The following is a 43,819-nucleotide window of genomic DNA, read 5'->3' as shown; positions in this document are numbered from 1 at the left end:
GACTTGCATGTATTAGGCACGCCGCCAGCGTTCGTCCTGAGCCAGGATCAAACTCTCCAAAGAATTTGATATAGCTCTTGAAAATGACGAAGCTTGCGCTTCAATCAAAACTTGTAAAACTTTTTTTTGCCTCATCGTTCAGTTTTCAAAGTTCGTCTGTCGCTCTTAACGACTCTTACAATATTACAAGTCATCGACACAGTTGTCAACCACTTTTTTAATTCTTTTCCGCTGCCATCAGCGGCAACGTTTATTACTTTAACCCATCCTCAAATAGAATGCAATAGTTTCGGTAAAAGTTTTTCTGAAAAAGTTTCCTGCCATGTTATAGCTTGGCTGTAGAAACCAAAAACCTCTCACCGCAATGGTGAGAGGTCGTAACTTGTTACTGTTGGTGACGCATTGTCGGGAAGAGCAATACGTCGCGAATCGATGGTGCGTCTGTGAGCAACATGACAAGACGGTCAATCCCGATTCCGAGACCACCTGTTGGCGGCATCCCGTACTCGAGCGCTTCTAGGAAGTCGTTATCAAGTTCATGGGCCTCATCGTTCCCAGCTTCTTTTTCAAGTAGTTGGGCTTCGAAGCGCTCACGTTGATCGATTGGATCGTTCAACTCTGTGAACGCGTTCGCGTGTTCACGACGAACGATGAACAGCTCGAAACGATCTGTGAAGCGCGGGTCTTGATCGTTCTTCTTCGCAAGCGGCGACACTTCGACCGGATGTCCCGTGACGAACGTAGGTTGAAGCAACGTCTCTTCGATTTTTTGTTCGAAGAACTCGTTGACGATATGACCGAACGTCATATGGTCTTGGACTTCTACTCCGTGCTCTTTCGCAAGTTCACGCGCCTGTTCATCAGACATCTGCTGCCAGAAGTCGACACCCATCTCTTCTTTAACCAAGTCGACCATATGGGCCCGCTTCCAACCGACACCAAGATGGATCGTATCTTCTCCATACTTCACGTCTGTCGTACCGAGTACTTCTTTAGCAACGTGCGCAACGAGTTCTTCTGTCAAATCCATGATGTCGTTGTAATCAGCGTAAGCTTCATAGAGCTCGATCATTGTGAACTCTGGGTTGTGTCGTGTCGAGATCCCTTCGTTACGGAAGACACGGCCAATCTCATAAACACGTTCAAGGCCACCGACGATGAGGCGCTTCAAGTGAAGCTCGATCGCGATGCGCATATAAAGTTCCATATCGAGGGCGTTATGGTGCGTCAAGAACGGACGGGCAGCTGCTCCACCTGCAATCGTATGGAGCATCGGTGTCTCAACTTCTAAGTAACCGCGATGGTTCAAGAAGTTACGGATCTCTGAAATGATTCGGCTACGCAAAATGAATGTTTGGCGCGAATCATTGTTCGTGATCAAATCGAGATAACGTTGACGATAACGTTGTTCGACATCTTTTAAGCCATGATATTTGTCTGGAAGCGGACGGAGCGCTTTCGTCAAAAGTTCAAACGTCTCGACGTGAATCGATAACTCGCCAACATTCGTTTTGAACAGCTTACCTTTCACGCCGACAATATCACCGAGGTCAGACGATTTGAACAAATCAAACGCCTCATCCCCTACGTCATTTTTACGGACATAAATTTGAACCTGTCCCGTGACATCTTGGATGTGGGCGAAGAAAACCTTCCCTTTTCCACGTTTCGTCATAATCCGTCCCGCGAGCGTGACTTCTACGTCTTGCTCAGCGAGCGCCTCTTTCTCAATCGCTTCATATTGCTCATGTAATTCACCGGCATGGGCTGAGCGTTCGAACCGATGTCCGAACGGGTCGAGTCCTTGCGCACGCATCTCAGTCATCTTTTCAAATCGAACCTGCATTTGGTCGTTCATTTCCAACTCGTGACTCACTACTCCATTCACTCCTCTATACATATTGGGTTTGGTCCTAACAAAAAGCTGTCGACCTCACGGCCAACAGCACAGCCTAAGCTGTTCGCTCTTTGCGTATCACTTTTTCGCCAAACAAGCTTACCATAAATCACTTTTTTACACTAGTTCACACTTCTTGTGGCGCGTTCTCGATCTGTCCGACGAAATCGTAGAGCACACTCCCGACGGCATCCCGTGATTCCAACTCGAAGACTTGCTTACGGACCGGCCCGTTCCCTTTGAGACCTTTCAAGTACCAGGCCACGTGTTGACGCATTTCACGAACCGCCGCCACCTCGCCTTTCAAGTCGATCAAACGATCGAGATGCAGCATGCAAATGTCAATTTTCTCGCGTGCCTCCGGCTCGGCCGGAAGTTCACCCGTCTCGAGGTACTGCACCGTCTGATAGAGCATCCATGGATTTCCGAGGGCAGCCCGCCCGATCATGACCGCATCGACACCGTAATGGTCGAGGGCATGCTTCGCTTGTTGCGGCGTCGTAATATCACCGTTCCCGATAATCGGGATGCCCGCAATTTTCTTCGCCTCACCAATAAGCTCCCAGTTGGCTGTTCCTTCATACAATTGGGACCGCGTCCGTCCGTGAATCGCGATCGCCGCCGCGCCACCGGATTCGGCCGCTCTGACGTTATCTAGGAGGTAGATGTGCTGACTGTCCCAGCCGGTGCGCATCTTGACGGTCACAGGTTTGTCCACCGCCTTCGATACAGCGTTCACCATCTCATAAACCTTATCCGGATCGAGGAGCCACTTGGCACCCGCTTCACATTTCGTGACTTTCGGGACCGGACACCCCATGTTGATGTCGATGATATCGGCGTTCGTGTTTTGATCCACGTATTGCGCCGCTTTCACGAGCGTGTCTTTCGAACCGCCAAAAATTTGCAGGCTGAGCGGCTTTTCGCGCTCATCGACGTATAACATGCGCAGCGTTCTCGCGTTTTCAAATAAAATCCCTTTGTCGCTGACCATCTCCGCACAAACGAGTCCGGCACCGAATTCCTTCGCAATCAAACGAAATGCCGGGTTCGTCACTCCGGCCATCGGGGCGAGGACCGCCCGATTTTTTATATCAACGTTACCAATTTTGAACCCTGACATTGCTTCACTTCCTTCAATAGCGTTAAACAGAACCGACTAATGACGTTAACGACTGTAGACGTACGACGTCGCGCCGCTCCGATTCCGGCAAGGCGTCGCATAATTGTCGTACCGTCTTCCCATTAACCTCGAGCGTCGGAGCAATCTCCGCGAGCGGGGCAAGGACAAAAGCACGTTCATGCATTCGCGGATGCGGAACAGTTAAGTGCTTCGATTGTATATATTCGCCGTTATAGAGCAAGATGTCAAGGTCGATCGTACGCGGCCCGTTCTTAAACAGACGCTCTCTCCCAAGACCGCGCTCAACCTGTTGGAGACGAACGAGCGCATCGTCCGCCCCTAGCGATGTCTCGACTTCGACGACCATGTTATAAAACGATGGTTGATCTGTATAGCCGACCGGTGCCGTCTCGTATACATTCGATTGCTTCGTCACATGAAGACCGGCCGCCTCCATCTCTTGAAGGGCACCGAACAAATAACGCTCCCGTTCACCGATATTCGAACCAAGCGCCACATACATCATCCGTTACGCCTCCGCGTCATCTCAATCGCGACTGAATCATAATGACCCGGAATCGGCGGGTCCGGTTTGATGACCTTGACCGTCACACTTTGAATCTTGTCACTGTGGGCGAGCACGGCCGTCGTGATCCGTTCACCGAGTGCTTCGAGTAAGTTGACCGCTTCGCCTGTGACGATGTCTTCTGTCAGTTGATAGAGTCCGGCATAGCTGACGCCGTCCTCCAAATTATCGGACTGGCCGGCAGGGGTCAGGTCTAACTCACACATCAAATCAATATTAAATCGCTGACCGAGCCGGTTCTCTTCTTCAAATACACCGTGGTAACCGTAAAAACGCATCCCGTTCACAAACATCTTATCCAACTTGTCCGCCTCCTAACATCGCATCCATCATCCGTGACGCCCGTTTGTTCTCTAACACATCATGCACCCGTACCCAGGCGCACCCCTTCACAATCCCGAGACATGTCGTCGCGACCGTCCCTTCGACCCGCTCCTCGGTCGGTAAATCAAGTGTCTGGCCGATGAACGACTTACGTGACGTCCCGAGCAGAACGGGGAACCCGAGATTCGTGATGACGTCGAGCCGATTCATGAGCTCTAAGTTTTGGTTGTAGTCTTTGGCGAAGCCGATGCCGGGGTCTAACCAAATCTGGTCATCACGAACACCGGCGGCACGAGCGATCGCGATTGATTCTTGTATGTCGCCGACGACTTCTTCGATGAAGTGTCCATAGTTTCGATTGTCTCGATTATGCATCAAAATGATCGGGACGTTAAACTCTTTGGCCACTTCCGCCATCGATTGATCGTCCCACTTCGACCCCCACACGTCATTGATGATGTCAGCGCCTGCTTCAAGTGCCGCTCGCGCAACGATAGGTTTGTACGTATCGATCGAGATCAGGACGTCAAGCTCCTCTTTCAGGCGGCGAATGACCGGGACGACGCGGGCGATCTCTTGATCCGCCGTGACGAACTGTGCGCCCGGCCTTGTCGACTCGCCTCCGACGTCGATCGCATCGGCCCCGTCCTGAACGAGCCGTTTAGCGTGTTCGAGCGCTTGCTCGACTGCGTTATAACGCCCACCGTCTGAAAACGAATCTGGCGTCACGTTTAAAATGCCCATAATTTTTGTCATGCTGTTCCCTCACTTTCAATTGCTCGTCGTAACTCGGACCAACACGCTGTAAATCGAGCACCCTGCTTGCCTGGATACGTCCGGCCGGCATAAGCGGTGACCGGTGCGATTTGTTGCACCGAGTTCGTGAGCCAAATTTCGGACGCTTGCTCGAGTTCTTTAAACGTCACATCACGCTCGAGCACGTCAAACGTCTCCATCAGCCAGTGCCGGGTCACGCCGGCAAGCGCCCCGGTCTCAAGCGGCGTCGTCCATAGCCGCCCATCCTGTTCCACCCAAAAGATGTTTGAGACGAGTCCCTCGACGACACGTCCCGCCTCGTCCGCGAACAAACCTTCCGCTTCCCGGTCGACCAAGGCCCGTTTTCCAAGGATGTTGTTCATATAGTGATGCGACTTCAAACGGAACGCCGCTTCCGGTCGACTTCTCGGAAACGGGATTGCCTCAAGCCGTTTCTCGGTCGGTTCGAACGTGTCCGGTAACGGTTTGACGAGCAACGTCACGTTCGGCCGTGAGTAACGCCCGTCGTGCAGACCGAGCGGAGCGACACCGGCGGAGACGTTCAGTCGGATATATACGTTCGGCGCCTCGTTTTGACGCACGACGTCTTGAATCGCCTGTCTGATTTCCTGCTTCGTATAAGGTAGATCGATCCAAAGAGCGTCCATGCTTTTCTCAAGCCTGCACCAATGGAGGTCGAACAAGAACGGGACCCCGTCAAACGTCCGGAACGTCTCGAACAATCCCATCCCGTACAAAAAACCGTGGTCCTGAACCGGCACCGTCACTTCTGAACTGCCGCGCAGTTCGCCGTTATGCCAAAGCCACATGACGATACGCCTCGATAAAATTTTTAATCATGTCTTTCCCATGTTCCGTCAAGATGGCTTCAGGATGAAATTGGACGCCCTCGATCGGCAATTCTTTATGGCGTAGCGCCATGATTTCTCCCGTGCTCGTCTCAGCCGTCACTTCTAAACAGGACGGCAATGAAGCGCGCTCGACGGCGAGCGAATGATAACGCGTCACGATCGTCTGCTGTGGGATGTCTTTAAATAACGTCTTGCCGTCATGTTCGATCGGTGACGTCTTCCCGTGCATGAGGCGGTCCGCATGGACGACTTTCCCGCCGAACGCCTGACCGATCGCTTGGTGACCGAGACACACCCCGAAAATCGGGATCTTCCCAGCAAACGTCCGAATCGCGTCGACGCTGATTCCCGCTTCGTTCGGCGTCCGCGGACCTGGCGAGATGACGAGATAACTCGGACCCATCTGTTTAATCTCTTCGATCGTAACGTCGTCATTACGACGCACAATCAAGTCCTCTCCAAGCTCACCAAAGTATTGAACCAAGTTGTATGTGAATGAGTCGTAGTTATCGATGAGTAAAATCATACCGTCGCCTCCGTCATTTCTTTCGCGGCCCATAGCGCCTTCGCTTTCGACAACGATTCTTCATATTCAGCGACCGGGTCGGAGTCGATGACAATCCCTGCCCCGGCCTGGACATGGGCCATCCCGTCTTTGACGACCATCGTCCGGATCGTGATGTTAAAGACGAGGTCGTCGTCCCAACTGATCCAGCCGAACGAACCCGTGTAAATCCCACGTCGAACCGGTTCAAGTTCCTCGATGATTTCCATCGTCCGAATTTTCGGGGCACCGGTAATCGTTCCGCCCGGGAACATCGCCCCGAGCGCCTCTGACCCGGACACACCGTCTCGCATCGTGCCGCGCACGTTCGAAACGATGTGCTGGACGTGTGAGTACTTCTCGATGACCATCAATTCGTCGACGTGCACCGTCCCATAAGCGGCCACTTTCCCGAGGTCGTTCCGCTCCAAATCAACGAGCATGACGTGCTCGGCCCGCTCTTTCTCGTTATCGAGCAACGTCCGCGCTAGTTCCATATCTTCTGCCTCGTCCCGTCCGCGCGGCCGTGTCCCGGCGATCGGGCGTGTCGAGATCGACGTCCCGTGTTTCTCAATCAACAGTTCTGGCGAGGCCGACACCATCGTCAAAAAATCGTCGACGAAGTACCCCATGTACGGTGAAGGATTCATTTGGCGCAACGTGTCATAGACGTGGCGCGGGTCCGCGAGCAGCGCTTCCGATTGGCGGACGCTCAGGTTCACTTGGAACACGTCGCCTTCGACGATGTAGTCTTGAATTTTCTGCACAGCTTCGACGAATTCACCTTGCGATAGAGACCGCGCTCGCTCGAGCGGTGCTTGCGCGACCGGTCTGAACGCGTAATGCGTCTCTGTCTGCCATAAGGCAGCCCAGCGCTCGAGCTTCGCTTCTACTTCTTCATCGGCGGTGACCAGCAAATAGAGGAGCGACGTCGCTTCGTCGAATACCGCCACTTCGTCAAACAACAAGAACGAGACGTCGGGCGTCCCTAGATCATCTTCCGCTTGACGCGGCAAGCGTTCGAGTGTCCGGGCGACATCGTAACTGACATAACCGATCATCCCGCCGAAGAATGGCGGTGCCCCTTCTGGTCTTGCGGCAACGTAACGGGCCCGTACTTGCTCGACGATGTCGAGCGGTTGGCCATAAAACGTCTCGGTCTTATCTGAAATGACGAGCGTTCCAGTCCCATCTTTCACGTGAAGCGCACCGAACGGCTCGATCCCGGCCATCGTGTAACGTCCAGCCCTCCCGCTCTCGAGCCACGCATAGCGCTCGCCCGCTTCCGTCAACGTCATATACGTCTCATACATTCTCTCTTTTGTCGTTCGCATCGTTTTGAACGCTGTCGTTCTCACGCCAAATCCCCCCGTTCCACTCATTCATGCCTCTAATTGTACACAAGAAAAGGCAGTTACCGAAAGAAGATGTCTTCTGGTAACTGCCGTTTGTTTATGCGCGAACGCTATCTGATTCTTCGTCGAACTGATAGAGCGGCGTGCTAAGGTAGCGTTCTCCGTTTGACGGGATGATTGCGAGCACGTTTTTGCCTTTTCCAAGGCGCTTCGCCGTATCGACCGCGGCCGCAATGGCTGCACCTGACGAGATGCCACCGAGCACACCGTTCGTCCGAGCCGCGAGACGCGCGTACTCGAACGCCTGCTCTGTCGTGATTTGAAGGACACCTTCGTAAATCTCAGTGTCTAAAATCGACGGGATAAAGCCGGCCCCGATGCCTTGAATTTTATGAGGTCCTGGCTTCCCTCCAGATAAGACTGGAGAGTCGACTGGTTCGACCGCTAAAATTTGCACGTCTGGATAGTGGGCTTTCAATACTTTACCCGCTCCTGTGATCGTTCCGCCTGTACCGACACCAGCGATAAAAGCATCGACTTGAAGACCTGACGCGTCGAACGCATCAACGATCTCAGGGCCGGTCGTCATTTCATGGACGTTCGGGTTGGCCGCATTATTGAATTGTTGCGGGAGGAAGTAGCCGTTTTTCTCAGCTTCTTCTGTCGCCCGACGGATCGCTCCGCCCATCCCCTCAGGACCAGGCGTCAAAATCAGCTCGGCACCATATCCGCGAAGCAGATTGCGTCGTTCCATACTCATCGTTTCCGGCATGACGAGAATTGCCTTATAGCCTTTAGCAGAACTGACCATCGCGAGTCCGATGCCCGTGTTCCCACTCGTCGGCTCGATGATTGTGTCACCCGGCTTTAAGACGCCTTCTTCCTCAGCGGCCTCGATCATCGCTAAGGCGATCCGGTCTTTTACACTCGAACCAGGGTTCATATATTCCAACTTCATGTAAACCGTCGCGTCATCCGGGCCAGTCAGCCCGTTTAACTTCACGATTGGAGTCTTGCCAATTAAGTCTGTCACTGAATCTACGATACGCATTTCATTTCCTCCTTCATAATTCCGACTATTCCGATATTGTAATAATACCCTATCGGATTGAAAATATGCAATTTGGAACGACAGCCTCAGCGTGCTTGCTGTTTCATCACTTCGAGCTGTTCAGCCGAGAAGTGATACTTTTCGCCGCAGAAGTGACAAACTGCTTCAGCGCCGCCATCTTCTTCAATCATTTGACGGATCTCTTCGGTACCGAGTCCGATGATCGCACTCTCCATCCGATCGCGGCTGCACGTACAGTTGAATTGTACCGGTTTGTGATCGAGCACTTCTAAGCTATCTCCGAGGAGCATATGCAGCATCTCTTCCGGCGTCTTCTCTTCTCCGATGAGGACCGACACTGGCGGGAACGTCTTCAATGCGTTTTCTAACGCTTGAATCGTTTGCTCTGAAGCGTCCGGCATCAACTGGACGATAATCCCGCCGGCAGCTAAAATCGATTCATCTTCCGGAAGCACGAGCACGCCTGCCCCGACGACTGAAGGCACTTGTTCCGACGTCGCAAAGTAGTACGTGAAGTCTTCACTGATCTCACCTGTTTGAATTTCGGACGAACCGCCAACGAAGTCTTTTAGACCAAGGTCTTTGATGACCGAGACCGTGCCGCGGCCGACGACTTCGCCAACTTTCAACTTCGTCAATCCGTGGTCGTTGACGAATGTTCCGCCCTCGACACGCGGGTGTGACACGTATCCGCGAACGTCTCCTGCCGTGTCCGCATCGACGATGATTTTCCCGATCGGTCCATCGCCTTCGACTTTAAGGGTGACGCGCGCGGCTCCTTTTTGCATCGAACCGATCATCGTCCCGATCGTCATCGTCCGACCGAGTGCAGCTGAGGCGACCGGTGTCGTCTGATGGCGAAGTTGCGTTTCGAAAATCGTTTTCGTCGTCCGTACGGCGAACGCCCGGACTTCTCCACCGAACCCGAGGGCACGGACGAGATAGTCGTCTTTCATTTGGTCAAGTAACGCTTGTTGTTCTTGTTGAATCATATTGAGTAACTCCTTTAAAGTTTATTTCTGGTTGCGCTCATAGATGAGACGAAGTCCATCGAGCGTCAAGAACGAGTCGACGACGTCAATCGTTTCGGCATGTTCACTGATCAAACGGGCCAGCCCACCTGTCGCGATGACGGTCGCTTCCCCGACTTCACGCTTGACGCGACTGACGATACCGTCGACTTGGGCGACATACCCGTAATACGTGCCCGATTGCATCGCTTGGATCGTATTTTTCCCGACGACGGTCGGCGGGGTCGCGAGCTCGATGCGCGGTAATTTCGCGGCCCGTTGATAGAGCGCCTCGACCGAGATCATAATCCCCGGGGAGATGATCCCGCCGTGATAACGGCGTTTGTCATCGATGTAGCAATACGTCGTCGCCGTACCGAAGTCGACAATGATCAATGGACCGTCGTACTTGGCAATACCTGCGACCGCGTTGACGATGCGGTCCGCCCCGACTTCACGCGGATTGTCGACGTGGATGTCGAGACCTGTTTTCACGCCAGGACCGACGACGATCGGCCGGACGTTGAAGTAGCGCTGTGACATCTGTTCGAGCGGGAAGATGACTGGTGGAACAACCGAAGACAAAATGACGCCGTCGATTTGGTCAAACGAGACGTTCGAGTGGTCAAACAGCGACTTGACGAGCATACCGTACTCATCGGTCGTTTTCGTGCGGTCCGTCGAGATGCGCCAATGATGGACGAGCGTCTCACCATCGTACATCCCGAGGACAATATTTGTATTCCCAACATCGATCACTAAAATCATGATATGGTTCCTCACTTTGTTGTCAATTACAGTTCGCTCGAATTATAACACGAAAAAAGACGAATGCCTTATTTAGGGCATTCGTCTCTTACACTTACCGTGATTCGTTGTTCGGGCGTTCCGTCGGTGTCGCTTCCGGCTTATCGCCTTCAGGGACAACGTCCGGCTTCGCTTCTTGAACGACTCCAGGCTGATCGATGACTTGTCCGTGCTTGACGGCCGCCTCATCTTTCTTCGCCTCATCGCTTGCATCATCTTTCGATGGTTCAGACGGCTCTTCTGGTTCGTGCGGAAGATATTCGCGCGTCTTGATCAAGTGACGAATCTGTTTCGAATCGAGCGTCTCGACTTCGAGCAACGTCTTCGCGACGAGCTCGAGATCGTCTTTACGGTCCGTCAAAATCTGTTTCGCTTTCGCGTAACAACGGTTGATGATGTCCCGGATCTCGAGGTCGATATCTTGTGCAATCGCATCCGAGTAGTTTTGTTCCGTTTGGAAATCGCGACCTAAGAAGACTTGTCCTCCATGGTTCGATCCAAGTTGGAGCGGTCCGAGCTTGTCGCTCATCCCGTAATCCATGACCATCTTCCGAGCGATACCAGTCGCGCGTTGGAAGTCATTGCTTGCTCCTGTCGATACTTCACCGAAGATGACGTCTTCCGCCACGCGGCCCCCGAGGAGACCAACGATTTTATCTTCGAGTTCAGGTTTCGTCATGAAGTAACGATCTTCTTTCGGAAGCATGACGACGTATCCGCCAGCGTTTCCACGTGGAACGATTGTCACTTTGTGCACTTCGTCTGCGTTCTCGAGTTCAATCCCGATAATCGTGTGACCCGCCTCATGATAGGCGACGATTTGGCGTTCTTTCTCCGAGATGACGCGGCTCTTCTTAGAAGGACCAGCGATGACACGGTCAATCGCTTCCTCGACATCCACGACCGAGACCGCTGAACGGTCAGACCGGGCTGCGACGAGCGCTGCTTCGTTCAACAAGTTTTCAAGGTCAGCACCTGAGAATCCAGGCGTCCGCTGAGCGATCGACTTCAAGTCAACTGTCGAATCGAGCGGTTTGTTACGGGCGTGAACTTTGAGTACTGCTTCACGGCCTTTAACATCCGGGCGGTCAACCGTGATTTGACGGTCGAATCGACCTGGACGAAGAAGGGCCGGGTCAAGAATGTCCGGACGGTTCGTCGCGGCAATCATGATGATTCCTTCGTTGTCACTAAATCCATCCATCTCGACGAGAAGTTGGTTGAGCGTTTGCTCACGCTCGTCGTGGCCGCCACCAAGACCGGCACCACGCTGGCGTCCGACCGCATCGATCTCATCGATGAAGATGATACACGGTGCGTTCTTTTTCGCGTTCTCGAACAAGTCGCGGACACGCGACGCCCCGACACCGACGAACATTTCGACGAAGTCAGAACCTGAGATCGAGAAGAACGGTACACCGGCTTCTCCCGCAGCTGCACGAGCGAGTAACGTCTTACCTGTTCCCGGAGGACCGACGAGCAAGACGCCTTTCGGAATGCGCGCTCCAAGTCTCGAGAACTTGCGAGGGTCTTTCAAGAATTCGACGACTTCGATGAGTTCTTGTTTCTCCTCATCCGCCCCGGCAACGTCATCAAACGTTACACGACGTTTTTCTTGGTCGTAGAGTTTCGCCTTCGATTTCCCGAAGTTCATCACACGACCGCCGCCACCGCCTCCTTGGGCTTGGTTGAGCAAGAAGAAGAACAAGATGAAGATGATGATAAACGGTAAGATCGCGAATACGATGCTAAACCAGCTACCACTCGACTCTGACTCTTCGATTTGAATGTCGGTATTCGCACGAAGTTGCGAGAGCACTTCGGCGTATTCGGCCTCGTTAGCCGGGATATTCGTTTCGTAACGCTGGTCTTCGTCTCCTGTAAGGTCACCTGTAATTGAGATGGCTCCCGGGATTTCCTGTACGGTTGCCGTTTCGATCCGATCATCTTCCACATATTCCAAGAACTTCGAATAAGAGAGCGTTTCGCTCTGGCTACTCGGGTTCTGTAAATATTGAAGGAACAAGATCAAGGCCAGGAAAATCACACCGAACACTAAGGTGTTTTTCACTGCACGATTCATTCTCTGCCTCCTATTCCGAGAAACGATGTTCTCGCCCATTCAGTATATGTGTATACTTTGGGATATTTCTTTTATCTTAACACGTCACATTTTCAAAAGAAAAACGTTAGCCCCCGTAAACACTCGGCTTGAGCACACCGACGTAAGGAAGGTTACGATATTTCTCTTCGTAATCGAGACCGTAGCCGACGACAAACTCGTGCGGAATCACGAAACCGCTATAGTCTGCCGATAGACCGTTCTTGCGACCCGTCGGTTTATCGAGCAACGTGACGATCTTCACCGACTTGGCTTTCCGATATTTGAGGAGATCGACGAGATAGCCGAGCGTGAGCCCGCTATCAATGATATCTTCTACAATCAAGATGTCTCGTCCTTCTACAGACGTGTTTAAATCTTTCTCGATTTTCACTTCACCTGTCGATGACGTTCCACCGTGATACGTCGATACGTCCATGAAGTCCATCTCTAGATGGATGTCCATTTCTTTGACAAGGTCTGACATGAACGGCATCGCGCCTTTCAATACGCAAACGAGAAGTGGAAACTCTTCTTTATATTCTTCGCTGAGCGTTGTCGCGAGTTCTTTCACCTTTACTTGAATCTCTTCACTTGAAATAAGCACCTTTTCCATATCGTTCATTAATGACATCTTGAAATCCTCCTCTTTCTAATCCGACACAATCATCATTTTACCATTAATCGTGGGCAAATCGCATCTGACTTATCCGGAAAATCCGAAACTCTTACTCCTACTATAGCGACAATCCTCCCTGTCGCGTCAACTACTAAGGGGACAAACGGACGATTTTCACGCCGGATTTTCGCATCGACCAAGATTCGGGCGACTTTTTTCGTCCCGATCGAGAGTTTCATCACATCCCCTGGCCGGACGGAGCGGACGGTCAACGGGAATGTGAGCGCCTCGAGGGGGATCCCGTCCTTGCCTGTGATGACTTCAAGTGAGAGCTCGCGGTCGCCAAAAGACGTCTGGACCGGGAGGCTAGAGATCACTCGGTCACCCGGTGCTTCAGTCAGCACTAGATCGGTATGGGGGACGAGACTGATCACCCCATCATACTTTTGCAGGCGCGCGCCGCCTTCAAGGTCGTATCGTCCTGTTCCTTTTGGACTACCGAGGAGACGACGGATGGCTTCGCCCATCTCGACACCATATCTAGCCGATAAGAGTCGGCCGAGTACGTATCGTTCGGGTTCGTTCAAACCGGCCACGTCTTCAAGTTTCACATGAAACGTTTTCATATTATAACGGACGTGGCGCACCATCCACTTCCCGACGTCGTCGTAGCGCTTATGCCAGAGCTCACGCTGCCGACGGGCCGCGCTACCGACGTCTTGAACCACGTTCGGCCAAACATCGAGGAGCTGCGGGACGATGTGGTGTCTGATCTTGTTGCGCAAATAATTCGTCTGCTCATTCGTCGCGTCTTCTCGCCAGACGAGTCCGTTCGCTAACGCGTACGCCAAGAGCTGTCGTTTTGTTTCCGTCAGCAACGGACGAACGATTGTCCCTCCGGCGAACGGACGACGTTCCGGGATCCCCGTCACTTCGACGACGTTTCGATGAAGCTGGATGAGTACCGTTTCGAGCTCGTCATCGCCGTGATGAGCCGTCATCAGTTCGGTATACCCGTCTTCACGCATGACCGTTTCAAAAAATGCATACCGCGCCGTCCGATAGACGGCTTGCGATCCCCCGTCCGGAAACGCAAGACGCTTCCCGTGAAACGGCACACCGTACGCTTTCGCCAACTGTCTCACGAACTCGAACTCTTCATCGGACTCAGGCCTAAGTCCATGATGGACGTGGGCGACCCCGACGTCAGCACCGCTTCTCACGACGCGGTCTAACAAGACGATCGAATCCATCCCACCCGATACGGCCACCAGCACTTTCGTCATCGTCGCTCCTCCTTGATATAACAAAAGAAGCCATCTCAAGTTGAGATGGCTTCTTTTCGCTTAGGTAAGTGACCCGTACGGGATTCGAACCCGTGTTACCGCCGTGAAAGGGCGGTGTCTTAACCGCTTGACCAACGGGCCTAAATAAAATGGTAGCGGCGGAGGGAGTCGAACCCACGACCTCACGGGTATGAACCGTACGCTCTAGCCAGCTGAGCTACACCGCCATGTTATTGTGTTGTGTCCTAAGCACATTTTCTATAATAACCAGTAGCCACGTCCGTGTCAATTCTTTTTTAAAACTTTTTTCACAAAAAAACGTGTATAGTGCCATTTCATACACTATACACGATTTTCGGTTGATTGTGCATCACGCTTCCGACGGAGCCGGTCGATATTTTTTCTTCCAAGCGATGCGGAAATATCCCCAGAGCAAGAAGAAGCAACCGACCGACACGAGCGCCAAGTATAGAATCGCCCCTTGTAAATAACTGAGCCCGTCCGCCGACAAAATCTCTTTATAGCCGGCCACCGTATACGTCATTGGAAGTAACGCGTTGAACGGCTGCAAGGAACGTGGAATCAATTCAAGCGGGAACGTCCCGGCCGACGTCGTCAATTGAAGAATCAATAAGACGATGGCAACGAACCGTCCCGGGTTCCCGAGCGTCGTGACGAGCAACTGAACAATCAATAAGAACGTAATACTGACGAGCCAGCTGAAACCGAAGAAGCGAAGCGGTGACTCGACCTCGAGTCCGAGCAACGCCATCATCGCCACGTTTAAGACGAGCGCCTGAACGAAACCGATAACGATTAATACGCCCGATTTCGATAACAACCAAGATAAACTCCGCTTCGGTTTGCCAGCCGGATCATAGAGCGGATAGACGATTGACAACAAGAGCGCCCCGACAAAGAGACCGAGCGACATGAAGTATGGTGCAAATCCTGTCCCGTAGTTCGGTACGTGATGAATCGAGTCGTTCACGATTTGAATCGGCCCCGCCATCATTTCAACGTTCTCATCGCGGATGTCGACGTCAGCCGCTTCCGCACCCGAGAGTAAGGCGTCACGAAGTTTTCCGTTACCCGACTCTAGTTCAGTCAGACCTTCCGCCAGGTCCGAACTTCCAGAACCGAGCGCTTGACCCCCTTCGGCCAGACGCGATGCCCCTTCAGCGATGGTACCCGTTCCTTGACCGGCCGTTTTGACCCCGTTGGCGAGTTTCGTACTTCCTTCAGACAAGGCGAGCGTGGCGTCAGCCAATTGATCACTCCCCGACGCCAGTTCCGTCGTCCCGTCATGAAGCGTCGCCACCCCGTCGTTCAATTGAACGCTTGCCGATGCAAGTTCACCCGAACGATCCATCGCGGTTTTGGCACCTTGCTCGATTTGGCTTGACCCCTCGCTCAGCGCCGCGGCCCCGTTGACGAGCTGAGTCTGTCCGTCATTCAACGCAACCAATCCGGCCGCGAGTTCAGTGGCACCGGCTTCTGCTTGTCCCAACCCTTCCCCGAGTGCCGTTTGGCCTTCCGTGACACGAGACGCGCCCTCTGAAAGCGATGTGAATCCTGCTTCCGTTGCCTGCATGCCTGTAGACAGCTCGGCGACGAGCGCTTGCAACATGTCTGGCGTTGCGGGCGTACCGGATTCGGCGAGCGCAGACAACTTGGCGATCAGTTGCTCTTGCTGGCCTAACAACTCCGTTTTCATTTGGTCAATGCCAGCGGTGACACCTACCGTTCCCGCTACAAGTGCTTCGTTTCCGGCACTAGCCGCACTAAGCGCTTCTGCGAGTGTGCTCGAGCCGTTGACGAGTTGGCCGCTTCCGGCCTGTGCGTCCTCGAGTCCGGCTGCGAGTTCATGAATTCCAGCGTCAAGCTGTTGCGTCCCGCTATGCAACTCGCCTAACTTCGAAGAGAACGCGCTCGTTCCGTCGACGAGCTGAGTCGTACCGTCTTTTAGCACGGCGGCCCCGGCGTCGACACGATGGACACCGTCTGACAGCGTGGAACTCCCAGTTTGGATACGCTGGCTCCCGTCGACGAGATCAGCCGTCCCAGACTCAAGCGCACCGAGTCCGTCATCGAGCTTGGCTGCGCCGTCCGCTAGTTCCTGCTGTTTTGAAGCTAGCAGTCGCGAGCCGTCCGCTAGCTTAACGGCCCCTTCTTTAGCGGTCGTTGATCCGTCAGCAAGCTCCGTCGCACCGGTTGCGGCTTCATCTAATCCGTCAGCGACGGTTTTCAATCCGTCCCGCATGGCGTTGACATACTGTTTCGTCACTTCAGTCGACAGTTCGCCTTTCACTTGTTCCATCGCCGAACCTCCGATTTGAGCGGCGAGGAAGTTATACGACTCGTTCGCGATGTATCGAAGTTCCAATTGCTCAGGGTCAGCGGACAGCGCGCTCGTCGCTTTCTCTGAAAAGTCATCCGGGATTTCGATTGCCATGTAAAAGGCGTGATCTTGTAACCCGGCGTCCGCTTCTGCTTTCGACACTTCGACGAATTGGAACGCTTCCGAGGTCGTCAACTTATCGACGAGTTCGTCACCGACAGCGAGTTCCTCCCCTTCAAACGTGGCCCCTTGGTCATCATTGACGATCGCGACGGGCAAATCTTTCATTTGGCCGTAAGGGTCCCAAAATGCCCACAAGAACATGCCCGCATACATGAGCGGCACGAGCGCGACCGCGAGAATCGGAATCCATACCCGCGGATTTTTACCGATGCTCTGCCATTCTGCTTTCCACAACTTCCATCCGTTCATTTGTTTCTCCACCTTTACTTATAAAACATAACTATTTTTCATGTTCCCTATTGTGCTCGCTCCGTCGAAAAATTGCAACCTTTTTTAGTTATTTTTTATAACAAAAAAAGCGCCGACAATTGTCGCGCCATGAAAAAAAGCCACGGACCTGTGTCCGTGGCGTTATCGTTACGAGTAGAAGCTGATGGTTTACGAAGGGTTACCCGCGCTTGGCTCCACGTCCACCGCGTTTTGAATCAGTTTGACGCTTCAACGTTGTAAGGCGTTCGTCGCTATCTTTCAAGAACTTGGTCATCAACGTATCAAACGTTTCTGGCTCACGACGTACTTCACGACGTGCGCCGCCACCGCCACGGGGACCGCCGCCACCGCGTGGGCCACCGCCGCCGCGTGGACCTTGACCAGGACCACCTGGACGTGGACCGCCCGGACGTGGGCCACCTTGACCAGGGCCGCCTGAACTAGGGCCTCGTGAGAAGCGTTCGCCGGCTGGACGTTCTGGGCGTTCGCTAACAGGACGATCGACAGTTTTTTTGATAGACAACCCGATTTTGCCATCACTTTCGATGTTCAAGATTTTGACTGTGACTTCTTGACCGACCGTTAGGACTTCATTGATGTCTTTGACATAAGAATCTGCCACTTCACTGATGTGCACCAAACCCGTTTTTCCATTAGGGAGCTCTACGAACGCTCCGAAATGCGTAATCCCTGTAACCTTACCTTGTACCTTGCTTCCTACTTCAATTGACATAAAATAATGTACTCCTTTTTTTGAATGATTCCCTACAATTATACGAGTCGATTCGTCAACGGTCAACGAACCTACTTATTCCTCTGGTGAGAAGTAAAAAATAATCTCGCCATCTTTCGAGAACAACAGCTCGTTGCGCGCAAGATTGGCGATGTATTCTTCGTCTTGTAAACGTTCAACCTGCTCTTTTAGCTCCGCTTGTTCTTCCTTCGTTTCACGAAGCTCGACACGAGCCTCGTCTTGCTTTAGCTCTTGATCCGCTACATATCCGATCTTTGAGAAATAGCTCTGGCCGATGAAGACAATCAACAACAAAAAGACAAGTGAGGCCACGGCTAGGCGGCGTCGAAGATGGATACGTCGCCGGCTCTGTTCTTTTTCCAGCTGTTCTCTCCGTTCGTCGAGAGCCCGAATCCGCTGTTTGCGTTCCATCGGGTTACGTCCATTCATCGAATCACCTTCCTCTTGACCTATTATGTTCAGTATACCTTTTTTTTATGCTTCCGTACCACTGTTCACCTTTTCTTCTTTGATCAACCGGTACATTTCTTTCGCATCCTCTTTCCGGGCATGCTCGGCAATCGAATCGATAATGACCGTCACCAGCTTATTCCCGAATCGGATTTGGAGCTCATCACCGGCCTTGACGTCCGTACTGGCCTTGGCGACTTGGCCATTCAAGCGGATACGGCCTTGATCGGCCACTTCCTTCGCTAACGTCCGTCGTTTGATCAAGCGCGACACTTTCAAAAATTTATCTAGTCTCATAATCCCTTCTCCTTCGCTTCATCCCAAAGCCGATCCATCTGTTCGAGCGTCATGTCGCTGAGCGATCCGTTCGCTTCGATATATTCAAATCGTCTCTTGAATTTTTGATTGGTCCGTTCAAGTGCTTGTTCCGCGTTCAACCCGAAATAACGGGCTACGTTGACGACTGAGAACAGTACGTCCCCTAGTTCTTGTTCGTCTTCGGGACGGTCTCGCCACTCTTGTAACTCTTCTTCGAGCTTCTCGAACGCTCCGGTTACGTCATCCCACTCGAACCCGACTTGAGCCGCTTTCTTTTGGAGTTGCTCGGCACGCATTAACCCCGGTTGGGTCACGAGCACACCATCGAGCTGCGAATGTTTATTTTCCCCTTTTTCGTCTTGCTTAATCGCATTCCAGTTCGAAACCACGTCGTCGGCGTCTGCGACCGTCACGTCACCGAAGACGTGCGGATGGCGACGGACCATTTTCGTACTGATCGCGCCGATCACGTCACGAATGTTAAAGTACCCTTCGTCGGCCCCGATTTGCGCATGAAGCATGACTTGGAGCAATACGTCTCCGAGTTCTTCGATCATCGCATCATCGTCCTCTTCGTCGATCGCCTCGATCAACTCATACGCCTCTTCGAGTAAATATTTCCGCAGTGATGCGTGCGTCTGTTTTCGGTCCCATGGGCAGCCGTTCGGACCGCGGAGTGTCGCGATGATATCTGTCAACGTCGCAAACTCCCGCGCGAGGTGCGTCTCGTCAGTGAGTGGCGGGACATAGAGCGTCGTCAAATTGTCGACTTCAGCGACCCGGTCCATCTCGTAGAGCGGAACTTCGGAAATTCGCTCTCGTTTTGTTCCGGCCGCCGTGACGAGCTTGACAAGATGTTCGTCCGGATAACGTTCCATCAATTGTACTTTCACATCCCCGGCCACAAACCCGTCGTACACTTGACCGATTAACACGTGCTGCGTGACTTGGAGCCGTTCAACGTCGAGTGCGGTCGCATCGAGCAGTTGAAACCCATTGATCGGATCAATCTGGAGCGCCTGAAACATGGCGTCCAAAAAGCTCTGTCCGCCGAGGAACGTCACGTCCGCCCCTTGTTCGACGAGCAGTTCGACCGTCCGCTCGGCGACGAACGGATGGCCCGGGACCGCATATGTGATCGCCAGTTCGTCGCTCTTGTCGAGCAACGTCTCAACGATTTGTTTATAGACGGCCTCAAACGTATCGTTTGATTCGTAAATGTGGTCAAACGATTCAAAATGAACCCCTTCCGCCTCGAGCTCTTTGACGACCGGATGTTCTTTCGTGCGCAACCAGACGAGCGGTTGCTGTTTCAAATGACGATATACCCCGAGCGGAAGTTGCTCGAGTTCGCCGGAGCCGAGTCCGACGACGGTAATTCCATAACTCATATTAGGTCTCCTTTTTATCAATCAAATTGATGAGTCGATTTCCAAACGGAATCATCTCCCATTCTTCGATCGTCAGCACCTGTTCCCTGACCGCTCGCCAGACGTACAAAGCGCCGCCGCACACCACCATCAAACCGAGCCAACCGAGTGCGTTGACGCGGTTATATAGTGACTCAGACGCTAACGCGTTCAAACCGAGCAAGACGATGCCCATAGGTAGGACGGTCTTTAAGAGCAGTCCGTAATGGTGCAACCGAAACGTACCGAGCGGGATGTTCTGGTCGAGACGATTAAAATTAAAGGCCGCCATCGCTAAAAATGCGAGCGATGTACCGACTGCCGCCCCGTCAATCCCATAACGCGGAACGAGCAGCAAATTGATCGCAAACTTTACAATCATGGCAAACAGCATACCAAAAGCGGCCGTCCGCTCTTTGTCGATCGCTTGAAGGCACGTCATACTCGCGACTGCGAGCGAGGCCGCGAACGTACTCGTCGATAACAATACAAGCGCTCTTGTACCGTCAGCATTTTCAAACAACGCTACGTTCAAAGGCCACATGACGCCCATCAGCCCGATCGTTGCAGCCGCAGCGACCGTGGTCGTCACTCGAATCATCGAACTGAGGCCCGTTGCCGTCGCCGTGAGTCGCCCGGCCCGGTAATGGCGGACTAAGTTCGGCACGTTCGCCATCCCGAGTGCCGTCGTGAAGAGAATCGCAAACTGCACGAGCGGATAGCCACGGTCGAACACGCCTTTACTCACTTTGGCCGAATAATCGCCGCCCATCAAATTGACGATCGTGAATGAATCGACGAGTTGCATCCAAAGAATACCGAGCGACGCAAATCCGACCGCAAGCCCGCTCGTCAAGAGAACACGCAGTACGGCGCGCAGTGTTGCGGCACGGACCGCGACGATTCGGAACCCTTTCGCCCAAATCGATAAGACGACGACAGCAACACTCCCGCCGACTAACGTCGCCGCATAAGCATAGCGACTGAGTTCATATGCGTCACGTCCAAAGCGGACACCGACGAGCAGTGAGATGAGCAACACCGCGACCCGAATCAAGTTTTCAAGCACCTGCGACAGCGCGCTCGGTCGCAAGTCATCGATTGACTGAAACGACCCGCGCAGCACCGCAAGCGCAGGCATCAACAAGTAGCTGAGACTGATGACCCGGAGCGTCGTCGCCAGTTCGGGGTCACCGAGCAAGCGCGCGATGACAGGCGCAAGCGCGAACATCGCGACCACGAGGCCGACAGCGAGGCCGAGGAGCGCATAAAAACTGCCCCAGAGGACTTCTAACTTCTGTCTTGGACCTTGTGCCCCGACCCCGATTTTGGCAATCACGACCGGCATCGCGTAAATCCCGAGCGAGGCGACGATCGCCGCAAACGGATATACCGTCTGGTAAGCGTATAACCCAAAATCACCGGCAATGTTCTGATACGGGACCCGATAGGCAAAACTAATAAATTTTGAAATGTATCCTGCGAGCGCAAATAAAACGACACCTGTCGCAAACTTACTTGGCGTCCGCATGGACCACCAACCGCTTCACGAGTTCCTCAAGGACCGTGTCGGCATCATTCAACAGCTCGACAACTGGCATACGTCCGCTGAGTGACAGTTTGAGCGCCCCGTTGTCTTGCCCGACTCCGAGTTTTCGTCCGAGCGGCATCGTCCATTCCATGAACGACGGTACATCGAGTGCCGTCGTCGATTCCATCGATAGCACGATATCGATCCGCTCTGGTGACTGTTTGATCCGTGTCACTTTCGCCAGCTCCCCGTAAATGCGCAGACGCGTCAGTTGGATGAGCAACGCGACCGGTTCCGGGAATTCTCCGAACCGTTCGATCAGCTCGTCTTGAAGCGCGAACAATGCTTCTGGTGTATCGACATATTTGAAACGCTTATACATCTCGATCTTCAGTTCACTGTCCGACAAGTAATCGTCCGGAATGTAGGCATCCGCTTGGAACGTGACTTCCGGTTTGAAGACGACTTGTTTCGCTTGACCGCGCATGCGGTCTTTCCGCTCTTCGATTGCTTCTGACAGCATCTGTGAATACAGATCGAACCCGACCGAGTCGATGAACCCGGATTGTTGGGCACCGAGCAGGTTGCCGGCCCCGCGAATCGATAAGTCACGCATCGCGATCTTAAACCCGCTGCCGAGCTCGGTGAACTCTTTGATCGCTTGGAGGCGGCTCTCCGCAACTTCGGTCAATCGCTTGTCTTTCCGATACGTGAAGTACGCATACGCGATCCGGTTCGATCGGCCGACACGTCCTCGAAGCTGATACAGCTGCGACAGCCCCATCTTATCGGCGTCGTGCACGATGAGCGTGTTCACGTTCGGGATGTCGATGCCGGTCTCGATAATCGTCGTCGAGACGAGGACGTCGGCTTCTCCTTCAAGAAAACTGATGAGCTGACTTTCAAGCTCGGTCTCGGTCATCCGGCCGTGTGCCGTCGCAATACGGGCATCCGGCAACAGCGCCCGAATCTCTTCGGCTTTCCGCTCGATCCCTTCGACTCGGTTATATAAGAAGAACGCTTGGCCGCCACGGGCGAGCTCGCGCTCGAGCGCTTCTCGCAACACGATGCCGTCGTATTCCATGACGTACGTCTGAACCGGATAACGGTTCTCCGGCGGTGTCTCGAGGACAGATAAATCACGGATTCCGATCATCGACATATGAAGCGTCCGCGGAATCGGTGTCGCCGTCAGCGTCAAGACGTCGATGTTCGTCTTCAGCTGTTTCAGGCGCTCTTTATGCTTGACCCCGAACCGCTGTTCTTCATCGATGATGACGAGGCCGAGATCGGCGAACGTCACGTCTTTCGACAGCACGCGGTGCGTCCCGACGACGACGTCGATCGTTCCCTCTTTCAGTCCTTTTTTCGTCGCCGCCAGCTCACTCTTCGAGCGGAAACGGCTCATGACCGAGACGTTGATCGGGAATTCACTGAACCGTTCGAGCATCGTCTCATAATGTTGCTGCGCGAGCACCGTTGTCGGCACGAGGAACGCGACTTGTTTGCCCGCGAGCACCGACTTGAACGCCGCCCGAATCGCGACTTCGGTCTTGCCATATCCGACGTCGCCGCAAAGCAGGCGATCCATCGGGCGTGACCGTTCCATATCCGCCTTGATCTCGGCAATCGATCGAACTTGGTCTTCCGTCTCGGCGTACGGGAAGGTCGATTCGAACTGGCTCATCTCGTCATCGTCCGCCGGGAAGGCGAAGCCGACCGATGCCTCTCGGGCCGCATAAAGTTTGATCAACTCGTCGGCAATGTCTTCGACCGACTTGGCGACTTTTGATTTGACCTTCTTCCATTCCGTCCCACCGAGTTTATAAATCTTCGGCTCTTTCCCTTCGGCCCCGACGTACTTTTGGACGAGGTCGATTTGATCGACCGGCACGTAAAGCGCGTCATCCCCGGCGTACACGAGATGGAGGTAATCTTGATGGATCCCACCGACTTCGATCGTTTTGATCCCTAAGTATTTCCCGATCCCGTGATGGATATGAACGACATGATCATTCGGCTTCAGCTCTTGATAACTCTTGATCCGTTCGGCGTTCGTCAAATTCTTCGTCTGCCGTTTCCGTTTCGTGACCCGCTTGAACAGTTCCGTTTCCGAGACGACGACGAGGCGGCTCGTCGATAACTCGAATCCGCCTTCGACCTGTCCGATCATGACGTGGACATGGCGTGGCAACAGCTCCCCGTCAACATTCGTGAACGTAGACGGGATCCCGTAGTCTTCAAGGAGCGCCACGACTTTGTCTGCCCGCATTTGATCCCCGGCGAGGAAAACGATCCGGTGATCACTTTGTTGCCACCGCTCGACTTCTTGCTTCAACAAGTGCATCTGTCCGTGGAAGGCAGGGAGCGGGCGGCAACTGAGATGGACCGTATTCGTCTCCGGGATCCCCGAACGCCGTGATGGCAGCAGCGAGAACGCGACTTGTTTCAAGCTTCGGAACACTTTGTGCATCGGCACGGCGAGCGTATAGTTGCTGACCGACTCCCCGCGTTCGATCAGTGACGAGAACCATTCGGCCTCTTCACGGTCTTGCACGTCCGCCGCGTCCTCGATGCGGGCCACTTCGTCCAACATGAGGACCGAATCAGCACCCACATAGTCAAGCAGCGTCGACGTATAAAGTAGCGGCGTGTACTTCCCGAGCTTCTCCGGTACATCACCGCGCCCGAACTGCTCGATGTCGCGGGCGATACCTGATTCAAGCGCTTGTCGAATCGTCTCGGTTTCAATCAGCTCGAGCGTCCGGTCGTATTGCCGTTCGAGCGCTTGCCCGGCTTTTTTCAACTGTTCGACCGATGCGACGAACTCGGTCGCCGGCGTGATGACCGCTTCCGAAACGACACCTAACGACCGTTGCGTCTCCGCATCGAACGTGAAGACGGAATCGACTTCCGTGTCGAACAAATCAATTCGATACGGTCTCGCTTCCGTGAGCGGATAGACGTCAAGAATGCTGCCGCGGACCGAAAACTCACCCGGTGCCGTCACCGTGGCCGTCCGCTCGTAACCAAGTTCAATCAGTGTTGAGGCAAACGGCTTTAAATCAAGTTCTTGCCCTGGTTTGATCGTCCGATGACTCGACAGCCAATCGGTCGGACTCGGTACGAAACGACGCAAGCCACCGAGCGGGACGACAAGGACGCCTCCCTCTTCGGTCAGGAGACGTGTTCTGGCTTCGATTCGCGCGGCGAGGAGCTCGGGACTGGATGTGAGCGACAGTTCACCGGCGAGCGTCTCGTCAATCGGATAGAGCAACGTCTTGCTCGGTCCGACAAGCGGCTCAAGCTGGTCGAACATCTTTTGGGCTTGGTACATGTTATGGGTGACGACAACGAGACGGCGTGTCGACTGTTTCGCCAAACCGGCCAAAACGAGCGCTTTGGCACTTGTCGTCAATCCCGTGACGAGTTGACGGTCGACTTTAGGCAACCGGTCTCGAATCACGTTCGTCTCCGGCAGTGTCACCATAAATCTCTCTAAAGCGTTCATTTGTTTTCCTCCACCTTATACGACAAAAAAGGGTGCTGTGACCCTTTAGTTATATCGATTCATGAGCGCGACCCAGTCCGTGTCCACAAAATCTGTTGCGGCAGCCACGGCTTGGTCGAGCGTATCGTTCAATTCGGACATATCTTCTTTTCGATAACTCATCAGTACCCAATCAACAACTTTGATCGGGTGCGGCGGACGTCCAACGCCAAGCTTAAGCCGTTTAAAATCCATCGTCCCGAGGTGCTGAATCAATGACTTGATGCCATTATGTCCACCGGCACTCCCTTTCGGACGCAGGCGGAGTTTGCCTGGGACCATGTCTAAATCATCATAGATGACGAGTAAATCGTCGATATCGATTTTATAGTAATCGAGAATCGGACGGACCGCTTCACCTGATAGATTCATGTACGTGAGCGGTTTGACGAGGACGACCCGCTCTCCATTGATTCTTCCCGTTCCAATGACTGCTTTAAACTTGGCTTCGTCAAGCGTGATCCCGTGCTTGTCCGCTAACCGATCAATTGCTAAAAACCCGATATTATGACGGGTCATTCCATATTTCTTACCCGGATTCCCGAGACCGACGATACATTTCATCATGTTCCTCCTGAACAAAAAAGCCCAAAGGCGAACGCCTTCGGGCCTCGTTTTTTTAATCGAACAGCGTGCTCACCGATTTGTGCTCGTGGACACGCATGATCGCTTCCCCAAGCAAACGGGCAACCGACATCTGCTTGATTTTGCTCGAGTACTCGCGACCAGTCAAATCGATCGTGTTAAGGACGACGAGTTCTTTGATTGACGAGTTGTCGATTCGCTCCATTGCCGGGCCAGACAGAACCGGGTGGGTACATGAAGCGTATACTTCTTTTGCTCCCGCTTGGACAATTGCGTCTGCTGCGAGTGTGATCGTACCGGCCGTGTCGATGATATCATCGATCAAGATGGCTGTTTTGCCTTCAACGCTGCCAACGATGTTCATGACTTCGGCCACGTTCGCTTCCGGGCGTCGTTTGTCGATGATGGCGATTGGTGCTTTCAAACGTTCTGCGAGCTTCCGCGCGCGCGTGACACCGCCGTGATCTGGTGAGACGACGACGATATCTTTTGCTTTGAACTCATCTGTCTCGAAATACGTCGAGATGAGCGGGACACCTAACAATTGGTCTACTGGAATATTGAAGAAACCTTGGATTTGAGCGGCGTGCAAGTCCATTGTGATGACGCGTGTCGCTCCGGCTACCGTAAGCAGATCGGCAACGAGTTTCGCTGTGATCGGCTCACGCGACCGTGCTTTACGGTCTTGGCGTGCGTAACCATAGTATGGGATGACGACGTTGATCGTGCGAACCGAGGCCCGTTTCAGCGCATCGATCATCACGAGCAATTCCATGAGCGTTTCATTCACTGGTGAGCTCGTCGATTGGATGATGTACACATCGTCGCCTCGGACGCTCTCCTCGATATTGATGTAAAGTTCTCCGTCGCTAAACCGCTTCACTTGGCAGTCGCTGAGTGGGACACCGATTTCTTTGGCAATTTCTTCAGCTAACGGGCGGTTCGAGTTTAAGCTAAATAGGCGAATTTCACGTTCATATACAGTAGACATGTTTAGGATTCTCCTCCATCGTTTTCCATAGTAATAGGCAGCAACTTAGCGTTTCGTGTAACCTTCTTTGTTCGTTTGACGCTCGCGCGCAATCGCGAGAGCTTCTTCAGGGACATCGTTTGTAATCGTTGAACCGGCAGCGACGATCGCACCTTTCCCGACTGTTACCGGGGCAATCAAGTTGACGTTACATCCGACAAACGCGTCTGCTTCAACGACCGTCTCAAACTTATTCTTACCATCATAGTTGACCGTGATCGATCCACATCCGAGATTGACACGTTCACCGATCGAGGCATCTCCGATATAGCTGAGATGCGATGCTTTCGCACCGTCCCCGAACGTTGATTTTTTGATTTCCACGAAATTGCCGACGCGCGTATTGGCGCCAAGGACTGCTTGTTGACGAAGGTGGGCGAACGGCCCAACTTGCGCATGACTTCCGACACGGCTATCACTGAGTACCGATTGACGAACGGTCGCACCGTCTTCAATCACACTGTTGCGGATGTCCGAGTTCGGTCCGATCACGCACTCCGAACCGATGACCGTCTTGCCAAGAATGACTGTCCCTGGGTAGATGATCGTATCTGATCCGATGACGGCGTCCGGCGAAATGTATGTCGAGGCCGGGTCCATGAAGGTCACACCTTCACGCATAAGGCGTTCGTTCGTCCGCTTGCGCATGAGTGTTTCAGCCTGCGCGAGAGCGACGCGATCGTTGACACCGATCGTCTCACCGAACGTCGGCGCGGTATGGGCCGCGACAACTTCGCCTGCTTCTTTCGCAATCGCGATGACGTCTGGCAAGTAATACTCACCTTGAACGTTATCGTTACCGACTTGTTTGAGGGCATCAAACAATAATTCGTTGTCAAACACGTAAGTTCCCGTATTGATTTCAAGAATCGCTTGCTCTGCAGCAGAGGCGTCTTTATGTTCGACGACTTTCGTCACGTTACCGTCTTCTCCACGGATGACACGACCATAACCGGTCGCATCGTCAGCGATCGCCGTCAGTACCGTTACTTTCGCTTGCTGCGCCTCATGATGGGCAAGGAGCGCCTCCAACGTTTCCGCTGTGAGAAGTGGTGTGTCACCACAGACGACAAGCGTCGCACCTGATTTACCAGCGAGCTCAGCTTCTGCCATTTGAACCGCATGGCCCGTTCCAAGTTGCTGTTCTTGGACCGCGTACTCGACGCGCGAGCCTAGCGTCTCTTGTACCGCTTCAGCCCCGTGACCGACGATGACGATTTGACGACTGACCCCGATTTTGTCGAGTTGGTCGACGACATGTTCGACCATCGGTTTTCCAAGGACCGGATGAAGCACTTTATAGAGCTTAGACTTCATACGCGTCCCTTTACCTGCTGCCAAAATGACTGCAAAACGATCCATTCTTGATTCGCCCCTATCTTAATCGACTGTTTTTATTCAATCGTTCGGTTTTTTCTATATTTAAATCCTGAATACACCGTTTCTACTATATCGAAACCGTGACGCGGTTTCAACCGTTGTAACCATTCGTAACCAATCAAACGCAAAAAGGCAGCGGAAGGGTCCCCATCCGCTGTCGAGTCATTATTCGTTTATACCGTTGTATGATTCCTGTGCTTCGTAAGTGGAAACATCGACCGTGCCGTAGGCTTCGAGCACAGCCGCCTCGACTTTTTGGCGCATATCTCCATTGATCGGGTGAGCGATGTCTCGGAAGATGCCTTCCGGCGTTCGTTTACTCGGCATCGCGACGAAGAGCCCGGTGCTTCCTTCGATGATTCGAAGGTCATGCACGACAAACTCTTGGTCGAGCGTGATTGAAGCGAGCGCCTTCATCCTACCTTCCGTCGTCACTTTGCGAATTTTTACGTCTGTGATCTGCATGTTTCGCATCCCCTTTTCTTCGTTGTCTATGCCATGGTGTACTTTCACTAAAAGGTTAAAGTGATTCAAGCGAACCGATTGACTCCGTATGACTGATATACCCTCTCATCATAAAACGAAATCAAATTTTTGCCAATCACTTTAAGAACTGTTCGACGTTACCGCGTGAAATTGTGACGAGTCCTTCATCTGCATCAACGTTCGTCAACTTCATCAAGCTGACATACTCACTCACCATTTTCTTCTCGGCACCTTCGGCTTCCATCAAGACACCGACACCCGCGAGGTTTGCCTCGAACTCATTCAACAGGCTCATCATCCCACGGATCGTCCCTCCTGCTTTCATAAAGTCATCGATGAGCAAGACGTTTGCGCCTCGTGGCAAGCTTCGACGGGCGAGTGCCATCGTACGGATCGCTTTTGACGAGCCGGAAACGTAATTGATACTGACGGTCGACCCTTCCGTGACACGGCTGTCGGACCGGACGATGACGAACGGAACACCTAATTGCTCAGCGACCGCGTAGGCGAGCGGGATCCCTTTTGTCGCAATCGTCATGACGACGTCGACTTTACGGTCCGCAAACACCGAGGCGAAGATTTGTCCCATCGGTTTCACTTGACGTGGATTACCAAGCACGTCGGTTAAGTATAAATAGCCTCCCGGAAGCAGACGCTCCGGTTTAGACAGTTGATCGCACAAGCCATCGATCATCGATAGCGACTTGTCTTTGCTCCACCCTGGAATGAACATGACTCCCCCGGCCGCACCTGGGACGGTAATCAATTTTCCGGTACCGTCGTGGGCGAGCATTTCACTGACGATGACTAAATCTTCACTGATCGATGATTTAGCAGACTGATAGCGGCTCGAAAACATCGATAACGAGACGAGCTGATGTGGATGGTCAAGCATATAACGGGTCATATCGACGAGACGACCACTTCTACGAATTTTCATACGGATTCCCCTTCACTTTGTCAATAATAGACGAATGTTCTAAACAGAATATATCACTTTCATTCGTCTTTGTTCAATGTTTTTTGCCGAGAATCCGAACGACGAACACTTCCGGACAAAATCCTTTCAGTCCGTTATAGACGCGGTGCGCTTTTTGCTCGTGCTCGATGAGCGCGAATACGGTCGGGCCGCTGCCGCTCATCAACACGCCATCAGCACCACAATGCAGCATCGTCTCTTTGATTTGACGGACTTCGGGATGCAGTTCGAGCGTGACACCTTCAAGCGCGTTGCCAAGATTCGCACAAATTCCGTCAAAGTCCCGTTCACGAATCGCTTTAACCATCGCCGCAGTGTCTGGATGGACGATTTTCTCCATCTGAACGGCTCGATACACGTCAGCCGTCGATACACCGAGCTTCGGCTTCGCCAACACGACATAGCACGGCGGCGGTGACGGAATCGTCTCTAATATCTCACCGCGGCCCCGGGCGATCGCGGTTCCACCCATCACACAAAACGAGACGTCTGAACCGACCGCGGCTCCGAGCTCTGCTAACTCCTCGAGCGTTAAACCGAGCTCGAACAGTTCGTTCATTCCCCGAAGCGTCGCCGCCGCATCACTCGATCCTCCGGCGAGCCCTGCTGCGACCGGGATTTGTTTATCGAGGACGATTTCGACTCCTTCTGTGATGTCGAACCGCTTCCGCAACAAATCGGCCGCACGGTAAGCTAAGTTCCGATGATCGCTCGGGACATAGGCGTGCTCAGACTGGATTCGAATCTCATCCGTATCGAGTACGGTCAATTCGAGCCGGTCGGACAAGTCCACTGTCGTCATCACCATTTCTACTTCATGATAGCCGTCCGTCCGCTTCCCGAGGACGTCTAGTGTCAAATTGATTTTTGCCGGCGCTTTCACACTGATCGTACGCATATCGTTCACCCTTCCCAATGTATCTCCTGTTCGCCATTGTACCGTAAACGGACGCACAAAAAAAGAAGCAGCTGCCAATGCATCCGCCCCTCATTTATCGATCAATTACTGAATTCAATTTTAACTGTATCCGTTAGGACATCAGCGTAGCTATAAGAGACACGTTCCACGTTGTGATGCTCTTCATCCAACTTGACAACGAACACCGCGGGATACGTCTCAACGAGCGTTCCAAACCGAGTAACGACTTTCTTACGACCGCCGTTTGCTTTCAACGTCAATCGTTCTCCAACATGTGATTCGAGTTTTTGTCTGATTTCTTGCAACGTCTTTGGCATACGCTTCACCTCACTGTTACAAGTATAGCATATTCTAAAACGGAAATAAAGAGTAAATATTATAGCGACTCGCTATCCAGTCGTCAACTATTTTTAAGTGGTAAAATTGTGTCTGCTAAGCGTGCAAACTCTTGAAGCGAAAGCGTTTCGCCTCGCCGTTTCGGGTCGATTCCCGCTTCATTCAAGAGACGTTCAAGGTCTACTTTTTTATCTTTGCCGAGATGATTCGTCAAGTTGTTCAAAATCGTTTTTCGACGTTGCGCGAAACTAGCGCGGGCGATTTCAAAGAAAAAGGCTTCGTCTTCGACATCGACAGCCGGGCGCGGACGCATCTTGAGCGTGATCACGGCCGAGTCGACGTTTGGAGCCGGCATGAACACGCTTTTCGGTACGATAAAGCTTACACTCGCTTCCGCATAATACTGGATCGCGATTGATAACGAACCGTACGCTTTCGTGCCAGGTTTCGCCCCGATGCGCTCAGCCACTTCTTTTTGAATCATCATGACGAGCGAACGGAATTTGATCCGGCTCTCGAGCAAACGCATGATAATCGGCGTCGTCACATAATATGGCAAGTTGGCGACGACCGCGATATCGTCAATCCCTTCACTCAAGAACTCACGTTCCACGATGCTGCGAATGTCGAGCTCGAGCGCGTCCCCATGAATGACGTGAACGTTCGGGTAAGGCGCCATCGTGTCTTCAAGGATCGGTAGAAGGCGTTGATCGATTTCAAGCGCGACCACTTTTTGCGCCCGCTTGGCCGATTGTTCCGTCAACGAGCCGATTCCCGGACCGATCTCGAGCACACCGCTCGCTTCACCTAGTTCTGCGGCGTCGACGATTTTATTTAATATATTCAAGTCGATTAAAAAGTTTTGTCCGAGCGACTTTTTGAATGAGAAGCCGTGACGTTGTAAAATCGCTTTCGTGCGATGAATCGTTGCAATATCTTTCAATGATTTTCCTCCTCTAACTGAGCGAGTGCCCGCTCCCATTCCTCGATGGTCACGCGCAACGCTTCGACTCGTTTCACAAATTGTTTGGCGTTCGGTTCCCCGATGCGGAGCAAGACGCCAAGACGCTTGCGACGAGTTGCGGCATCCGCTCCACCGATCAAATCGGCCTCGAGCACCATTTGTCGCGTGACGAGTGGCTCGTCCGTCTCAACTCGTGTTTCATAAACCGCCTCGAGCACACGACGGATTGTCGCAGGTGTCGCGTGTTCGACGCCGATTTTTCCTCGTTTGTCTTTCGCCTCGGCCCGAGGGAGGTAGGCGTGTTTACAGCCCTTCACTTGCTCTTCGACGATGGCCCGGATCCGGTCGCCCGGATAGTCCGGATCGGTCAAGATGATGACACCGCGTGTCTCCTGGGCACGTTTGATCCGTTCGATCGTCTGTTTTGACACGGCCGACCCGTTCGTTTCAATCGTGTCGACGTCGTACACTTCTTGAAGCCGGGTTGTATCATCGCGTCCTTCGACGACGATCACTTCTTGTATTTTCTCACGCATTGTCAGTTCCTTCTTTCTCTTCTTGCTTCGGGATCACCCAAATCGTCAGTGGCTTACGACCAAACGTGACCGCTTCCTCTTTCGTATCCATCATGATATCGATAATATTGCCTTTAATCGCGCTGCCTGTATCGAGAGCGATCGCCATGCCAAACCCTTCGATATAGACGCGGGTTCCGAGCGGGATGACGGCCGGGTCGACCGCAATGATCCGCATTCCTTCATAAAGGATCGTATCCGTCACGTCATAGCCGCTGCGCGTCAGTACTCTGCCGTCATACGTCACGGTGTCTTCTGCATTGTTCGTATAGGCGGTGGCCTCGACGAGGAGTTGTTTGGCTGATGTGAAGTCGAGGACATCGTCGGCCCGAGGCGTTTCCTCGATTTTGATTTCCGCTTCCTCGCGGAATGGACTTGTCGAGTCAACGGTCTCAGTCGGCGCTTCGGCTGCTTCAAACTCGGCTTCGCGCTCGGTTGCGACTTTCGTACCGACCTTAATGATTTGCGGTCGCACTGTCTGCACCATTTCGACGTCTGTCTCGGTCCGATTTGTAATTGTACCATTTTCAACTGTCAGTGCATACCGCGTCCGCTCTAGACCAGGGACGCCGACTTGTGACACTTCGGTCGTCCCGGCTGCAAGTGTCGCATCCTCTTCTTCAATGATCTCGAACGGGATTAAGCGGTTCTCATATTGAACGACGTCTCGGCTCATGTTGACGGTGATCGTCATCCCATCACGCACTTCGGCCGTGAGCGCCGGAACGACCGTATCTTTATCTGAAATCTCAATTCGGGCTTCTCGTAACGCCTCTTCCACGGTCGATGCCATCGTATAAACTTTTGTCGCATCATCTCCTATGATCAAATCAAGCGCCACGACCGGCTGATAGCGAATCGTCATGCCTGACGTGATCGGTGTTCTGACCGACGGATAGACATCATCACCTTCTCGCACGCTCACACCGTATCGGAGCAGGACATCACCAACGGTCCGCTCACGGGTATCGATCGTCTCCATTTGACCGTAACCGATCTGGAGCGACACCGTTTGGGCCCGTTCGATATGAATGACACGCTCCGGCGGGATGTCCGCACTGAGCGCCGGCGTCACATAGTCAGCCTCATCGATCGTGATCCCGGCCTCGGCGAGCACTTCGATGACCGAATCAGCCTGTGTATCGTGCTCAATCTTGACACCGTTATCGATAATCGTAATCTTCTCCGGCTGCATCATCATGTAGGCGAAGACGGCAACGACAATGACGCCTACACTCAACACAAAACGTCTAATCATCATGGAAGTCGGAACAGCCGTTTCGCATTGGCGGTCGTAGCCTCGGCGAGTGCTTCGTAAGGCATGCCGCGGAGCGCTGCAATCTCTTCAGCGACGTAAGTGACGTATGCCGGCTCATTTCGTTTACCGCGGAACGGTGTCGGCGTCAAATAGGGACAATCCGTCTCGACAAGAAGACGGTCGAGCGGTACTTGCTGCGCCACTTGCTTCGGCACTTTGGCGTTTTTGAACGTCACCGGTCCGCCGAGCGAGATATAAAAATTCAGCTTTAAACAGCGTTCGAGCAATTCGACAGACATGCTGTAACTATGAAACACGCCGCCGACAACTTCCGCGTGCTCTTCTTCTAGCAGATCGAGCACGTCCGCCGTCGCTTCGCGGTTGTGGATGACGATCGGCATGTTCGTCCGCTTCGCGATTGCGATTTGCTGACGGAACACACGCTGCTGTACATCTTTCGGTGACTTGTCCCAATGATAATCAAGGCCGATTTCCCCGAGTGCCATCACTTTAGGATGTGCCATAAGCGCTTCAATTCGGGCGAGTTCAGCTTCGGTGCAGTCAATCGCGTCGACCGGATGCCAGCCAACGATGGCGTAGACGTCCTCATACGCCTCAGCCAACTCAATGGCACGGTCAATCGTAGGTGTATCGAATCCGACGACGAGCATCGGCGAGACGCCGGCAGTGCGAGCACGCTCGATTGTCGCCTCGACATCTTCATTGAACTGCTCAGCGTTAATATGGGTGTGCGTATCAATCAACATGATGCATCCTCCTTATTTAGACAAAGAGAGGGAGACCGAAGTCTCCCTCAAAATTATTTGACGATGGCCCCGTTCGGCATATTCTCTGAGACGGTGGCGAGTTCTAGCTTACCATCTTTATCGGCTGCTAAAATCATTCCTTGAGACAGTTCACCGCGGAGTTTGACCGGTTTCAAGTTGGCGACGACGATCACTTTTTTACCGACTAAGTCTTCCGGCGCATACCATTCGGCGATGCCCGAGACGATTTGTCGCGTTTCGCCGCCAAGGTCGACTTGAAGCTTCAGTAGTTTTTTCGCTTTCTTGATCTTATCTGCTTCGACGATTTGCCCGACCCGAAACTCAACTTGGTCGAACACATCGATCGTGATTTCTGGACGGACGTCCTCATCTTCAGTTTCAGTCGGCGTTGCTTCCGCTTCGATGCGCGCTTGCGAAGCTTGACGCATCATCTCTTGAATCGCATCGACTTCTTCTTTCACGTCTCGACGTGGGAAAATCGGCGTTCCGTCCGTCACGACCGCTCCATCAAAGGCAGCGAACGTATCGAGCGCTTCCCATGACATGTCTTCGTCAACGAGTCCGAGCTGACGGAACATTTCTTTCGGCGCCCGTGTCATGAACGGTTGAATCATGATCGCGACATGGCGGAGTACGCCGGCGAGGTGCGTCATCACAGATGCAAGCTCATCACGCTTCGACTCATCTTTTACGAGCACCCATGGTTGTGTCTCATCGATATATTTATTGGCTCGGCTGACGAGTTGCCAAATGCTTGCGAGGGCGACCGAGAATTCCATATGCTCCATCGCTTCTTCTGTCTTGTTCGTCGTTTCGTTTACCATACGGAGAAGTTCCGCATCGAACGCCGTCACATTCCCCGCATAAGCCGGTACGTTGCCATCGAAATACTTCTTGATCATGGCAACGGTCCGGTTGAGAAGATTCCCGAGGTCGTTCGCGAGATCAAAGTTCAAGCGATCGACGAACGCTTCCGGTGTGAACGTGCCGTCTGCACCGAATGGGACTTCACGGAGCAAGTAGTAGCGAAGCGAATCAAGACCGTAGCGGTCGATGAGTGGAATCGGATCGACGACGTTCCCTTTTGACTTCGACATCTTACCGTCTTTCATGAGCAACCAGCCGTGCGCGAACACTTGTTTCGGTAGCGGTAGGTCAAGCGCCATGAGCAGCGCCGGCCAAATGATCGTATGGAAACGAACGATTTCTTTCCCGACCAAGTGTACGTCCGCCGGCCAGTAACGATTGAACAATTCATCGTTGTCTGTCCCGTAGCCGAGCGCGGAGATATAGTTCGTGAGCGCGTCGACCCAGACATATACGACGTGTTTCGGATTCGACGGGACTTGTACACCCCAGTCGAACGTCGTCCGCGAGACTGCCAAATCCTGCAGCCCCGGCTTCAAGAAGTTGTTGACCATTTCAGTTTTACGCGATTCCGGTAAAATGAAATCCGGATGTGACTCGAAGTACTCGATCAACCGGTCCGCATACTTGCTGAGGCGGAAGAAATAGCACTCTTCGCGCACGAGTTCCACCGGATGACCGCTGTCAGGACTTTTTCCATCAACGAGTTGTGATTCTGTATAGTACGTCTCGTCCGGGATTGAGTACCACCCTTCGTACTCACCGAGGTAAATATCATCATTTTTAAGCAGCGTCTCAAATACGTGCTCGACGACCGCTTTATGACGGGCGTCAGTTGTCCGGATGTAATCGTCATATGAGATCTCAAGCTTGTCCCAAAGCACACGGATGTCTTTGACGACTTCATCGACAAACGCTTGTGGCGTCACGCCAGCTTCTTGGGCCTTTTCTTGAATCTTCTGTCCATGCTCGTCGGTCCCAGTCAAGTAACGGACGTCAAATCCTTTTAAACGCTTATAGCGAGCAATCGCATCGCCGGCCACCGTCGTATAGGCATGACCAATGTGTAGTTTCGCACTCGGATAGTAAATCGGAGTCGTGATATAAAAAGTTGGCTTCGCCATAGTATGTTCTCCATCCTTTCGACATTTGCAATTTCCATTATACACGGTTCGACAAAAGAATTTCCAAACCAATTGTTTGGAATTAATTTGATGCTAGTTCATAAAATATGTTCCAAAAAAACCCTTTCTTTGTTTCAGGTGCAAACTTTCGGGGAATTTTATGGATATATGATTCCCTTATCGTCATTTTTCGAAAAATGCGCATTTCCAATAGTAAGCAGTTGACTGCAATTGGAAAGTTTAGTATGCTTTTTGCTGAAGCCACATTGTCGAATTTTGACGATTCATGTCACCATGAGATTTCGACATCATTGGAGGAGGAAACACAAAATGAAATCTACAGGTATCGTACGGAAAGTTGACGAGCTCGGCCGCGTCGTTATTCCAATTGAATTGCGCCGGACACTCGGTATCGCTGAAAAAGACGCACTCGAAATTTACGTCGACAACGAACAAATCATCTTAAAAAAATACAAACCGAACATGACATGCCAAGTGACAGGCGAAGTATCTGACGACAACTTCAAGTTGGCTGACGGAAAACTCATCCTTTCACCTGAAGGCGCACAGCGCGTTCTCGTCGAGTTGAAAAACATGCTCGAGAACTACTACAGCGAAGAGTAAGCAAGGGAATCCTTGCTTACTCTTTTTTGTCGACTTGATGATACGCATCGTAGACTTCGCTTCGTGCCAAGCCACGCTCTTTCGCGACTTGCTTAATGGCCGCGTTCGGTTTGAGTCCGTCTTCGATGTACCGGTCGACATGCTCTAAAGGCGACAGCGCTTCCCACCAGTCGCTCGTCGGTGCCGACTCTGTAGAGCCGCTCACCATGACGACGAATTCGCCACGCACCTCGCCCTCGCACCATGCAAGCGCCTCTTCAACCGTGCCTCTTAAAAACTCTTCGAACGTTTTCGTCAACTCTCGACCGAGCACGATTTCGCGATTACCGAGTACGTCCTTCACCCCGGTCAACATCTCTTTCAACCGATGCGGTGCCTCATAAAAGATGAGTGTACCCGGTTCATATTGAAGGGAAGCCAACACTTCGGTCCGCTCTTTCTTTTTACGAGGTAAAAACCCGTAGTATAAGAACCGTTCTGTCGCGAGGCCAGATGCGACGAGTGCCGTGAGTGCCGCGTTCGCACCCGGCAAGACGACGACTGGCAGCTTCGCCTCGATCGCGAGTCGGACGAGGTCACTCCCCGGATCTGAAATACCAGGCATGCCCGCATCCGATACGACGGCGACGGATTTACCGTTTTGAATGTCTTCAATTAAACGTGGTCCGCTAACTTGCTTATTGTGCTCATGATAGCTGACCAATTTCGTCTCGATCTCGAAATGACGACATAGTTTCATCGTTTGCCGTGTGTCTTCGGCCGCAATCAAGTCGACTTCACGCATGATGCGGACGGCCCGGTACGTCATGTCCTCTAAGTTGCCGATCGGTGTCGGTACGACATAAAGCGTCGGCCCCTCAGTTTGATAACTTTTCTGTGAATTCATTGGTCGTCCCCTCCATCAGCTGCTGTTTTTGAGCGCGGGTCAATTGTTTGATCGACCATTCATACCGCATCGCTTCCTGTTTCGTCTCGAACGACTTGACGTATCGAAGACTGACCGGGAGACGCGCCCTCGTATATTTCGCACCTTTACCGGCGTTGTGCACAGTGACCCGTTTTTCGATATCGGTCGTGTAACCGGTGTAGTAGGTTTGGTCACTGCATTCGAGAATATACGCATAATAGTTACGCATCGAGGATGTCTCGCATCGTTTTCGTATACGTATCATCTTCCTCATAAACGATAAACGGAGGTAAGATCGTGAGTCCTGGTTTTCCATCTTTAGACCCCTCTATAAGTAATGTGTTCGCATCTCGTCCTGCCTTCGGGTAGACGAGCTGCATCCGCTTCGGCTCAATGCGGTATGCCCGCATGAGCGTGACGATATCGAGCAGCCGTTCGGGCCGATGGACGAACGCGACTTTCCCGCCTGGCTTCACAAGCTGACTTGCCGAACGAATGCAATCTTCAAGCGTACAGAGTACTTCGTGACGAGCAATCGTATGGTGCTCATTTTGATTGCGAAGCGACGTCTCATTGGCCAGGAAGTAAGGTGGATTACACGTCACAACATCATAACGGGCATGGCCGAGACTGGAGGCGGCCGTTTTCACATCTCCTTCGATGATGTGAAGCCGCTCTTCGAGACCGTTCACCTCAATGCTGCGATTCGCCATGTCGACGAGCCGGGGTTGAATCTCGACGCCCGTCACCGTCCCTTTCGTCCGATAAGATAAAAAGAGCGGGATTGCGCCGGTGCCAGCGCATAAATCGACCAACTTTCCTTGTTGAATCGGTACCCAAACGAATTCGGCGAGTAGCACCGCATCCAATGAGAATGAAAAGACATCATCACTTTGGATGATTTTACCGGGGCGTCCAAGCAAATCGTCAAGGCGCTCCCCTTGTTTTACAGTCACGCTGTTTCCCTCCTATATAACAACAGAGGCGACGGACAGAGATTTCCTCCGTCTATCGCCCCCGATTAATGCTTATTTAACATCGACATACAGAAGAGGCAATCGCCATCTTTTCTGACTTGTCCGTAGTGCAAGTTGCAAATATGGAACCCTTCCTGATAGAGCGCCGCCAAGTTGTTCTGTCCTTTTCCGGACAAAGCGATTTGCGGATCGCCATCAGGGGTTTCGACTTCTGCAAGCTGCTCAACCTTTTCACGCAGGTGATGGTTCTCGAGATACATATGTTGGTTTTCTTCAAGCAAATAGGCGAGTTGTTCTTTGAGCACGCTTAAATGCTCCGTCAACACGTACATCTGTTGCTCGATGGCATCGACCCGCATCATAACTTCTTTTTTATCCATTCTCTCCACTGCTCAGCACCCCATCACTGTTTCAACGGTTTTCGTTTGACCGCACCGACTTCGACGAGTTCATCGATCGTATACGTCACAACACGAGTCCGGTCATTCAATTCGACTTGAATCAACTGATCCAAGATGTTGAGACCGACGACACGTCCGTCACCTTCTGGAATTTTGATTCGCTTCCCGACGTCTGGCAAGTCTCGTTTCAATTCTTCATACGTATCGTTCTCATATTTGAGACAACACATGAGACGACCGCATACACCGGAGATCTTGTTAGGGTTCAAGGAAAGGTTTTGATCCTTGGCCATCTTGATGGACACCGGTTCGAACTCGCCTAAGAACGAGGAACAACACAGCACTCGACCACAAGGACCGATTCCACTGAGTAGCTTCGCTTCATCCCGCACCCCGATTTGTCGGAGTTCGATCCGTGTCCGGAACACGCTCGCTAAGTCTTTAACAAGCTCGCGAAAATCAACGCGCCCCTCAGCCGTGAAATAAAAAATAACTTTATTACGATCAAATGTATACTCAACATCTACTAATTTCATCTCAAGTCGATGTTCGCGAATTTTTTCTTCACAGACGGCGTGAGCGTCAACAGCTGCCAATTGGTTGTCTTGAACGATTTCGGCATCTTTTTGATCGGCGACACGAAGGATCGTTTTCAACGGCAAGACGACTTCGTCTTCACCTAGTTGTTTACCAACTTGGACGATTTCACCGTATTCGATTCCTCGCACCGTCTCGACGATGACATGGTCTCCACGTTCAAGCGTTGCTTCGCCTGGTGAAAAGTAATAGATTTTTCCCGCTTCTTTAAAACGGACTCCAACTACTTCAAGCACGCTCTCCTATCCCTTCTGCAAATCGAACGTTAACCGTTCGAACGTTAATTGAGGATTGACGTTTGCCTCGAGCCGTCGAATCGCTTCATGAACGAATTCGATGGCATGGACGATTTTGTGTACCGGACGATCATTCACGAAAGCCGTATATAACGACTGCTCTTTCGTGAACAGTTCCGGGACATAATCGGTTCGAACTTTGAAGTGGAGAGCTTCCTCCAACCAACTTTCGAACAGTTCGAGGCCGACTCGGAGTTCATTGCGCCCTTTGAAGTGACCGAGCCACTTCTCTTGGGCGAACAAAAGCAACTCTTGCGGCCGTTTTGTCAATACTTCAACTAATTGTACCACTAGCCCGTACGCCTGTACAAACCAGTCGTTGTGAAGTGCCTCGCGCGCATCGTCCCATTTCGGATAAACGGTCAGGGCAAGACGTGCCAAATCGTTCGTGCATTGCATCTCTTCTGCCAGTTTTTCAGCAAGGCGGACCCGGTCAATGGGGCGAAATACTAAGTGTTGAGCCCGTGAACGAATCGTCGGGAGAAGCAGTTGAGGTTGCGTCGTCACCAAAATGGCGAGTTTGCCGACACCGGGTTCCTCAAAAAACTTTAATAAACTGTTCGCTGCTTGCGTCGTCATCTTATGCGCTTGGTGGATCACATAGACTTGACGATCGCCCTCGGCTCCCCGTAACGACAGGTCGCTCAATAGCTGCTGGATTTGTTCTTTTTTGATACTGGCCCCGTCCGGTTCAACTTCCATGTAGTCGACGATATTGCCAGAATCCATCCGTTTACAGTTTCGGCAAACGCCACAAGGTTCAGCCCCGCTAGGCATCTCACAAAAAAGTGCCTTGGCAAATAATTGGGCCGTTTCAATCAGATAAGGTTCATAGTCACCCGAAAAAATGTAGGCGTGCCCGATTTTTTGAGCGGCAATCGAATTCTCAATCACTTTTGCTACGACTTTCTGTGATTCAGTCAACTCTTGGAATCGCATATGTGTGACCATTCCCATTAAAACTGATGAAATCCTTCAATCGGCAAGACGAAAATAGTCGCTCCGCCAACTTGGACTTCAACAGGATACGGAATGTATGAATCGGCATGTCCACCCATAGGCGAGATTGGCGTAATCATTTGATCGCGGCTTGAGCAGTTCGATTTGATCAAACCTAGCAAATCGTCAAGGCGTTCTTTCGGTACACCAATCATGAACGTCGTATTACCTTCCTTCAAAAAGCCTCCGGTCGTAGCCAATTTCGTCGCTCGAAAATCCTCTTCAATTAAAGCGTCTGACAAACGCGCGCTGTCTTTATCGTGTACGATTGCGATTACCATTTTCATAATTCGTTCACTCCTCTTTCGTGTAGTCGTTCTATCGTGATATCGAACACTTCATCTTGGATGAGTTCAATCGTCTGGCTTGCGTCGATTCGGACCATTCGGCCAGGATTTTGTTGAAGTAACGTCAAGAAACCTTCATAGACGCGTTGATGAAACGCCTCGTTCCGACTCTCGATTCGATCTAACTGCCCGCGTTCTTTCATGCGATGACTCGACTGCTCTGGACTTAAGTCGAATAAGAAAGTCAAATCGGGTGTGACTCCAGCTGTCGCCCACTTATTGAGCGACACAACTTGCTCTAAGTCATACTGAAGACCATACCCTTGGTACGCGATGGATGCATCGACAAACCGGTCACAAACAACGATGGCACCCCGGTCGATGGCCGGACGAATCACCTGATCCACGTTTTGTGCACGAGACGCTGCATACAGCATCATTTCGGTGCGTGGTGTCATTTCGTCATGCTCTGGAGACAATAACACTTCCCGGATGCTATTCCCGACTTTTGTTCCTCCTGGCTCTCGTGTCATAACAACCTCATACCCTTTTTTAGTCAAGGCGTTAGCCAGCAATTGCAACTGCGTCGTCTTTCCAGACCCGTCTGGACCTTCGACAGTGATGAACATACCTTTCACGTTTAAAACTCCTCTACGATAACATCAATTTGTTTTATCATAACATGTCTGTTCGCCTGGAGGTTCCGTCCCAACGAAATCCACTCTTTTAACACACGAATTTTCTCATCCGTCACGGTCTCACCTTTTAAAATCCAAGGGATCCCTGGCGGATAAGGGATAATCGCCTCAGCTGCAACGCGTCCGATCGCCTCATCGAACGGAAGGCGCACGACGTGTGTATCTTCTTTTATAAGATGAAGGCGCGAAACAGGCTCCGTCATCGGAAACGGATAAATTGTTTCATCCTCGTCAATGAGCGGGACATGCTGAGAAGCATTTTTAATCAGCTTCACCCAATGATGGATCTCTTGCGTTTTTAATTCCCGGAACGGCAGACAGAATAACACATGGTCCTCGGCCGCAAGCTCAATATCAATTCCAATCGAAGATAGATGTCTACTAAAAATCAAACCATTCTTCGGATAAGTCAGTACCGTCATTTTTGTGAAATCGTCGCCCACTTTTATCGTGAAACCGGCACGTCTCATTTCCATAATAAAAGCTAAATGACTCGTTTGAATCAGTGACCAATCTCGGTCACTCAAATTTTCGAGATAAGCTCGAGCGTGATCAAGAGATGCCATAATCAAGTAAGACGGGCTAGACGTTTGGAAGGAAGAAAGCGCATGAAACAAACGCGATTCATTAATATCTTCCTTATAGTGAATCCAGGCCCCCATCGTGAATGCTGGGAGTGTCTTATGGGCGGACTGGACGACAGCGCTCGCACCTTCAAAAATCGCTGAGCGGTTTGGAAGATTCGGATGAATCAAGTGTGCCCCATGCGCCTCGTCTACAAGTAAGGGAATCGTTAACGTCTGCAGAAAACGACTGATTGCCCGTACATCTGCCATATCCCCATAGTAAGTCGGGGACGTAAGCAGTAACGCTTTTCCTCCGGGATATTGCGTAACTGCCGCTTCGACAGTACGAAGGGAAACGACCGTCGGCAGACCGCTGCCCCGTTCTAGTTCAGGAGTTAATAAAATCGGCTCTAAGCCCAACCATTCAATTGCGTTCCAAACTGATTTATGTGAGTTTCGCTGGACGTATACCCGCTCACCTCGTTTGACTGTCGCAGCTAACATGCTCCAGTTGCCAACGGTCGATCCGTTGACTAACCACTTACTCTTACTTTGATACAGGGTCCCAAGAGCCTCTTCACCTTGCTGGATAATCCCTTCAGCATGATGAAGGTCATCCAGATGTGCAAGTTCGGTTAAATCATACGGCATGATTTTATTAAATGCTGTCGGGAGGCTATCATCTGTCACGGTCCCGTTATGATGACCTGGCACATGAAACGACACACGTCCTTCCCGAACGTGCTGTTCAAGCATTTCCATAAACGTGAATGGATTATTTTTAGGCTTTCGAGTCATGTGAAAATCCTCCTTATCCGACACCGTACGCATAAATTATACAAAAAGAGACGACCAAGCATGTGCTTGGTCGTCCTTCATATGGCCTGGCAACGTCCTATCCTCACAGGGGGAGACCCCCAACTACTTTCGGCGCTGAAGCGCTTAACTTCCGTGTTCGGCATGGGAACGGGTGTGGCCGCTTCGCTATCGCCACCAGACAAGGGAATTGTTCCCTGAA

The 43,819-nt window shown here is 52.1% G+C and carries 43 protein-coding genes, 2 tRNA genes and 2 rRNA genes; 1 reads left to right on the top strand and 46 read right to left on the bottom strand.

The features are described 5' to 3' along the window. The 36 genes from EVJ23_RS14390 to metG form a co-directional block, all read right to left on the bottom strand. Nucleotides 1–63 (bottom strand): 16S ribosomal RNA (locus EVJ23_RS14390); the annotation flags it as partial. 322 nt (nt 64–385) lie between these two features. Then, nucleotides 386–1,876 carry a lysine--tRNA ligase gene (lysS, locus tag EVJ23_RS14385; RefSeq protein WP_070329362.1) on the bottom strand — a complete coding sequence of 497 codons (1,491 nt, stop codon included), beginning with the start codon at nt 1,874–1,876 and terminating at the stop codon, nt 386–388. Nucleotides 1,877–2,024: 148 nt separating this feature from the next. Beyond that, nucleotides 2,025–3,020, bottom strand: coding sequence for a tRNA dihydrouridine synthase DusB (gene dusB, locus EVJ23_RS14380; protein ID WP_016509635.1), 996 nt, complete (start codon nt 3,018–3,020; stop codon nt 2,025–2,027). 22 nt (nt 3,021–3,042) lie between these two features. Next, the gene (gene folK, locus EVJ23_RS14375) at nt 3,043–3,546 is read right to left on the bottom strand and encodes a 2-amino-4-hydroxy-6-hydroxymethyldihydropteridine diphosphokinase (protein WP_070329364.1); all 504 of its coding nucleotides are present in this window, start codon (nt 3,544–3,546) and stop codon (nt 3,043–3,045) included. Next, entirely contained in the window at nt 3,543–3,908 is a 366-nt protein-coding gene (folB, locus tag EVJ23_RS14370) for a dihydroneopterin aldolase (protein ID WP_201739247.1), read from the bottom strand. The genes folK and folB overlap by 4 nt, the downstream gene beginning before the upstream one ends. Beyond that, entirely contained in the window at nt 3,901–4,686 is a 786-nt protein-coding gene (gene folP, locus EVJ23_RS14365) for a dihydropteroate synthase (protein WP_131466528.1), read from the bottom strand. The genes folB and folP overlap by 8 nt, the downstream gene beginning before the upstream one ends. Next, nucleotides 4,683–5,516, bottom strand: a complete 834-nt coding sequence (locus tag EVJ23_RS14360) for an aminotransferase class IV (protein ID WP_131466526.1) — start codon at nt 5,514–5,516, stop codon at nt 4,683–4,685. Before EVJ23_RS14360 ends, folP begins: the two co-directional genes overlap by 4 nt. After that, on the bottom strand, nt 5,500–6,084 hold the full coding sequence (pabA, locus tag EVJ23_RS14355) for an aminodeoxychorismate/anthranilate synthase component II (protein WP_071398645.1): 585 nt from the start codon (nt 6,082–6,084) through the stop codon (nt 5,500–5,502). Before pabA ends, EVJ23_RS14360 begins: the two co-directional genes overlap by 17 nt. Beyond that, nucleotides 6,081–7,460 carry an anthranilate synthase component I family protein gene (locus tag EVJ23_RS14350; protein ID WP_304985704.1) on the bottom strand — a complete coding sequence of 460 codons (1,380 nt, stop codon included), beginning with the start codon at nt 7,458–7,460 and terminating at the stop codon, nt 6,081–6,083. The genes pabA and EVJ23_RS14350 overlap by 4 nt, the downstream gene beginning before the upstream one ends. Before the next feature lie 94 nt (nt 7,461–7,554). Continuing rightward, nucleotides 7,555–8,508 carry a cysteine synthase A gene (cysK, locus tag EVJ23_RS14345; RefSeq protein WP_071398644.1) on the bottom strand — a complete coding sequence of 318 codons (954 nt, stop codon included), beginning with the start codon at nt 8,506–8,508 and terminating at the stop codon, nt 7,555–7,557. Between the two features lie 86 nt (nt 8,509–8,594). Next, nucleotides 8,595–9,521: an Hsp33 family molecular chaperone HslO gene (gene hslO, locus EVJ23_RS14340; protein ID WP_131466524.1), complete on the bottom strand. Its 927-nt coding sequence runs from the start codon at nt 9,519–9,521 to the stop codon at nt 8,595–8,597. A 21-nt stretch (nt 9,522–9,542) separates the two neighbouring features. Next, a complete protein-coding gene (locus tag EVJ23_RS14335; RefSeq protein ID WP_070329371.1) occupies nt 9,543–10,307 on the bottom strand; it encodes a type III pantothenate kinase in 765 nt (254 codons plus the stop codon). Between the two features lie 94 nt (nt 10,308–10,401). Continuing rightward, a complete protein-coding gene (gene ftsH / locus EVJ23_RS14330) occupies nt 10,402–12,429 on the bottom strand; it encodes an ATP-dependent zinc metalloprotease FtsH (RefSeq protein ID WP_131458693.1) in 2,028 nt (675 codons plus the stop codon). A gap of 106 nt (nt 12,430–12,535) precedes the next feature. After that, on the bottom strand, nt 12,536–13,081 hold the full coding sequence (gene hpt, locus EVJ23_RS14325; protein ID WP_016509617.1) for a hypoxanthine phosphoribosyltransferase: 546 nt from the start codon (nt 13,079–13,081) through the stop codon (nt 12,536–12,538). 35 nt (nt 13,082–13,116) lie between these two features. Further along, nucleotides 13,117–14,352 carry a tRNA lysidine(34) synthetase TilS gene (gene tilS, locus EVJ23_RS14320; RefSeq protein ID WP_236633796.1) on the bottom strand — a complete coding sequence of 412 codons (1,236 nt, stop codon included), beginning with the start codon at nt 14,350–14,352 and terminating at the stop codon, nt 13,117–13,119. Nucleotides 14,353–14,421: 69 nt separating this feature from the next. Then, nucleotides 14,422–14,493, bottom strand: a tRNA-Glu gene (locus tag EVJ23_RS14315). Between the two features lie 9 nt (nt 14,494–14,502). Beyond that, nucleotides 14,503–14,579 (bottom strand) — tRNA-Met (locus tag EVJ23_RS14310). A 143-nt stretch (nt 14,580–14,722) separates the two neighbouring features. Next, entirely contained in the window at nt 14,723–17,125 is a 2,403-nt protein-coding gene (locus EVJ23_RS14305) for a YhgE/Pip family protein (protein WP_236633795.1), read from the bottom strand. Nucleotides 17,126–17,324: 199 nt separating this feature from the next. Next, the gene (locus EVJ23_RS14300; RefSeq protein ID WP_070329375.1) at nt 17,325–17,879 is read right to left on the bottom strand and encodes a S1 domain-containing RNA-binding protein; all 555 of its coding nucleotides are present in this window, start codon (nt 17,877–17,879) and stop codon (nt 17,325–17,327) included. A gap of 75 nt (nt 17,880–17,954) precedes the next feature. After that, entirely contained in the window at nt 17,955–18,329 is a 375-nt protein-coding gene (locus EVJ23_RS14295) for an FtsB family cell division protein (RefSeq protein ID WP_071398636.1), read from the bottom strand. A gap of 45 nt (nt 18,330–18,374) precedes the next feature. Beyond that, complete coding sequence (locus EVJ23_RS14290; protein WP_070329377.1) at nt 18,375–18,647, bottom strand: RNA-binding S4 domain-containing protein; 273 nt, start codon at nt 18,645–18,647, stop codon at nt 18,375–18,377. Next, nucleotides 18,644–20,059 (bottom strand): bifunctional methyltransferase/pyrophosphohydrolase YabN, encoded by a 1,416-nt coding sequence (gene yabN, locus EVJ23_RS14285; RefSeq protein WP_131444162.1) that lies wholly within the window; start codon nt 20,057–20,059, stop codon nt 18,644–18,646. The genes EVJ23_RS14290 and yabN overlap by 4 nt, the downstream gene beginning before the upstream one ends. Before the next feature lies 1 nt (nt 20,060). Continuing rightward, nucleotides 20,061–21,608, bottom strand: a complete 1,548-nt coding sequence (locus tag EVJ23_RS14280) for a polysaccharide biosynthesis protein (protein WP_131466518.1) — start codon at nt 21,606–21,608, stop codon at nt 20,061–20,063. Then, nucleotides 21,592–25,119, bottom strand: coding sequence for a transcription-repair coupling factor (mfd, locus tag EVJ23_RS14275; RefSeq protein ID WP_131466516.1), 3,528 nt, complete (start codon nt 25,117–25,119; stop codon nt 21,592–21,594). Before mfd ends, EVJ23_RS14280 begins: the two co-directional genes overlap by 17 nt. Nucleotides 25,120–25,164: 45 nt before the next feature. Continuing rightward, nucleotides 25,165–25,722: an aminoacyl-tRNA hydrolase gene (pth, locus tag EVJ23_RS14270; protein ID WP_070329381.1), complete on the bottom strand. Its 558-nt coding sequence runs from the start codon at nt 25,720–25,722 to the stop codon at nt 25,165–25,167. Between the two features lie 55 nt (nt 25,723–25,777). Continuing rightward, on the bottom strand, nt 25,778–26,734 hold the full coding sequence (locus EVJ23_RS14265) for a ribose-phosphate diphosphokinase (protein WP_016509622.1): 957 nt from the start codon (nt 26,732–26,734) through the stop codon (nt 25,778–25,780). 45 nt (nt 26,735–26,779) lie between these two features. Continuing rightward, nucleotides 26,780–28,135 carry a bifunctional UDP-N-acetylglucosamine diphosphorylase/glucosamine-1-phosphate N-acetyltransferase GlmU gene (gene glmU / locus EVJ23_RS14260; RefSeq protein ID WP_070329382.1) on the bottom strand — a complete coding sequence of 452 codons (1,356 nt, stop codon included), beginning with the start codon at nt 28,133–28,135 and terminating at the stop codon, nt 26,780–26,782. 183 nt (nt 28,136–28,318) lie between these two features. Beyond that, nucleotides 28,319–28,618, bottom strand: coding sequence for a septation regulator SpoVG (gene spoVG, locus EVJ23_RS14255; RefSeq protein WP_070329383.1), 300 nt, complete (start codon nt 28,616–28,618; stop codon nt 28,319–28,321). 136 nt (nt 28,619–28,754) lie between these two features. Next, the gene (gene purR / locus EVJ23_RS14250; RefSeq protein WP_070329384.1) at nt 28,755–29,579 is read right to left on the bottom strand and encodes a pur operon repressor; all 825 of its coding nucleotides are present in this window, start codon (nt 29,577–29,579) and stop codon (nt 28,755–28,757) included. A 73-nt stretch (nt 29,580–29,652) separates the two neighbouring features. After that, nucleotides 29,653–30,516, bottom strand: coding sequence for a 4-(cytidine 5'-diphospho)-2-C-methyl-D-erythritol kinase (ispE, locus tag EVJ23_RS14245; RefSeq protein WP_131466514.1), 864 nt, complete (start codon nt 30,514–30,516; stop codon nt 29,653–29,655). A 101-nt stretch (nt 30,517–30,617) separates the two neighbouring features. Further along, entirely contained in the window at nt 30,618–30,854 is a 237-nt protein-coding gene (locus tag EVJ23_RS14240) for a Veg family protein (RefSeq protein ID WP_070329386.1), read from the bottom strand. Nucleotides 30,855–30,937: 83 nt separating this feature from the next. Continuing rightward, nucleotides 30,938–31,816, bottom strand: coding sequence for a 16S rRNA (adenine(1518)-N(6)/adenine(1519)-N(6))-dimethyltransferase RsmA (gene rsmA, locus EVJ23_RS14235; RefSeq protein WP_071398628.1), 879 nt, complete (start codon nt 31,814–31,816; stop codon nt 30,938–30,940). Further along, on the bottom strand, nt 31,813–32,373 hold the full coding sequence (gene rnmV, locus EVJ23_RS14230) for a ribonuclease M5 (RefSeq protein WP_016510695.1): 561 nt from the start codon (nt 32,371–32,373) through the stop codon (nt 31,813–31,815). The genes rsmA and rnmV overlap by 4 nt, the downstream gene beginning before the upstream one ends. Continuing rightward, nucleotides 32,366–33,670: a 3D domain-containing protein gene (locus EVJ23_RS14225; protein WP_236633565.1), complete on the bottom strand. Its 1,305-nt coding sequence runs from the start codon at nt 33,668–33,670 to the stop codon at nt 32,366–32,368. Before EVJ23_RS14225 ends, rnmV begins: the two co-directional genes overlap by 8 nt. Further along, complete coding sequence (locus tag EVJ23_RS14220) at nt 33,670–34,437, bottom strand: TatD family hydrolase (RefSeq protein ID WP_131466510.1); 768 nt, start codon at nt 34,435–34,437, stop codon at nt 33,670–33,672. Before EVJ23_RS14220 ends, EVJ23_RS14225 begins: the two co-directional genes overlap by 1 nt. 53 nt (nt 34,438–34,490) lie before the next feature. Beyond that, nucleotides 34,491–36,449, bottom strand: a complete 1,959-nt coding sequence (gene metG, locus EVJ23_RS14215; RefSeq protein WP_070329390.1) for a methionine--tRNA ligase — start codon at nt 36,447–36,449, stop codon at nt 34,491–34,493. Nucleotides 36,450–36,779: 330 nt separating this feature from the next. Here metG and EVJ23_RS14210 point away from each other — a divergent pair, with 330 nt between their 5' ends. Further along, the gene (locus tag EVJ23_RS14210; protein WP_070329391.1) at nt 36,780–37,073 is read left to right on the top strand and encodes a transition state genes transcriptional regulator AbrB; all 294 of its coding nucleotides are present in this window, start codon (nt 36,780–36,782) and stop codon (nt 37,071–37,073) included. A 16-nt stretch (nt 37,074–37,089) separates the two neighbouring features. Here EVJ23_RS14210 and rsmI read toward each other — a convergent pair whose 3' ends face one another. From rsmI to rrf, 10 genes are all read right to left on the bottom strand, one after another. Then, nucleotides 37,090–37,959: a 16S rRNA (cytidine(1402)-2'-O)-methyltransferase gene (rsmI, locus tag EVJ23_RS14205; protein ID WP_070329392.1), complete on the bottom strand. Its 870-nt coding sequence runs from the start codon at nt 37,957–37,959 to the stop codon at nt 37,090–37,092. After that, nucleotides 37,931–38,209, bottom strand: coding sequence for a GIY-YIG nuclease family protein (locus tag EVJ23_RS14200; RefSeq protein WP_016510809.1), 279 nt, complete (start codon nt 38,207–38,209; stop codon nt 37,931–37,933). The genes rsmI and EVJ23_RS14200 overlap by 29 nt, the downstream gene beginning before the upstream one ends. Beyond that, on the bottom strand, nt 38,202–38,936 hold the full coding sequence (locus EVJ23_RS14195) for a tRNA1(Val) (adenine(37)-N6)-methyltransferase (RefSeq protein ID WP_070329393.1): 735 nt from the start codon (nt 38,934–38,936) through the stop codon (nt 38,202–38,204). The genes EVJ23_RS14200 and EVJ23_RS14195 overlap by 8 nt, the downstream gene beginning before the upstream one ends. A 65-nt stretch (nt 38,937–39,001) precedes the next feature. Beyond that, entirely contained in the window at nt 39,002–39,337 is a 336-nt protein-coding gene (gene yabA / locus EVJ23_RS14190; RefSeq protein WP_016510808.1) for a DNA replication initiation control protein YabA, read from the bottom strand. Between the two features lie 23 nt (nt 39,338–39,360). Then, nucleotides 39,361–40,191, bottom strand: a complete 831-nt coding sequence (locus EVJ23_RS14185; protein ID WP_131458679.1) for a PSP1 domain-containing protein — start codon at nt 40,189–40,191, stop codon at nt 39,361–39,363. A gap of 6 nt (nt 40,192–40,197) precedes the next feature. After that, a complete protein-coding gene (locus EVJ23_RS14180) occupies nt 40,198–41,208 on the bottom strand; it encodes a DNA polymerase III subunit delta' (protein ID WP_083274160.1) in 1,011 nt (336 codons plus the stop codon). Then, a complete protein-coding gene (locus EVJ23_RS14175) occupies nt 41,208–41,537 on the bottom strand; it encodes a cyclic-di-AMP receptor (RefSeq protein ID WP_070329395.1) in 330 nt (109 codons plus the stop codon). The genes EVJ23_RS14180 and EVJ23_RS14175 overlap by 1 nt, the downstream gene beginning before the upstream one ends. Further along, nucleotides 41,534–42,175 (bottom strand): dTMP kinase, encoded by a 642-nt coding sequence (tmk, locus tag EVJ23_RS14170; protein ID WP_131466508.1) that lies wholly within the window; start codon nt 42,173–42,175, stop codon nt 41,534–41,536. The genes EVJ23_RS14175 and tmk overlap by 4 nt, the downstream gene beginning before the upstream one ends. Before the next feature lie 2 nt (nt 42,176–42,177). After that, complete coding sequence (locus EVJ23_RS14165) at nt 42,178–43,599, bottom strand: aminotransferase class I/II-fold pyridoxal phosphate-dependent enzyme (RefSeq protein ID WP_236633793.1); 1,422 nt, start codon at nt 43,597–43,599, stop codon at nt 42,178–42,180. A gap of 84 nt (nt 43,600–43,683) precedes the next feature. Further along, nucleotides 43,684–43,799: ribosomal RNA gene (gene rrf / locus EVJ23_RS14160) — 5S ribosomal RNA — on the bottom strand. Between the last annotated feature and the right edge of the window lie 20 nt (nt 43,800–43,819).

The organism is Exiguobacterium sp. SH1S1 (assembly GCF_004337245.1).
Lineage (GTDB): Bacteria > Bacillota > Bacilli > Exiguobacteriales > Exiguobacteriaceae > Exiguobacterium > Exiguobacterium aurantiacum_A.
Note: the sequence above shows the minus strand (reverse complement) of the source record. Positions and strands in the feature narration are given on the sequence as shown.

Excerpts from the sequence above, each read along its gene's own strand:
- dusB (WP_016509635.1), bottom strand. The coding sequence starts at position 3,020 with ATGTCAGGGTTCAAAATTGGTAACGTTGATATAAAAAATCGGGCGGTC.
- folK (WP_070329364.1), bottom strand. The coding sequence starts at position 3,546 with ATGATGTATGTGGCGCTTGGTTCGAATATCGGTGAACGGGAGCGTTAT.
- folP (WP_131466528.1), bottom strand. The coding sequence starts at position 4,686 with ATGACAAAAATTATGGGCATTTTAAACGTGACGCCAGATTCGTTTTCA.
- EVJ23_RS14360 (WP_131466526.1), bottom strand. The coding sequence starts at position 5,516 with ATGTGGCTTTGGCATAACGGCGAACTGCGCGGCAGTTCAGAAGTGACG.
- pabA (WP_071398645.1), bottom strand. The coding sequence starts at position 6,084 with ATGATTTTACTCATCGATAACTACGACTCATTCACATACAACTTGGTT.
- cysK (WP_071398644.1), bottom strand. The coding sequence starts at position 8,508 with ATGCGTATCGTAGATTCAGTGACAGACTTAATTGGCAAGACTCCAATC.
- hslO (WP_131466524.1), bottom strand. The coding sequence starts at position 9,521 with ATGATTCAACAAGAACAACAAGCGTTACTTGACCAAATGAAAGACGAC.
- EVJ23_RS14335 (WP_070329371.1), bottom strand. The coding sequence starts at position 10,307 with ATGATTTTAGTGATCGATGTTGGGAATACAAATATTGTCCTCGGGATG.
- ftsH (WP_131458693.1), bottom strand. The coding sequence starts at position 12,429 with ATGAATCGTGCAGTGAAAAACACCTTAGTGTTCGGTGTGATTTTCCTG.
- hpt (WP_016509617.1), bottom strand. The coding sequence starts at position 13,081 with ATGTCATTAATGAACGATATGGAAAAGGTGCTTATTTCAAGTGAAGAG.
- tilS (WP_236633796.1), bottom strand. The coding sequence starts at position 14,352 with ATGACGAAAGTGCTGGTGGCCGTATCGGGTGGGATGGATTCGATCGTC.
- EVJ23_RS14305 (WP_236633795.1), bottom strand. The coding sequence starts at position 17,125 with ATGAACGGATGGAAGTTGTGGAAAGCAGAATGGCAGAGCATCGGTAAA.
- EVJ23_RS14300 (WP_070329375.1), bottom strand. The coding sequence starts at position 17,879 with ATGTCAATTGAAGTAGGAAGCAAGGTACAAGGTAAGGTTACAGGGATT.
- EVJ23_RS14295 (WP_071398636.1), bottom strand. The coding sequence starts at position 18,329 with ATGAATGGACGTAACCCGATGGAACGCAAACAGCGGATTCGGGCTCTC.
- EVJ23_RS14290 (WP_070329377.1), bottom strand. The coding sequence starts at position 18,647 with ATGAGACTAGATAAATTTTTGAAAGTGTCGCGCTTGATCAAACGACGG.
- yabN (WP_131444162.1), bottom strand. The coding sequence starts at position 20,059 with ATGAGTTATGGAATTACCGTCGTCGGACTCGGCTCCGGCGAACTCGAG.
- EVJ23_RS14280 (WP_131466518.1), bottom strand. The coding sequence starts at position 21,608 with ATGCGGACGCCAAGTAAGTTTGCGACAGGTGTCGTTTTATTTGCGCTC.
- mfd (WP_131466516.1), bottom strand. The coding sequence starts at position 25,119 with ATGAACGCTTTAGAGAGATTTATGGTGACACTGCCGGAGACGAACGTG.
- pth (WP_070329381.1), bottom strand. The coding sequence starts at position 25,722 with ATGAAATGTATCGTCGGTCTCGGGAATCCGGGTAAGAAATATGGAATG.
- EVJ23_RS14265 (WP_016509622.1), bottom strand. The coding sequence starts at position 26,734 with ATGTCTACTGTATATGAACGTGAAATTCGCCTATTTAGCTTAAACTCG.
- glmU (WP_070329382.1), bottom strand. The coding sequence starts at position 28,135 with ATGGATCGTTTTGCAGTCATTTTGGCAGCAGGTAAAGGGACGCGTATG.
- spoVG (WP_070329383.1), bottom strand. The coding sequence starts at position 28,618 with ATGCAGATCACAGACGTAAAAATTCGCAAAGTGACGACGGAAGGTAGG.
- purR (WP_070329384.1), bottom strand. The coding sequence starts at position 29,579 with ATGAAAATTCGTAGAAGTGGTCGTCTCGTCGATATGACCCGTTATATG.
- ispE (WP_131466514.1), bottom strand. The coding sequence starts at position 30,516 with ATGCGTACGATCAGTGTGAAAGCGCCGGCAAAAATCAATTTGACACTA.
- EVJ23_RS14240 (WP_070329386.1), bottom strand. The coding sequence starts at position 30,854 with ATGCCAAAGACGTTGCAAGAAATCAGACAAAAACTCGAATCACATGTT.
- rnmV (WP_016510695.1), bottom strand. The coding sequence starts at position 32,373 with ATGCGTGAGAAAATACAAGAAGTGATCGTCGTCGAAGGACGCGATGAT.
- EVJ23_RS14225 (WP_236633565.1), bottom strand. The coding sequence starts at position 33,670 with ATGATTAGACGTTTTGTGTTGAGTGTAGGCGTCATTGTCGTTGCCGTC.
- EVJ23_RS14220 (WP_131466510.1), bottom strand. The coding sequence starts at position 34,437 with ATGTTGATTGATACGCACACCCATATTAACGCTGAGCAGTTCAATGAA.
- metG (WP_070329390.1), bottom strand. The coding sequence starts at position 36,449 with ATGGCGAAGCCAACTTTTTATATCACGACTCCGATTTACTATCCGAGT.
- EVJ23_RS14210 (WP_070329391.1), top strand. The coding sequence starts at position 36,780 with ATGAAATCTACAGGTATCGTACGGAAAGTTGACGAGCTCGGCCGCGTC.
- rsmI (WP_070329392.1), bottom strand. The coding sequence starts at position 37,959 with ATGAATTCACAGAAAAGTTATCAAACTGAGGGGCCGACGCTTTATGTC.
- EVJ23_RS14200 (WP_016510809.1), bottom strand. The coding sequence starts at position 38,209 with ATGCGTAACTATTATGCGTATATTCTCGAATGCAGTGACCAAACCTAC.
- yabA (WP_016510808.1), bottom strand. The coding sequence starts at position 39,337 with ATGGATAAAAAAGAAGTTATGATGCGGGTCGATGCCATCGAGCAACAG.
- EVJ23_RS14180 (WP_083274160.1), bottom strand. The coding sequence starts at position 41,208 with ATGGGAATGGTCACACATATGCGATTCCAAGAGTTGACTGAATCACAG.
- EVJ23_RS14175 (WP_070329395.1), bottom strand. The coding sequence starts at position 41,537 with ATGAAAATGGTAATCGCAATCGTACACGATAAAGACAGCGCGCGTTTG.
- EVJ23_RS14165 (WP_236633793.1), bottom strand. The coding sequence starts at position 43,599 with ATGACTCGAAAGCCTAAAAATAATCCATTCACGTTTATGGAAATGCTT.